General features: G+C 44.6%; 34 protein-coding genes and 1 tRNA gene. 21 read left to right on the top strand and 14 right to left on the bottom strand.

Features of this window, described 5'->3' with window-relative positions:
* Positions 1-34 precede the first annotated feature (34 nt).
* The 4 genes from QUA33_RS19450 to QUA33_RS19435 all read left to right on the top strand — a co-directional run bounded on the left by QUA33_RS19450 (position 35) and on the right by QUA33_RS19435 (position 2,461).
* On the top strand, positions 35-1,303 hold the full coding sequence (locus tag QUA33_RS19450) for a DUF5906 domain-containing protein (protein WP_333150383.1): 1,269 nt from the start codon (positions 35-37) through the stop codon (positions 1,301-1,303).
* Between the two features lie 140 nt (positions 1,304-1,443).
* Entirely contained in the window at positions 1,444-1,722 is a 279-nt protein-coding gene (locus QUA33_RS19445; protein ID WP_333150381.1) for a hypothetical protein, read from the top strand.
* 128 nt (positions 1,723-1,850) lie between these two features.
* Positions 1,851-2,144 carry a hypothetical protein gene (locus QUA33_RS19440; protein ID WP_333150379.1) on the top strand — a complete coding sequence of 98 codons (294 nt, stop codon included), beginning with the start codon at positions 1,851-1,853 and terminating at the stop codon, positions 2,142-2,144.
* A gap of 32 nt (positions 2,145-2,176) precedes the next feature.
* A complete protein-coding gene (locus QUA33_RS19435) occupies positions 2,177-2,461 on the top strand; it encodes a flagellar alpha dynein (protein WP_333150378.1) in 285 nt (94 codons plus the stop codon).
* A 66-nt stretch (positions 2,462-2,527) separates the two neighbouring features.
* Here the strand turns inward: QUA33_RS19435 and QUA33_RS19430 are convergent.
* Positions 2,528-2,600: transfer RNA gene (locus QUA33_RS19430), tRNA-Arg, on the bottom strand.
* A gap of 363 nt (positions 2,601-2,963) precedes the next feature.
* On the opposite strand from QUA33_RS19430, the gene QUA33_RS19425 reads away from it, so the two are divergent.
* From QUA33_RS19425 to QUA33_RS19410, 4 genes are all read left to right on the top strand, one after another.
* Positions 2,964-5,831: an ATP-binding protein gene (locus QUA33_RS19425; RefSeq protein WP_333150376.1), complete on the top strand. Its 2,868-nt coding sequence runs from the start codon at positions 2,964-2,966 to the stop codon at positions 5,829-5,831.
* Positions 5,824-7,260 carry a response regulator gene (locus QUA33_RS19420; protein WP_333150374.1) on the top strand — a complete coding sequence of 479 codons (1,437 nt, stop codon included), beginning with the start codon at positions 5,824-5,826 and terminating at the stop codon, positions 7,258-7,260. Before QUA33_RS19425 ends, QUA33_RS19420 begins: the two co-directional genes overlap by 8 nt.
* Before the next feature lie 125 nt (positions 7,261-7,385).
* Positions 7,386-7,781, top strand: coding sequence for a response regulator (locus tag QUA33_RS19415; RefSeq protein WP_333122470.1), 396 nt, complete (start codon positions 7,386-7,388; stop codon positions 7,779-7,781).
* Positions 7,778-10,384, top strand: coding sequence for a PAS domain S-box protein (locus QUA33_RS19410; RefSeq protein ID WP_333150372.1), 2,607 nt, complete (start codon positions 7,778-7,780; stop codon positions 10,382-10,384). The genes QUA33_RS19415 and QUA33_RS19410 overlap by 4 nt, the downstream gene beginning before the upstream one ends.
* A gap of 103 nt (positions 10,385-10,487) precedes the next feature.
* Here the strand turns inward: QUA33_RS19410 and QUA33_RS19405 are convergent, their stop codons facing one another.
* The 7 genes from QUA33_RS19405 to QUA33_RS19375 form a co-directional block, all read right to left on the bottom strand.
* Complete coding sequence (locus tag QUA33_RS19405; RefSeq protein ID WP_333150370.1) at positions 10,488-11,576, bottom strand: response regulator; 1,089 nt, start codon at positions 11,574-11,576, stop codon at positions 10,488-10,490.
* Positions 11,577-11,696: 120 nt separating this feature from the next.
* Positions 11,697-13,199: an ATP-binding protein gene (locus QUA33_RS19400; protein ID WP_333150368.1), complete on the bottom strand. Its 1,503-nt coding sequence runs from the start codon at positions 13,197-13,199 to the stop codon at positions 11,697-11,699.
* A gap of 91 nt (positions 13,200-13,290) precedes the next feature.
* Entirely contained in the window at positions 13,291-13,443 is a 153-nt protein-coding gene (locus tag QUA33_RS19395; protein WP_333150367.1) for a hypothetical protein, read from the bottom strand.
* Positions 13,444-13,744: 301 nt separating this feature from the next.
* Positions 13,745-14,191: a response regulator gene (locus tag QUA33_RS19390; protein WP_333081177.1), complete on the bottom strand. Its 447-nt coding sequence runs from the start codon at positions 14,189-14,191 to the stop codon at positions 13,745-13,747.
* 48 nt (positions 14,192-14,239) lie between these two features.
* Positions 14,240-17,035: a PAS domain-containing sensor histidine kinase gene (locus QUA33_RS19385; RefSeq protein ID WP_445304620.1), complete on the bottom strand. Its 2,796-nt coding sequence runs from the start codon at positions 17,033-17,035 to the stop codon at positions 14,240-14,242.
* A gap of 493 nt (positions 17,036-17,528) precedes the next feature.
* The gene (gene tkt, locus QUA33_RS19380; RefSeq protein WP_333150364.1) at positions 17,529-19,544 is read right to left on the bottom strand and encodes a transketolase; all 2,016 of its coding nucleotides are present in this window, start codon (positions 19,542-19,544) and stop codon (positions 17,529-17,531) included.
* Between the two features lie 160 nt (positions 19,545-19,704).
* Positions 19,705-19,917 (bottom strand): hypothetical protein, encoded by a 213-nt coding sequence (locus tag QUA33_RS19375; RefSeq protein WP_333150362.1) that lies wholly within the window; start codon positions 19,915-19,917, stop codon positions 19,705-19,707.
* A 108-nt stretch (positions 19,918-20,025) separates the two neighbouring features.
* Between QUA33_RS19375 and lysS the strand changes: the two genes are divergently transcribed.
* Positions 20,026-21,582, top strand: a complete 1,557-nt coding sequence (gene lysS, locus QUA33_RS19370; protein WP_333150360.1) for a lysine--tRNA ligase — start codon at positions 20,026-20,028, stop codon at positions 21,580-21,582.
* A gap of 258 nt (positions 21,583-21,840) precedes the next feature.
* Positions 21,841-22,611, top strand: coding sequence for a hypothetical protein (locus QUA33_RS19365; protein ID WP_333150358.1), 771 nt, complete (start codon positions 21,841-21,843; stop codon positions 22,609-22,611).
* A gap of 82 nt (positions 22,612-22,693) precedes the next feature.
* On the opposite strand, the gene QUA33_RS19360 is transcribed toward QUA33_RS19365, so the two are convergent.
* The 5 genes from QUA33_RS19360 to QUA33_RS19340 form a co-directional block, all read right to left on the bottom strand.
* Entirely contained in the window at positions 22,694-23,293 is a 600-nt protein-coding gene (locus QUA33_RS19360) for a TerD family protein (protein ID WP_333150356.1), read from the bottom strand.
* A gap of 81 nt (positions 23,294-23,374) precedes the next feature.
* Positions 23,375-24,877 (bottom strand): TerD family protein, encoded by a 1,503-nt coding sequence (locus tag QUA33_RS19355; protein ID WP_333150354.1) that lies wholly within the window; start codon positions 24,875-24,877, stop codon positions 23,375-23,377.
* A gap of 54 nt (positions 24,878-24,931) precedes the next feature.
* The gene (locus tag QUA33_RS19350) at positions 24,932-25,501 is read right to left on the bottom strand and encodes a TerD family protein (protein ID WP_333150351.1); all 570 of its coding nucleotides are present in this window, start codon (positions 25,499-25,501) and stop codon (positions 24,932-24,934) included.
* Between the two features lie 54 nt (positions 25,502-25,555).
* A complete protein-coding gene (gene def / locus QUA33_RS19345; RefSeq protein ID WP_333150349.1) occupies positions 25,556-26,089 on the bottom strand; it encodes a peptide deformylase in 534 nt (177 codons plus the stop codon).
* A 140-nt stretch (positions 26,090-26,229) separates the two neighbouring features.
* Positions 26,230-27,471, bottom strand: coding sequence for an HhoA/HhoB/HtrA family serine endopeptidase (locus tag QUA33_RS19340; RefSeq protein ID WP_333150346.1), 1,242 nt, complete (start codon positions 27,469-27,471; stop codon positions 26,230-26,232).
* Between the two features lie 184 nt (positions 27,472-27,655).
* Between QUA33_RS19340 and dnaA the strand changes: the two genes are divergently transcribed.
* From dnaA to dnaN, 3 genes are all read left to right on the top strand, one after another.
* A complete protein-coding gene (dnaA, locus tag QUA33_RS19335; RefSeq protein WP_333150344.1) occupies positions 27,656-29,032 on the top strand; it encodes a chromosomal replication initiator protein DnaA in 1,377 nt (458 codons plus the stop codon).
* Between the two features lie 98 nt (positions 29,033-29,130).
* Positions 29,131-29,286 carry a hypothetical protein gene (locus QUA33_RS19330; protein WP_333150342.1) on the top strand — a complete coding sequence of 52 codons (156 nt, stop codon included), beginning with the start codon at positions 29,131-29,133 and terminating at the stop codon, positions 29,284-29,286.
* A gap of 304 nt (positions 29,287-29,590) precedes the next feature.
* Positions 29,591-30,730: a DNA polymerase III subunit beta gene (dnaN, locus tag QUA33_RS19325; RefSeq protein ID WP_333150340.1), complete on the top strand. Its 1,140-nt coding sequence runs from the start codon at positions 29,591-29,593 to the stop codon at positions 30,728-30,730.
* Positions 30,731-30,860: 130 nt separating this feature from the next.
* Here the strand turns inward: dnaN and QUA33_RS19320 are convergent, their stop codons facing one another.
* The gene (locus QUA33_RS19320) at positions 30,861-32,300 is read right to left on the bottom strand and encodes a HAMP domain-containing sensor histidine kinase (protein ID WP_333150338.1); all 1,440 of its coding nucleotides are present in this window, start codon (positions 32,298-32,300) and stop codon (positions 30,861-30,863) included.
* Between the two features lie 1,002 nt (positions 32,301-33,302).
* Here QUA33_RS19320 and QUA33_RS19315 point away from each other — a divergent pair.
* The 8 genes from QUA33_RS19315 (at position 33,303) to QUA33_RS19280 (ending at position 44,150) form a co-directional block, all read left to right on the top strand.
* Entirely contained in the window at positions 33,303-34,382 is a 1,080-nt protein-coding gene (locus tag QUA33_RS19315) for a permease (protein WP_333096887.1), read from the top strand.
* Positions 34,383-34,561: 179 nt separating this feature from the next.
* A complete protein-coding gene (locus tag QUA33_RS19310; RefSeq protein ID WP_333150335.1) occupies positions 34,562-35,350 on the top strand; it encodes a TIGR03943 family putative permease subunit in 789 nt (262 codons plus the stop codon).
* Positions 35,351-35,532: 182 nt separating this feature from the next.
* Positions 35,533-36,909, top strand: coding sequence for an oligosaccharide flippase family protein (locus QUA33_RS19305; RefSeq protein WP_333150333.1), 1,377 nt, complete (start codon positions 35,533-35,535; stop codon positions 36,907-36,909).
* A gap of 20 nt (positions 36,910-36,929) precedes the next feature.
* Positions 36,930-37,916: a hypothetical protein gene (locus QUA33_RS19300; protein ID WP_333150331.1), complete on the top strand. Its 987-nt coding sequence runs from the start codon at positions 36,930-36,932 to the stop codon at positions 37,914-37,916.
* A 460-nt stretch (positions 37,917-38,376) separates the two neighbouring features.
* Positions 38,377-39,942 (top strand): hypothetical protein, encoded by a 1,566-nt coding sequence (locus QUA33_RS19295; protein ID WP_333150329.1) that lies wholly within the window; start codon positions 38,377-38,379, stop codon positions 39,940-39,942.
* Between the two features lie 82 nt (positions 39,943-40,024).
* Complete coding sequence (locus tag QUA33_RS19290; RefSeq protein WP_333096880.1) at positions 40,025-40,591, top strand: hypothetical protein; 567 nt, start codon at positions 40,025-40,027, stop codon at positions 40,589-40,591.
* 718 nt (positions 40,592-41,309) lie between these two features.
* Complete coding sequence (locus QUA33_RS19285; RefSeq protein ID WP_445243264.1) at positions 41,310-42,665, top strand: ATP-binding protein; 1,356 nt, start codon at positions 41,310-41,312, stop codon at positions 42,663-42,665.
* Between the two features lie 108 nt (positions 42,666-42,773).
* On the top strand, positions 42,774-44,150 hold the full coding sequence (locus tag QUA33_RS19280) for an ATP-binding protein (protein WP_333150325.1): 1,377 nt from the start codon (positions 42,774-42,776) through the stop codon (positions 44,148-44,150).
* Positions 44,151-44,375: the final 225 nt, after the last annotated feature.

Below are 44,375 nucleotides of genomic sequence, written 5' to 3'. Positions count from 1 at the left end.
GATCGTGTGTTCTCTGTTTGACCCTCATGAATGAGTGTCAGTAACATCATACCTCATCTTTGTGAGAAAGGCTATAGACAACATCCAGAGTCTTAAGCAGCTCATCACGGGCGACCCTCTAGACATTGAGCGCAAGGGTAAGGACAGTTATGAGTACAATCCTGCCGCTATCTTTCTTGCCAATTGCAACAAACTGCCTTCCATCACCGGGGGGACGGCTGCCATTGATGACCGTTATGGCATCCTGAGTTTCAAGAAAACCTACAAGCGGGGTGCTGACCCGTCTCAGGGGGAATTGGAAGCTGACCCGCGTTTTAAGGATGATGAGAACTTTATCTTTGAGCGGATTGCGCCGGCGATGCTTAACAAGATGTTGGAGCGGTTGCCGTTGTTGTTGAAAGAGGGGATTGACTACAAGGCAACCCGTGAGGCGATGCGGGAAGCTCAAGAGGGAAGTCGGCACTTGTGGCAGTTTGCCCGTGAGGTTGGTTTGGAGGTTCAGTCTGGCGGTCGCGTCTGGGTTAAAGATTTGTGGGAGCAATTGCAAGCTTGGTATGAGGATGCAGGAATTCTAGAGAGAGAGACTAGCGGCACCAAAGAGAAGCTGATTTGGAATGAACTTCCTAGTAAGTATGACGCTCCGGTGAAAGCTATAAACCAGTTGTCATCAAGGCTTAGCGAGATTTTTCCTAAGCTTCAAGTGTGTCGCTATTGCGAACGAGATGACATGGAGCGGAGGAACCAAAGATATCTGCTTGGAATTGGATTTGTGCAAACTTCCACAAAAACTGTGGAGCCATTGGAGCCAGTAGACAGAGCAAGGGATACTGTGGAGCCAACTGTGGAGCCAACTGCGGAGCCAAAAAATACTGGCTCCGCAGTTGGCTACCCAAAAACCCTTACACAGAGCGCTGGCTCCAATGGCTCCACAATTTCCTCACCTTTTAGTCAGGTTTGCAACTTACTTCCTCAACTTACCGACAGCGAGCGCGAGAAACTGGTAAAAATACTCACTCAATCCCAGCAATCTCAATCCCCACTAAGACCGGAGTCAGAGCCGGCAGTGGCATCAGTACCTGAAGTTATCAGCTCAGAGGACGCAGAAAAAATGCGAGACATTGCACTAATCTGGTGGCCAGAGTACCGTTCTGAACATTTACAAGCCCTGCTTACTCAAATGTTCGGATGGAACACTCCGGGACGGAAATACAGCGCTGCTACTATCGCCGACTGGTTGGAGGGAGAAGACGAGTTAGTCCGCGCTCGAATTACTGAACTCATCCGTCTCCAAGGAAAAATTTAGTCGCTACCTGACAACTGACGGCTCAATCCCTCTCCCCCTTAATTGGGGGATTTTCGTGTCTACAAATCTTGTCTACAAAATGTTGACAGTGTAGACAGCTATCAGTTATTGTAGACAAATACTGTATACAGGTGTCTACAATGAGTCAAAGTCAAGTCGTATCGTTCAGGGCTTCCGGCCACTTCCTGAACTGGATAGAAGCTCAGAGACTAGAGGGTGAGTCGGTGAGTCAAGCTGCACAACGCATTCTCAAGGAAGTATCAGGCACGTCTACAGCAGTGGCTACAGAGAGTGACACAAGCCTCGTGTCTACAGTGGTCGCCGAAAGTGTAGACATACTGATATCCGATCGCATTGCCCCACTAATTCAACGAATAGCCGCCATTGAAGAACATCTGGAACAACTCGGTGTTAACTAACTAGATAACCACTAGACAGATGCTAGCATCTAACCAGACAATCACTAGACATACCACTAGACAGATGCTAGCATCTAACTAGACAGATGCTAGCATTTAACTAGACAATCACTAGACAGGTACTAGACATGACAGACAGAGTACAGCTTAATTTGAGATTGGATGGCAAGCGGGAATTACTCGAAACCATTAAAGATGTCGCAGCAGCAGAGGGCTTGAGCGTCAACGCTTGGGTAGTGCGAACTTTAGAGCAAGCGGCTAATCAGGCAATAGCAGCGCCGCCAATCCAGTCTCAAACACAAGTGTCCGAAGTTTCGGACATTGAACCAGTGCTAGACAAATTACTAGACACTAAGCTAGACACACTGCTAGCGGCTAAATTAGCAGGGATTGAAGAACGCTTGGGAAAATTGAGTGCCTGAGCGATGGCAACGATGAATCGCTCAGGCAGGAATTGAAAGCGACCAACAAGCAGCTTACAGAGTGGGATGCAGAACTCAATCAGTTACACGAGCGCAACGGCGATTTGGGACTGAAGGTTCAGATGCTGGAGCAAGAACTCAAGGAGGCACGGCGCGATCGGGAAGAAAATAAAAAATCGGCTCCGACCGTCGCAGAATTTCCAGAGCCAGCCGACCTGCTCAACAAGTTGAAAGCGCGACGCAAAAAGTCCGGCGCAAACTTGGCAGATATGGAGGTGGTTTTGGAGATACTTGGAACAGATGGGAGCGAAATTTGAGCGGAAAATAGGACTGTCGGTAATACAATTAACCTGAAACCCTTACTCCGCAAACGACATAGAAAGTGAGCACGGAGGGATTTGAACCCCCGACCCTCAGGACCGGAACCTGATGCTCTATCCACTGAGCTACGTGCCCTCGACTTTTTACAGTATAACACGTCTTGCGGGAAATGGCGAGTGCCGATCGCAAATTTCTTGACCAGCCTCCAAATCGCTTGAGGGATACGGGTTCAACTCGCCCGCGCGATCGCAGATCAGGCAGTTCTCGAAGCTAGAGACTGCAAATTGTACCTAAATGTTCACAATAATACGACAATGGGGGAAATAATCAACTTTAATCTAGCCAAGATTAGGTTTACATTCGATGGGGTCGAGCATCTAGCACAGCTAAAATAGCCCGCATCAATTCTTTCTAGCTAGTCGGCAGTAAATGGTGCTGCTGTTAAGACAGCTTGTGCAAGGACGCTTCTAGACTAAGTTCACCAAACCTCTCAATCTTATGGTTTCTAAACTTTTAGACAAATTACCGCTGCGAACTGTTCTCATAGTTCCATTTGTACTGCAAATCGTCGGAGCCGTGGGACTCGTAGGATATCTTTCTTTTAGAAACGGACAAAAAGCAGTTAATAACCTTGCCAGTCAGTTAATGAGCGAGGTGAGTTTGCGTGTCGAGCAAAACCTGCAAGTTTACCTAACAACTCCCCATCAAATAAATCAAACCAAGCTGGATGCTGTCAACATCGGGTTGTTAAAGATGGAAAACTTATCAGCTTGGGAGAAATATCTTTGGCGACAAGTACAATTATATCCATATATCAATTTTACCTCCGTTGGCAACAATAAGGGAGATTATAGAGCCGGTGAGCAACTGTCTAACGGCTCCCGAATGATTAATGTGATAGAAACATCTACTGGGTTAAATTTTAATTCTTACAGTACAAACGAGCGAGGCGATCGCACTACAGTTACCACCATTGCCAAAAACTATGATAATCGGCAACATCCTGCGTACCAAAAAGCCGTAAAAGTCGGCAAACCTACTTGGAGTTCGGTTTTTGTTTCCTTACTAGAACCGACATTAATTATCAGCGCTATCCAACCAGTATACAGCGAAAAAAATCAGCTACAAGGAGTCTTATTTACTGCCTTGCGTCTCGACCATCTTGGGAGATTTCTCAACAGTCTCAAAGTTGGCAAATCCGGTCAAACATTTATTATAGATCGCCAGGGTACTTTGTTGGCAACTTCCACAACCGAAAACCCGTTTCGCACTAAAGGTAATCAAAGACAATTGTTTAAAGTAGAAGAAAGCAGCAACCCTTTTACTCGCTCTACAGCTAAATATTTAACTGCACAGTATCAAAAATTAGACCTAATTAAAAAATCGGAGTTATTGAGCTTTGAAATAAATCACAAGCGACAATTTTTAAAAGTCTTGCCGTTCCAAGACGGCAAAGGTTTAGACTGGCTGATTGTCGTAGTTGTTCCCGAAGCAGATTTCACCAAAGAAATCGATGCCAATACCCGCACAGCGGTTTTGCTTTGTTTCGCAGCTTTAGGAGTAGCTGTGGCGATCGGCATTCTGACTTCTCGGTGGGTGACCAACCCTATATTGCGCTTAAATGCAGCAGCAAAAAATATTGCTAAAGGTGAATGGGACACAACCGTAGAAAGCGAGCGCTCGGACGAATTGGGGGAATTAGCCAAGTCATTTAACAGCATGGCTCAACAACTGCAACAATCTTTTGAAACTTTAGAGAACCGAGTGCAAGAGCGGACGGCAGAATTGGCTGTAGCTAAAGACAAAGCAGAGGTAGCGAATCAAGCTAAAAGCACCTTTCTTGCTAACATGAGCCACGAATTGCGATCGCCTCTCAATGCAATTCTCGGCTTTTCCCAACTTATGACTCGCAGCCAAACTCTATCCCCAGAACATCAAGAAAACATTAGCATAATTAACAGCAGCGGAGAACACCTGCTCACCCTGATTAATAACGTACTCGATTTATCTAAAATTGAATCCGGGCGCACCACCCTCAATCCCAAAAAATTTGACCTCTATCGCCTGCTAAACGACTTGGAAGATATGTTTGAATTCAAGGCACATGACAAGCAGTTGCAGTTAGTTTTTGACCGGAGCACCGACGTGCCACAATATGTAGAAGCCGACGAGATAAAGTTGCGACAAATCTTAATTAATCTGCTCAATAACTCTCTTAAATTTACCCAGGACGGGGGTGTAGCCGTCAGAGTTAGCAAGCAGTCATTAGGCAGAAATCAGCAGGTAGAAAAGGGTAAATTTGCTCACCAAGAACTATCACTAAATACAGAAACGTCAGCACTTAATGGTCTTAAAATATCTCAATTCAGTCACTCGAACAACCAGATTATTGCCGCGCCAAATGACGATTCAGCTTCTACTTTTTCCTTCTTCCTTTATTTTGAAGTCGAAGATACGGGTCCCGGTATTGCTACCAATGAATTAGACGCTCTTTTTGAACCATTCGTGCAAACCAAGACAGGCAAAGATTCGCAAGAAGGTACTGGCTTGGGATTGCCAATCAGTCGCAAATTTGTGGAATTAATGGGCGGCGAAATGAGCGTCTGTTCTGCTGTTGGCAAGGGAACTAAATTTAAGTTTGACATTCAAGTTACTGCGGTCGATGCGGCTAATATTGAAACCCCAAAACCGACCCGCAATGTTATTGCTCTGGAACCCCATCAACCCACCTATCGAATTTTGATAGTAGACGATAAAGCGCTAAATCGCCAACTGCTAATTAAACTTCTCAATCCTCTGGGTTTTGAACTGAAAGAAGCTACTAACGGTCAAGAAGCTATTGAGATTTGGGATAGTTGGGAACCGCATCTAATTTGGATGGACATGAGAATGCCCGTGATGGACGGCTACGAAGCGACGCAATATATTAAAAGCACTATAAAAGGTCAAGCTACTGCGATTATTGCGCTGACTGCGAGCGTTTGGGAGGAAGAACGGGCAGTTATCTTGTCGGCGGGCTGCAATGCTTTTATGCGGAAGCCTTTCCGGGAAGCGGATATTTTTGATGCTCTGCACAAACATATCGGAGTGCGCTATATTTATGAAGATCCGGGTCAAACTAATTTATTGCCAATCAAAGAGGGCGATCGCGCAATGACTGCGACCGATCTGGTGAAATTGCCTGATTCACTGGTAGCTGATTTAAAGCTGGCGATACTGAATGCAGATATGGATTTAATTGATACCTTGATAGAGCAAATTCGATTAAAGGATGCAGTAACGGCCGGTGCAATCGCAAATTGTATAGAAAATTTTGAGTACGACAAAGTTTTAAAGTTAATATCTCAAGCAATATCACATGAATAACGACATTCTTAGGACCGAGCGCGGTAATATTTTAGTAGTTGACGACACCCCAGCTAATTTGCGGTTGCTAGCCGGAATTTTGAACACCAAGGGCTATAAAGTGCGCCCGGTACCTAGCGGCGAGTTAGCGCTTTCGGCGGCAAAAGGTATGCCTCCCGATTTGATTTTGCTGGATATTATGATGCCTGAAATGAATGGGTATGAAGTCTGCCAAAAGATCAAAGCTGATGAACGAACTTGCGACATCCCCGTGATTTTTATTAGTGCGATTAATGAGGTACTTGATAAGGTCAAAGCCTTTGCGGTAGGCGGCGTAGATTATATTACCAAGCCCTTTCAGGTGGAAGAGGTTCTAGTTAGGGTAGAAACCCATTTAGCAATGTGCCAGTTGCAAAAAAAGCTTCAACAGAAAAACGATGAACTGACACTAACTTTACACAAATTGCAAGCTACTCAGAATCAATTAGTGCAATCGGAAAAAATGGCTGCGTTAGGGCAACTGATTGCAGGCATTGCTCACGAAATTAATACGCCGTTGGGTGCAATTCGGTCGTCTATTGGAAATATTACTAACTTTTTGGATAACAATCTCGAAAGTTTGCCAGTTTTTTTTAAAGAACTGTCAGCAGAACGCCAGCACGATTTCTTGCGTTTGATGTACAGTTCTAGTCAACAAAATTACTCTTTATCTACTAGAGAAAAACGGGTCCTGAAAAAAGGCGTGAAGCAGCAACTAGAGTCGGAAGGCATTGACAATGCTGACAGCCTTGCCAGCATTTTAGTCAATATCGGATTGCAAGGAAATCTGCAAGAATTCTTGTCGCTGCTCAAAGATCCTGAAAGCGAAAATATTATAAAAACAGCCTACGACTTTGCTAGCATTCACCGAAGCGCCCGAACCATCGCTACCGCTACTGAACGCGCTGCAAAAGTCGTCTTTGCTCTAAAAAATTATGCGCGTTACGATGTAAATGGGGAAAAAATACAGGTGAATATTACGGAGGGAATTGAAACCGTATTAACTCTTTATCAAAACCAAATAAAGCAGGGTGTGGAAGTTGTCAAAAACTATCAATCTCAATTGCCTCCGGTACTGTGTTATCCCGACGAACTCAATCAAGTTTGGACCAATTTAATTCACAATGCCTTACAAGCGATGGACAATCAAGGAACTTTAACAATTGACGCGGTACAACAAGATACCAACGTCTTGGTAAAACTTATTGACAGCGGTAAGGGGATTCAACCAGCGATTATTCCGAAAATTTTTGAGCCGTTTTTTACTACCAAACCTGCGGGAGAAGGCAGCGGCTTGGGACTGGATATAGTCAAAAAAATAATTGAAAAACATCAGGGTAAAATTGATGTGGAGTCGATGCCCGGTAAAACAGCATTTACGGTGTCTTTGCCGATTAATTTAACTGAGTAGGTAAAGCGCCGGAGATTGAAGTCGGGGGATAAAATTTGCAGTCTACCCGCGCAGAATGTAGAATTTGGAAAACGGTGTACTGCCCATGGGGGTTCACCCTGCCACACTAAAGAAGGAAACTAGCGATGTCTAAACCAGCAATTTTGTGTGTGGACGATGAAGTAGGAGTTTTGGAAAGTCTGGAAATTGAACTGCAACAGGCATTTAACGGTAAATATCTTTGCGAATTTGCTGAAAGTGCTGCAGAAGCCCTGGAAATTATTGAAGAGCTATGTGAAGCTGAGGTTAACATTTTAGTAATTGTCTCTGATTGGTTGATGCCCGGAATGAAAGGAGATGAGTTGCTGATTAAAATTCATCAAAAATATCCGCAAATTGTGACAGTGATGCTGACAGGACAAGCAGACAAAGAAGCAATCGAACGCACAAAAACTCAAGCAAATCTTCATGCTTTCATAGAAAAACCTTGGCGAAATCAAGAATTAATTGAAGCGATTAAGTCTGGTCTAGCAAATTTATGAAAAAACCAGTCATTATTTGTGTCGATGATGAGCAGACTATACTCGATAGTCTGGAAATAGACCTGCTAAAAGCCTTTGAAGATAAATATTTAATTGAAACGGCTCAAAGTGGCGAAGAAGCTTTAGAGTTGCTGTCCGAACTTTTAGCAGAACAGTATGAAGTTCCTTTGGTTATTTCGGATCATATCATGCCTAGTATGAAAGGAGACGAACTATTAAGGAGCGTTCATGCTATCTCGCCGAACTGTCTCAAGATTATGCTGACGGGGCAGGCAGATTTGGAGGCGGTAGCCAATGCTATTAACTATGCTAAATTGTACCGATATATACCTAAACCTTGGCAAAGTGATGACTTAAAATTAACTGTTACTGAGGCAATATATAAATATTTTCAAGATAAACAACTAGCTGAAAAACAAAGAGAACTTCAGGAAATGAATCAGGAGTTGGTAAAATTAAACCGCAAGCAGGCAATGCTAATTGCCAAACTCCATGAAAACGAAAGTCGCTTGACGCAATATCTAGAAGCTATGCCATTGGGCGTGTGTGTACTTGATGCAAACGGGCAATCTTTCTACGCTAACCAGAAAGCGCGGGATATATTTGGAAAAGGCACTGTGCCGCATATTAATTCAGAGCAAAAAGCAGCAATTTATCAATTCTATAAAACCGGGACTAATCAGAGATGCCCCGTGGAAGAATTGCCAATTATGCGGGCGCTTCGGGGTGAAAATGTGCGGACTGAGGGTGTAGAAATTCGTACAGCTAATAAGATTATTCCTGTAGAGAGTTGGGCAACTCCAATTTATGATTCTACAGGGGACATTTCCTATGCAATTATTGCTTTTAGTGACATAAGTGAACGCAAGGAAGCTGAAGCGGCACTAATTCAAGCTGAAGAGAAGTATCGCGGGATATTTGAAAATGCTTTAGAAGGTATTTTTCAGACGACGCCGGACGGACATTTTATTAGTGCGAATCCTGCTCTGGCGGAAATTTACGGCTACGATTCCGCGTCAGAATTGATAGAAAGTATTAATGATATTCAGCAGCAATTGTACGTGAAACCGAACCGCCGTCAAGAGTTTCTGGCGCTGATGAAACAGCACGGTACTCTGTGTGAGTTTGAGTCTCAGGTTTACTGTCGAGATGGCAGCATTATCTGGATTTCTGAGTATGCGCGCACCGTTTATGATGCTAACGGTGAAGTGCTTTACTATCAGGGTTTTGCTAAGGATATTACTTTGCAAAGACAGGTGGAAGTAGAACGAATCAGGTTTACTAATGATTTAGAAAAAGCTTTGGCAGCCGAAGAAAAGTTAAATGAGGCACTGTCAGAAAACGAAAGCCGATTGACTCAATTCCTAGAAGCGATGCCAGTGGGAATATTTGTTGTCGATGGTAAGGGTAAACCTTTTTACATGAATTCTTGGGGCGAAAGGATACTAGCCCAAGGTTTAATTTTTGATGGGGGTACTGACCAATTTCCTGAAGCTTATCATTTTTACGACGCTGGCACTAATCAATTGTATCCGAGGGATAGCCAACCGATTGTTCGGGCGTTGCGGGGAGAATTTGTGCGTATGGACGATCTCGAAATTCATGGGTCCGATCGCGTTGTGCCGATCGAGGTTTGGGCGACTCCAATCTACGACGAACGAAAAAACATAGTTTACGCCATAGCTGCTTTTCAAGACATCACGGAACGTCTAGAGGTAGAAACAGAGCGCCGCCAATTCACAGAGGAGTTACAAAAAGCTTTAGCAGCGGAAGAAAAATTAACAGATGCTTACGGGCGTTTTGTGCCGCACGAATTTCTCCACTTTCTGGGATATGAAAGTATTCTGGAAGTCAAATTAGGCGATCAGGTGCAGAAAGAAATGTCGGTGCTGTTTTCAGATATCCGCGATTTCACTTCTCTTTCGGAAAGGATGAATCCCGAAGAGAATTTTCAATTTATTAATGGTTATTTGTCGCGGATGGAACCGGCAATTACTGACAATTTTGGTTTTATTGATAAATACATTGGCGATGCGATTATGGCGCTGTTTGATGGCAGTCCGGACGATGCGGTGAAAGCGGGAATTGCCATGCTAGAAGAGCTTAACGAGTATAATATTAGTCGTAATCAGGTCGATTGCCCGCCGCTGCAAATTGGCATTGGCATAAATACGGGTTCTTTGATGTTAGGCACGGTGGGTGGTCAAAGTCGGATGGACAGCACGGTGATTAGCGATGCGGTAAACTTAGCCTCCCGCGTGGAAACTTTGACGAAAGAGTATGAGGTTTCGATGTTAATTACTCACAATACTTTTATACAGTTAAACGAGTTTTATGATTTGAGGTTGATAGATCGCGTAGCAGTTAAAGGCAAATCGCGAATGGTAACACTTTATGAAGTATTTGCGGCGGATCCGCCAGAGTTACGACAGAAAAAGTTAGAGACAAAGACAATCTTTGAGCAAGCTTTGGTACTCTACAATAGTGACAAGTGTGGCGAAGCTATAAGATTGTTTTCGGCCTGCTTGAAAATCAACCCTAATGATAAGGTAGCTCAAATTTATCTGCAGCGGTGTCTGAAAGGAGCGATCGCTCCTGCATAATACCATTTGAGAGTTGAGATTTGAGATTTGCAAATGATTTATTCCATAAGGGTTGGGAGTTGGCCTACAGTTGTATGCTTTTTGAAACTAATACAATCATTGTTTAGACAGGCAGGGAAACGCAAACTATGGTTTCTTGCTGCGGCAAACTTTCTATTTTAAATGCTCCTCCGTGCAATTCTGCAAGGCGTTGAACGATAGCCAGGCCCAATCCCAAACCTGCTTGTTGGTACAGTTTGCGATCGAACTGCCTGTAAGCTTCTAGCTGTGCAATCTGATCGGCAGTCATGCCGCGGCCTTGGTCTTTTACAGACAGAACAAAAGTCTGGTTTTCCACCAAAGTGCTTAAGAAAACAGGCGTTCCTTCTAAAGAAAATTTGAAGGCATTGTCCAAGAGTTCTTCAACAATTTTTGCGAGTCTGACAGAATCCATAGCTACTGACGCATCTTGCAAGTTTAATTGTAAATCGTCGGTTCTATTCGCGTGTTTTGCTTGCTGCCGCGCTTTTTGACTCAGCAAAGATTTTACACAGCTAAATTCGCTGTTTCGCATCTCCTTTAGCAGTTCGGGATTTGTGGCTGCTATCTCCAGTTCTGCATACAGCAAAAAGTTCTGAATCAGTCGATACAAGCGATGACCGGAAGTTTGGATTTGACCGATCATCTCTAAGATATCTGATTCCTCTAATACTTTATATTCTGACAGGATCAGCTCCGAAAAACCCAGAATTGCATTCAAAGGAGTCCGCAATTCGTGGGGCAGCGACATACTAATATTAGTGCGTAATTCGTCTAGCGTCTTTTGAGATTGTCGGCTAATTGTTTTTTGTTTTTCAAGTCTAATAGCAATGGCATTTAGCAGTTCTTGCGGCGTACAAGGTTTAGTAATGTAATCGTCAGCTCCCAGTTCCATGCCCGTGCGAACGTCTACTTTATCGGCTTTGGCTGTGAGGAAAATAAACGGAATGGTGGCAGTCAAGGGTTCGGAGCGCAAAGCTTTGAGGACGCCGTGACCATCTACTTCCGGCATCATCATGTCGCATAAAATTAAATCCGGGATTTGTTCGATCGCCAATTTGATGCCGACTTTGCCGTTAATCGCTCCTATTCCTTCAAAATTCTCGGCTTCCAGCAACTCTAAAATATTCTCTCTAATCGCTTCTTCGTCTTCTATTACCAAAATCTTAGCCACGGTTATAGCTCCTTTTAGTTAGTAGTTTGTTGGAAAGTTCTGGATTCCTACACTTGATAAGTTTGTTTGGCGCTTAATTAATTGTTAAATAGCGGATATGTATAGTTGATAATTCAGTTGTTATTGACTGGGAGGGCAAATGAGAGGCAAGGTAATAGTGAAAGTTGTACCTTTTCCTTCTTGACTGTCGATCGCAAGTTGGCCGCCGTGAAGTTCTACAGCCCTCTTCACAATTGCTAAGCCGAGACCTGTTCCCGAAATAGTGCCGACATTTGTAGCTCGGTAAAAAGTTTCTAATATCCGCTCTCGATCGGCTTGGGGAATGCCGATGCCCTGGTCTTGAACTTGGAAAACAGCTTCTTTGTTTTGACAGTTGAGGTGCAAGGAAACTGTACTGCCGGCGGGGGAATATTTGATGGCATTTGAGAGGACATTTCCCAAGATTTGCTGCAGCAGTTTTTCATCCATTTGAGCCTCGCAATTGTCGCCTTCATATTGAAAGGCGATCGGGTGTTGGTTGCTGTCGTTGAGCTGTTGCTCTTCTACCAGTTGACGGCAAAATTTTTCAAGGTTTAAGGAAACCGGTTGAAACTGCAAGGTATTGGCTTCGATTTTGCCAATTACGAGGATATCTTCTAATAACTCTGTCATGCGTTTAATTGCTAATTGAATCCGCACAAAATGAGTAGATTTTTTATCTTGTGGCCACTGAGAACTGTAATCTTGCAGCAATCCAGCGGAAAATTGGATAGTTGTCAAAGGTGTGCGAAATTCGTGGGAAACCATTGTGACAAATTTAGCTCGCAGTTGTGAAAGTTCCTTTTCTCGTGCGAGGGCTTTGAGAATTTCCGCTTCGGCTCGTTTGCGATCGCTAATGTCACGGGCTTCCGCAATCAGCAGCAAAACTTGTCCTGTTTCATTTTTAACAGGTTTCAGTGAGAAATCAACTGTCATAATTTGGCCGCTTTTGCCTAACAAGTCGATTTCGCTGCGGAAAAACTCGCCGCGACTTGCTTTGCCGATCGCGCATTGCAATTGTTCGGAAACCTGTGGCGACTGGGCCCAAATCGCCATTTCCCAAATCGGGCGGCCCACAATACCCTGCGATCGCAATCCGGCAAAATCGAGGGCTGTCTCGTTCACTTCCAGCACAATTCCTTCGGGAGTCAGCAGCTTGGTTAGCTGAAACGACGAGTCAAAAATTGCCCGAAAGCGGCGCTCGCTTTCCCGCAGCATTTGAAATGTTTGAGAACGTTCGATCGCATAGCGGATCGTCCGCACTAATAATTGAGTAGTAATTTGACCTTTAACAATATAGTCTTGAGCTCCCAAGCGAACTGATTCGAGGGCGATCGCCTCATCGTCCAAGCCTGTCATTACCACCATTGGCACATCAGGAGCAACTTCTCGCAGGCGAGTTAGCGTTTCCAAACCGCGACTGTCCGGCAAAGAAAGGTCGAGCAAAACTACATCAAAGGGTTGTTTGCACAGTTGTGCGATCGCCTCATGCAAGAACTCAACAGACACCAGTTCCCACTCGACGCCCACAGATACTTCTAACAGTTCTGCAAGTAAATCAGCATCAGCCGGATTGTCTTCTACTAACAGAATTTTAATCCACATAGCTTAGACGTTTTTGACTGTAAAAATTTTACTCTACCAATCTTAGGTTAAACTTTTTTGCTTTCCCTTGCCATTTTCAACTTGAAAATTATTATTTGGGAACTGTCACCACCACCAGCCACCAATCCTTAATCCATCTCACCAGCTTAGCGACTTGACTAAAATCGATAAGCCTAGTTATGTAGCACCGGGCTGACAGCCCATCAAACTTGATCCTCTCTTCATCGGCTGCTGAGGTTGTCATAATTACCACACGAATCATTTTTAACTTGAGGGCTGAGTTAATTTATATCAATATTTATAACCGTTTTTTTAGGCAACATCGGGCTAAGCAGAATTAAATTTGGACGTGAATGCGAACATAAAACCCTGCTTTTTATTAATCAATCAATAAAATTATTTTATACCATTTTTCAACTTATTAAAAATTGACTTGTCGCCAGCTTTTATAAAGTCCATTCACTCTCAATGAGCGAATCATCCACCAGGCGAATTTCCATAGGTTGAAAACTTTTATAGCGTTCACAAGCAAAGCATCTGTTCGTTTAATTTAGAGGAAGTTTGACGACTGCCAGCCAGAATTCCTCAATTAACCTTACTACTTTAGTAAATTCTACGAAATCTACAGGTTTTGTTATGTAACAGTTGGCGTGGAGGGAATATGACTTAAAAATATCTTCTGGAGCTGCTGAAGTGCTGAGAATCACTACAGGAATTAATTTTAACTTTGGGTCAGTTTTAATTTCTTCTAGCACTTCTATACCGCTTTTTTTCGGCAGATGCAAATCTAGCAAAATCAAATCGGGACGAGGTACCCTGAGATAGGGTTCTTTTCGGCGCAAAAACTTGATTGCTTCGACTCCATCCTCCACAAAATGCAAGTTATTCAATATTTTACCCTGACTGAGGACTTCTATTGCCAAATCGGCATCGCTGGGAGAATCCTCAATCAGCAGAATCTCTATAGGTCTAACAGTGCTTCGATCGCTCATAATAGGCGTATCCTTTAAAGTATAAAAACAAAATTGAATTTTTAGGCTTCAGGTACTAATTATAGGAATAGTGAAGTAAAAAGTCGCTCCTTTTCCCTCTTGAGATTCCACCCAAATGCGCCCGCCGTGGCGTTCAACAATGCGCTTGCACATCGCCAAACCTATACCAGTACCGGAATATTGGCGGCGGGAGTGCAGGCGCGCAAAAATGATAAAAATGCGATCGGCATACTGCGGATCGATGCCAATGCCGTTATCGCGGACACTGAACACCCATTCGCTCTCTTGCCTGCAGGTAGCGATATGAATCAACGGGATATCTTGGCGACAAAATTTGATGCTGTTGGCGATCAAATTTTGGAATAATTGCACCAGTTGAAATTCATCCGCCATCACGGTTGGCATCGCGTCGCAGGTGATTACAGCTTTTGTTTCGGCGATCGCAATTTGCAAATTGCACATAGTTTGCTTAACCACAGCGTTGCAGTCCGCCTGCTCAAACTCCTGACCTCTCGTTCCCAGGCGCGAATACGCCAACAAATCATTAATTAACTGCTGCATTCTGGTGGCGCCATCGACAATATAATGAATATACTTATCTGCGCGATCGTCTAAATTTCCTTGATAGCGCTGGGCCAGCAATTGAGTGTAACTGGTAACGGCTCGGAGCGGTTCTTGCAAATCGTGGGAAGCCACATAAGCAAATTGTTCTAATTCCTCGTTGGAACGCTTCAAATCTTCTGTAAGCTGCAGCATTTGCTGCTCTGCTTCCTTGCGGCTTGTAATGTTGTAAACCAAGGCGCAACAAGACAGCAGATTACCCTGGGAATCCATGACTGGACTGGTAGACATATCAGTCCAAATATCTTTGCCATCCTTGCTTTTGAATTTAAATTCGTGTTGTTCACCAATACCTTGCTTGCGCCGCTCGATATTTTCAATAGCTTGTGGTTTGTCCCGTTCGTCCATGAAATCCAAAAGCGACCGCCCGAACATTTCTAATTCACTATAGCCTAGCATTCGCGCCATTGCGTGGTTTACGTAAGTCGTGAGGCCATTTCTGTCAATTACCCAAATACCTTCTTCTGCTAATTCAACTATTTGCCTGTACTTGAATTCGCTTTCGAGCAAAGCAGTTTCAGTTAGTTTCCGCTCAGTGATATCTTTCATAAAACAGTGGTGACCGTTAAATATCCCTTGTGCGTCGCAAGCTTTTACCATCGTTAATTGCTTATAAAAAAACGAGCGATTTTTTCGGACTCCTCTAGCTTCAACTTCTACTTTGCCAGAAATTACCATTTCCTGATAAGCTGAGAGCATCATCTCAACATCGCCCGGGTGTACGGTGAGCTGCCATTTCATGCCAAGCATTTGTTCCGGCTCGTAACCGCATTTATGAGCGTAAGCTCGGTTAACCTTCACGTAGCGCCCCTCAATATCCAGCCGCGAAATGCCTTCCACCGCATTTTGCATGGCACTGGTTAGGTCGCGCAGCTCTTTTTCAGCTTGTTTGCGATCGCTAATATCCTGACCGATACCCAAAAAACCGTTAATATTTCCGTTACTATCAAATAAGGCAGTCACCGACAGCAGTACCGGAAACCGCGCACCATCTTTGCGAATGTAAGTCCATTCATTTTCGTCAGCGATTTCCCGGCACGGCAAGGCAAAAAATACTTGAATTCCCGGCTCTATTTTCACTCCCAATTCTTGAGAAAGAACTTCAGCTCTTTGAGCGACCTCCAGAGGGTCGTGAATTATTGCTAGCGTGACTTTCCCGACCACTTCTTCTAGCGAATAACCTAAAAGTTGCTCGGCAGCTTGATTAAATGTTTTAATTGTACCGTCTGGATCTGTAGAAATAATTGTGTAGTTAGCGCTATTAAGAATTGCATTTTGCAGTTGCGTCAATTCCAACAAAGTGAGTGCAATTTTTTCGCGGTAAGCTATTTCTTTTTGCAATTGGTGGTTAGAAATTTCGATTTGAGCAGTGCGCTCCGCAACTCGATGCTCCAGAGTTTCATTGAGCCGTATATTTTCATCTTCTACCTGCTTGCGTTCTGTAATATCAGTAATAGTACACACATAACTTTTAACCTCCCCATTTTCTCCGATTTTACCGACAGATTGAGCGAATACCCAACTGATTTGAGGGTGATTAATGCCTTGAAATCGGTACTCAGATTTAAAGGGCAATTTCTTCTGCGCGGCGCTATACCATTCAGAAAAAACCCGATCGCGGTCGTCTGGATGAATACCTTGCAACCACCCTTTGCCCAAAGCTTCATCACAGCTTATTCCCGAAATTTGACACCAGCGCTCGTTGACATACAAGCAGTCTCCTCCAGCATCTGCATAAAATATTCCTACCGGCGAAGCTTCAGTTAAAGTTTGATAGCGAGCTTCCGTTTCTCGGCGTTCAATTATTTCTTTTTGCAGTATGGAATGGATCATCCCTAATTGAGTTGGACTCAGGAGAGTTAATGCTTGGGGAACGAAAGGAATTAATGCAAATGCGGTGTAACCAGAAATCGCGGCGGTAATAATTTTTAGACTGCCAGAAACCCAATAAACAGGATGCCAAAGCGTCCAAACTTCCATTATATGGGTAGTGCCGCAAGAGATAATAAAGGCTGCAAGCAGCCAAAAGATGTTGCGGAAGGGCAAGTCTTTTCGCTGACCGATAAAATAAATTAGCGATAGCGGTATTGAATAGTAGGCCAGGGCAATTATAGAGTCTGACACTATGTGGAGCGCCACGAGCTCTCGCTGCCAAAGGTAACAGTAGCCTTGAGGAATATAATTCCCGATGAATAACAGGTGATTTAAAAATTTCCAAATCATCATAAATGGAATGGGTAATCGAGAATTGGTAATTGGTAATTGGTAATTGGTAATTGGTAATTGGTAAGCGGGAATTGGTAATTGGTAATTTAACTCAATTACTTATAACCTATCTCAAATTTTTGAAAGATACAGTCTTGAACGCACCGGGGGCTAAAAACGAGGTTTCTGGTTAGATGCCTCGTTGCTAAACCGAATATTGTCGTAGAAACTGGTTTTTCTTCCGTAACTCTTAATATAGCAATTCTCAATGATTCGCGAGCTGTAGCGAGCTCTAGGTTGGGTAGAACGAAGTGAAACCCAATATTGCGATTTTAGATTTTAAATTTTAGCTTTTCCTTCCTTCTTCCTTATCTTCTAGATAACTAAAGCCTTCTTCTATCCATCGCTTACATCGTTTACATCTGTTACATCCGTTGCCAAAATTCTTCCTTCTTCTATAAAAAATGGGGCGAGCCAGAAGCCCGCCCCACCAAAAATTATGCTGCTGCTATTAACCCAACAGCGCCTGAGCCTTAGCTACCACATTATCAACGGTGTAGCCAAACTTTTCTAAAGCAACGGGGCCCGGTGCAGAAGCGCCGAATCTGTCGATGCTGATGCTATCGCCTTCGGAACCCAAATAACGTCCCCAGCCGAAGCTAGCAGCCGCTTCAACTGCCAAGCGTTTAGTAACAGCTTTTGGCAGTACAGATTCGCGGTAAGCGGCATCTTGTAAGTCGAACAATTCCCAGCAAGGCATGGAAACTACCCGCACTTTATTGCCTGCAGCGCGCAATTTTTCAGCGGCATCAACGCAGAGGTAGGTTTCGCCGCCGGTGCCGATTAAAATGATGTCGGGAGTGCCGCCGTCGTCGGACAAAATGTAAGCGCCTTTGGCTGTTCCTTCCATCGAACTTCCAGCCAAGTTGGGCAGATTTTGGCGCGACAAAGCCATTAAAGTTGGGCGAGTGCGGCTTTCAACTGCCACTTTGTAAGCGCCGGATGTTTCATTACCATCCGCAGGGCGCATTACCAACAAATCGGGAATTACGCGCAGAGAAGCTAAAGTTTCAACTGGTTGGTGAGTTGGGCCATCTTCGCCCAAGGCTACGGAGTCGTGAGTCATTACATAAATAACTCCAGCTTCCGAGAGTGCAGAGAGGCGAATTGCGCCCCGCATATAGTCAGCAAATACCAAGAAAGTAGCGCAGTAAGGAATTAAACCGCCGTGGAGGACCATACCGTTGGCGATCGCACCCATGCCGTGTTCCCGCACGCCAAACCGCAGGTTACGTCCTTCGTACTGACCTTTTTGGAAGTCTTTTTCACCCTTGAGCAAAGTCATGTTAGAAGATGCCAAGTCAGCGGAACCGCCGATCAGTTCAGGTAACACACTTGCCAAAGCATTCAAACATTTTCCAGAATGATTCCGAGTCGAATCTGCCTTATCTTCCGGCTTGTATGTCGGCAAAACTTTATCCCAACCTTCAGGAAGTTTGCCGGCCACTGTGCGCTCATATTCTGCTGCTTCTGCAGGATATGCTGCTTTATAAGCATCAAAAGCTTTGTGCCATTCTTGCTCAGATTGAGCGCCGCGATCGACTGCTTTGCGGAAGTGTGACAAAGCATCATCAGGAATCTCAAACGGTGCGTGTTCCCACTTCAAGAAATCGCGAGTTGCTTGCACTTCATCGCTACCCAAAGCAGCGCCGTGAGCACTGTAAGAATTGCGCTTGTTTGGAGAACCGTAACCAATGATGGTACGGACTTTAATCATGGACGGTTTGTCCGTGACTTTTTTGGCTTCTTCAATAGCTTTGTGAACTGCTTCTAGGTTAGTATCTTCGTCTAGAGCGGTATTGTCTACTGTAATAACGTGCCAATTGTAAGCTTCAAAACGCTTGCCGACATCTTCAGTAAAGGCCAAGCTGGTGTCGCCTTCAATAGAAATGTGATTGTCATCGTACAAGGCAATTAATTTGCCGAGTCCGAGGTGTCCGGCCAAAGAACAAGCTTCGCCAGAAACACCTTCCATGTGGCAGCCGTCACCCATGATGACATAGGTGTAGTGGTCAACAATTTTGTGGTCGGGCTTGTTAAACTTAGCAGCGAGGTGAGCTTCTGCCATTGCCAAACCGACGGCATTAGCAATTCCTTGTCCCAGGGGGCCTGTTGTAACTTCTACGCCTTCGGTCATGAAGTTTTCGGGGTGTCCGGGGGTTCTGGATTCCCACTGGCGAAATTGCTTGATGTCGTCGAGGGTGACGCTATCGTAGCCTGTCAAGTACAGGAGGGCGTACTGTAGCATACACCCGTGCCCGGCGGAGAGGACGAAACGATCGCGATTAAACCACTTGGGGTTTTTAGGGTTGAACCGCATGAACCGATCCCACAGCACAAAGGCCATAGGGGCAGCGCCCATCGGCAGTCCCGGGTGTCCTGATTTTGCTTTTTCTACCGCATCGATGGCCAAAAAGCGGATAGAGTTGATGCAGAGTTCTTCGAGTGATTGGGTTGCAACAGCCATAATTCTGGTTTTTATACGTTAAGAGAGAGTGTGTGTGGTCGATTCTGACAGAGGTGCGATGAGCCGAGTTCGATCGCTCGCGTTTCTGCTGTTCAGTTTCTGTGGAACTGCCGTGAGGCTGCACTACATATCATCTCACCTGTTGCGATCGACAGACAACTTAATTTTTTAATGTTTCGGTCGCTTTGTGCACTGGATCGTAAATTGTTATCGGAGATATTTCTGGGGCGAGTGCGGATCTGTGCGATCGGGCTACGAGAGCGTGTAACTTATTATTTGGGAAATTGGCTCTCAAAGCCGCCCAGTTATGATAGAGTTTGGTGTTTCTGACATCTTGCAGCTTTGTCACGAACAGGCAAGATGCCTGTTCCACAAAGAGTGAATTTTCTTGTGGGGCGTTGCTTTGAGCAACGCCCGATCGCACGATCGCCAAAATAGTGCAAGATGTCAGATATTTGTAATTTTAATCAGGCAATAACTAATGACTCTCAGTGAAGCCGAAGTCCGCAGTCAAAAAGTAGACGAACTGCGATCGCAAGGCATAGAACCGTATCCCAGTGAATCCTACGCGCGATCGCACACAGCCAAGCAAGTTCGCGAAATATTTAGTCAGCCGGGAAAAGAACTCGAAAACGGACAAACTGACCCCGAAGAAATTTCCCTGCGATTAGCCGGCCGCATAACTTCTAAGCGAGACAGCGGCAAAATTGGTTTCATCGATTTAAAAGACGCCACAGACAAAATTCAACTCAAAATCGAGAAAGCAATCGTCACCGGCGAAGTCGGTTTGAGCTTTGAACAAATTAAAAAATTGCTCGATGTCGGCGATTTTGTCGGCGTCGAAGGTATCGGCTGCCGCACCCCCAGGGGAGAACTTTCTATTTTAGTGAGGGAATTAAAGCTTTTATCAAAAGCTACCATTCAATTTCCCGATGCTTATTACGGAATTAACGACCCCGAAGTTTGCCGCCGTCACCGCGAAATGGATTTGGCAAGCAACCAAGATGCGCTCAACCGTTTTATGCTTCGCAGCCGCATCGTTCAAAGCATCCGTTCCTATCTCTGGCAAGCCGATTTTTACGAAATAGAAACGCCGACGCTGCAAGCTATTTACGGCGGTGCTGCTGCTAAGCCATTCATCACTCACCACAATGCTTTGGAGGTGGATTTGTATTTGCGAGTTGCTCCAGAACTGTTCTTGAAAAGAGCAATATGCGGCGGCTTCGAGCGAGTTTTTGAACTAGGAAAAGCCTTTAGAAATGAGGGAATTGATAGCACCCACAATCCCGAGTTTACCTCTTTGGAAGTTTACCAAGCTTATGCTGATGTTTTCGACATTTTAGGAGTTGTCGAAGACGTGATATGTTTCGCAGCGGCCGCGGTATTTGGAGATGTCAGAGAAATTGAAAATCAGGGGGAAACGATTAGTTTAGAACGCAAGTTCGACTACAGCGAAAAGTATCCCGGTTTCAGCGGCAAACACTGGCAAGTCAAAACGATGGTAGAATCTGTCAGAGACGAGTTTGGGCTGGATTTTGACAGTTTGGACTTGGAAAGTGCGATCGAATCTGCAAGCAAACTCGAACTGCACCTGTCTAAGTTAGAACAACAGAGTTTAGGCTACGTGCTGTATGCAGTTTTTGACAAATTAGTTGTTCCCAAACTAATTCAACCTACATTCATCATCGACTACCCCGTCGAAGTCAGTCCCTTAGCGAAAGGACATCGCAGCAAGCCGGGATTTGTAGAACGTTTCGAGCTATTTATTAACGGTACAGAATACTCGAACGGCTTCTCAGAATTGAACGATCCGAAGGAGCAAAGAAAGCGGTTTGAGGAACAGCTAGCACAAAAAAATGCGGGCGATGACGAAGCGCATCCAATGGATGAAGACTTTATCCAAGCACTATCTTTGGGAATGCCTAATTGTGCGGGAATGGGCATCGGCGTAGACAGATTGGTGATGCTTTTAACTAATACTCAAAGCATCCGAGATGCGGTGATGTTCCCGACAATGCGACCTGTTAAAGATTCGTAAAATATTTGAGTTGAGTTCAGTTTACATCCCCGACTTCTCTAATAAGTCGGGGAACTCGCTTGCGGCAGCTAAATATTAATATTTATAACATTTAAAATAATAATTATCGCGGCAGTTATAATGTTTTTGTTTATTTAACTAACCCACCGATCGCACATGATTTTAAGTGAGTCAGTTACCCTCAAACCAAGATATCAACCTCAAGCATCAGACACCTGTATAGAAGCAGAAATGATCCAGTTTAATCTCTGGAGGAAAATGCAACCCGCAAAGAGATTAGCACTAGCCTCTGCTGCCACGAGGGGCTGCCGCCAATTAGCCTTATCGGGAATCAAAAAACGCCACCCTCAATTAGATTCCATCCACATCAAACAAGAGTTTATCAAAGCAACTTTAGGACAAGAATTTATTGAAATTGCCCAGTTACTAGAGACAAAACTTGTAATGCAAGATCCGATATGGTTAGCAGCTAAAATTGGTAACATCCTAGATACACTGTCAATTCCCTACTATGTAGGCGGTTCAATTGCTAGTTCCGCTCACGGCGAACCCAGATCTACTCAGGATGCAGACATTGCTATCAGCATCCGAAAAGAACAAACTCAGTCCCTCATGCAAGCAATGCAAAGCGAATTCTACATCAGCGATATTGCAGTTGAAGACGCTTTGAGGGGGAGAAGTTCAAGTTTCAACGTCATTCATCTAGAGACAGCCATTAAAGCAGACATTTATTTGATTAAACCCGATCGCGAATACGAACAATCTCAGCTCGATCGCCGACAGCAATTCTACCCAGACGATCGACCAGAATTAACCTTTTATATCTGTAGCCCCGAAGATATAATTTTGCAAAAACTTATTTGGTACAGAATGTCAAGATTTCAGTCAGACAAGCAATGGCGAGATATTCTAGGAGTGATGAAACTTCAGGCAGATTCGTTAGATAGGGCTTACCTGCAACATTGGTCTTCCCAGTTAAATGTCGCTTCAGAGATCGATCGGGCTTTTTCTGAATCGGGATTAAATTAGCCAGAACACGCATATCCCCGACTTCTTAAAGAAGTCGGGACTCTAATAGCGATCGCATTTTACGATTACGTTGACATACTTATCACCGCATAAACGAACCGACAACACCGTTCATGTCCTCAGCCAAAGGATTTCCCAAAGCCTTAAATTTCCACTCGCCGCCTTCTCGATAAACTTCTCCCATCAACATATTTAATTTTCCTTCATAAGAAGGGTCATTTGACAAGCGATAGCGAGCTATTTCTTTCCCGGCGGCATCTACAGCCCTCACAAAAGCATTTTCTACAAGGCCAAAATGCTGTTTTCTCTCTTTCCCATTGTAAATATTAACTCCCAAAATTATTTTGTGATATTGTGCTGGCAAAGAACTCAGTTTCACCAATATTTGTTCGTCATCTCCTTCTCCCTCTCCCGTGAGATTGTCGCCTGAGTGAACAACTGTTTTGTCATTTGACTCCAAATGAGAGTAATAAATTACATCCTCTTTGTAGTTTTTTAATTTGCCATTTTCTCCCAGCAGCAGAGCGTAGGAATCTAAGTCAAAATTTGCACCGCTGCTTCGCCCGAAAAGACCTTTTTTAGCTTGTGCAACATCCCAGCCCAAAGCCATTGTCAGTCTGGACAAGTCGTATTCGCTTTTGCTGAGAACGATCGATTGTCCTTTTGTCAAGTTGATAGCCATAGTTTTGTGATTGTGTAAGGTTTATTTTGAAGTTGAATGATTGCCCTAAGCTAGCATTTTGTTAGCCGGCAAAAGCTGTTTCTAGGGTAAGAGATTTTTGATTCGTGCTGATTTTACCCAATGCGGATATTCGGCGGTCAACAAATCGTATAATTCCTCATCGGGAATATGCTCCGGGTCTTCTAAACTGAAGAAATCGGCGTTGTCTAGGTAGCGATCGCCCATTTCGTCAAGCTGCTCTAAAAAGCTAAAATCGCTGGCTACGGTTCTTGCTAACCACCCGCGAACTCCCTTACTTTTGACATCATTCTGCGACTTACAGATCGCCATAAACTGCCAAAATATCGGCTCGTGGGACGACCACTGTAGCTGCTGCTTGGTTTCCGATTCATCAGCAGTGGCTCCATCAGTTACAAACATCACGTAGACAGGTCGATCGGCTTTAATAGGTGCGTAGCGCCTGCTACCGCGACCGTCAGGAAAATAGAAGTTTCTAATTTCCTTCATCACTTTGCCGTAGTAAGTACCTCCTTCTAAAGGATACGGTTGCAGTATATTGTGGATGAAGTTTGAGAAATTGTCGATCGACATTTCACCGGGATTGTGGGGGTTGACTCCAAACAGAAATATGTCGATCGATCCGTTGTCATCAAACCGACATCCCAAAGCCAAAATCTTCTCTGCCAAACGCTGAATTTTTCCTGAACGGTATAGGGAAGACATAGAAGCAGAAATATCTAGGCAAAGCGCTACTTGAGCATTGTGATTTGTTAAATTTGCTTTCTTGAGCGAGATATCGGCTTTCTTAGCGAGATTGAAAATGTGCGGCGCTTTCTCCTCAAGCTTTTTGTCTAATGCTATAGCTTTCTGACTTTTGTGGCTATCTTCAATAACTGGTAATTTAGGCAGTTCTACTGTACGTTGTGCTGGCTTTTCTTGCTGTTTAATCTCTGAATGATACTTGTCAACAAAACTCTTCAACCCGGCTTTATATCCTTGTCCTACGGCCTGAAATCTCCAAGCTGTATCTTTTTTATACAACCGTCCAAACTCGACTGCTGTTTCTTCAGAAAAACCTTCTGTTAAATCATACCGCGCTAGTTCGCTGCCGGTTTGGCGATCGTACAATCTGATAAAAGCATTTCTGATTTGGCTAAAATTTTGATGTTTAGCTTGTGCGTCGTGAATCGTGACCACAAAAACCATTTCCTCAACCGCAGCCGTTACTTTTTCTAAGTCTACATAAATTGTCTCGTCATCCCCTTGAGTTTGACCAGTTTGATTATCTCCCGAATGGGCGATCGCTCCGTCCGGCGACTGCGAGTTATTGTAAAATACAAAGTATCTTTCATCGGGAATTTTGCCATCAGAACCTAATGCAAAAACCGAGGCATCGATATCGCAGCTTTGCGGGTTTGAGTCGGATAAATTTAGTTCAGTTGCTATTTCCCAACCCAGGGCGATCGCAACTTTTGTTAAACTTGGAGATGTCTTAGAAAGATTTAATCTTTCGCCCTTCTTTAATTGAATTCCCATCTGGTTTGTCACCTCATGAGTCTGATTGCTTAAAATCGAGGGAAACATTCCTGCTTCCGAATTTCCCCTCGATTGATTTAACTAGGAGCGATCGACCTTTTATCAGGCATACTTATCTACAAAGCTTTGCAAGCCGGAATTGTAACCTTGTCCTACAGCTTGGAACCTCCACTCACCGTCTTTCTTGTAAAGTCTGCCAAACTCTACCGCTGTCTCTCTCGAAAAATCTTCGTCCAAATCGTACTTCGTTACCTCTGTGTTAGTAGTAGTGTCGTAAATCCTGATAAAAGCATTCCGCACTTGACCGAAGTTTTGCCTTCTGGATTCTGCTTCGTGGATAGTTACCACAAACACAATTTCTTGCACCGCCGGATCGACTTTGGTTAAATCGACTGTAACGGTTTCATCATCGCCAAATCCTTCTCCTGTTCGGCTATCTCCCAGATGTATTACAGAGGTGTCTGGCGACTCCTTGTTGTTGTAGAAAACAAAGTATTTTTCGCCGGGGATTTTGCCAGTAGCCCCCAACATAAACACGGAAGCATCTAAGTCAAACGCTGCGCCCGTGTCGGTAGCATTGATATCCCATCCCAAACCAATCCCGGCATTTTTCAGCCCGGGTGCTTCTTTAGATAGATTGATTCTCCCGCCTTTTTCCAAATTGATAGACATTCGCCCTCCTATTCACAACATCACTGGCGTTACTACTAGCAATTATATCAAGTGTTAGAGGAGCTTGACAAATTGCTGCTGGTACTCGTCCTCTGTCATCAGTTCTTGGGTGCTTTCCACTCTGTCTAAAAACACGATTCCATCTAAATGGTCGTGTTCGTGTTGAAAAATTCGGGCCACAAAGTCTGTCAATTCTTGTCGGTGGAGTTTGCCGTCTCTACTGGTGTATTCTATCTCGATTGCCCTACTTCTCGGCACCAAGCCCCGAATCCCCGGAATGCTCAAACAGCCTTCCCAGTCTTTGACTGTCTCTGTTGATGCAGCCACAATCCGGGGATTAATCATCGCTGTGGGTTCCATGTTGGGTGCTTGGGGATAGCGCAGGTTGGGGCGGGATGCGACGATGAACAGACGATCGGACTGAGCCGCTTGAGGGGCGGCAATCCCCACTCCGTTTGCCTGCTGTACTGTACAGATTAAGCTGTCAATCAACTGTTGAATGCGATCGTCCTTAATATTTTCGACAACTTGCGACTGGCGGCGCAGTACAGGATTTCCTAATTGTGAGATTTGCAAGATTTCTGCCATAGTTATTGGTTAGTCGTTATTGGTTAGTCGTTATTGGTTCACTACTTAAAAATAACCATTTCCTTCTTCCTTCTGATGTTCTTCTTGACATCCGTTACATCCGTTACATCCGTTACATAATCCGTTGCCGAACTTCCTTTTTATCGAACTTTTTGAACCGGCAAACTCCCCGTTTTAACAGTCAAATTAACTATTTGCCCGTTGCGGTTGATTTCCATTTGCAACAGACCGCCAACCTTAGCATTTTGTACGAAATCCTGAACAGCTTCCGACTGAATAATCGGCTGATTGTTAATTTTTTGAATCACATCTCCAGCCCGCAAACCTGCCGCTGCAGCGGGAGAAGCAGGAACTACACTAACAATAGCCACACCCCGATCGACTGCAACTCGCAGGCTGCTGGTAGCATTGCTGTTAATTTGCTCCTTAACCTCTGGATTCAGCGTCGCCATTTCAATGCCTAAATAAGCGTGTTCGACTTTCCCCGTCGTAATCAGTTCCTTCGCCACCTGTTGCGCCGCCTGAATGGGAATCGCAAACCCCAATCCTTGAGCACCTTGAATAATCGCCGTATTCATGCCAATAACTTGGCCCGAAGCATTCAGCAGCGGGCCGCCGGAATTCCCCGGATTAATTGCAGCGTCTGTTTGGATAAAACCGATCCGCTTGTCGGGTACGCCCACATCAGAGCTCGATCGCCCCGTAGCGCTAATAATCCCCGCTGTTACGGAATTGTCCAAACCCAAAGGATTGCCGATCGCGATCGCCCATTCCCCAGACAACAGCTTATCCGAATTGCCGATCGGCACCACAGGCAGATTATTCGCCTCAATCTTCACCACAGCCACATCCGTCACCTTATCCGCCCCCAACACCCGCCCCTGAAAGCTGCGGCCGTCCTTGAGAGTTACATTTACGGTATCGGCTCCCTCTACAACGTGAGCGTTAGTGAGAATCACGCCGTCGGCACCGATCGCAAAACCCGAACCAGTACCCCGTTCGATTCCGCCCCGGCCGCCCGAATTCGGTTCTATGCCCAAAAAATCTTCCGGCGACAGCCCTCTATTTCCCGGCTGCACCCGGCGCGAAGCATCGATCCTAACCACTGCCGGGCCAACTTTTGCCACCGCAGCCACAATAAAATTCACATTAGTTCCGTCGCCTGACAAGGAAGCAGGGGGCAAAACTTTGCTAACTCGATCCTTTGTACTACGAGGCAGTTGCAATTTCGGTTCCAGCGCCCTTTGTCCAGAATCCCCAGAATTTGCACGAAATTGAGAAACCGTCAGACGATCGCCCAACATGGCGGCCCCGGCTCCCGTTACCAGCAGCAATATGTAAATTGCCGGTTGCTTCCAAAATTTGCCAGTAGAACTCTTCATGGCCACGTTTTTAGGCTTTCCTGCCAAATCTAAATATTTGCTGAACAGCTCCCCGATACCTGGTTTGGGCTGCAGAGCCGCAAAAATTTTGGCGATCGGCAGACTCCCTTAAACTTTAGCATCTGACGACTAAACTCTCTAGAGTAGAATTAATATCTTGAATGCCGATCGGCAGAGGTGAGCAGTGGACATTCCCCTCGAAAGTCTGTGGAATCAGATACTTGAACGTCTCCAGGTACAACTGAGCAGACCTAGCTTTGAGACGTGGATCAAAACTGCTAGAGCCGAACAACTCGAAAATAACTGTTTGATCGTGAGCGCCCCCAATCCCTTTGCTCGCAATTGGTTGCAAAAATATTACAGAGAAATCCTTGCCGATGCAGTCGCAGAAATTCTGGGCTATCCCGTAGACATTTACTTGACAATTGCCGGAGGAAACGAAACAGGCGGCAGCAGCGACTCGGCCATAATTTGGCCCTCCCCCATCGCCGATGTCCCGGAAAGCCACTCGCTTCACCCCCCCAAACCCGCCAATTTAAACCCAAAATACCTATTTTCCCGCTTTGTCGTCGGTTCCAACAACCGCATGGCTCACGCGGCTTCCCTCGCGGTAGCCGAGTCTCCGGGCCGAGAATTCAATCCCCTATTTTTGTGCGGTGGCGTCGGTTTGGGCAAAACTCATTTGATGCAGGCGATCGGTCATTATCGCTTGGAAATTGACCCCAACGCCAAGATTTTTTACGTTTCTACTGAGAAATTTACAAACGATTTAATCGCCGCAATTCGCAAAGACAGTATGCAAACTTTCCGCGATCATTATCGGGCCGCAGATGTTTTATTGATAGATGACATCCAATTTATTGAAGGCAAAGAATACACTCAAGAAGAATTTTTTCACACTTTTAATACTTTGCACGAAGCCGGGAATCAAGTAGTTTTAGCTTCAGACCGCCCGCCGCAGCAAATCCCCCGCCTGCAAGAGCGTTTGTGTTCCCGATTTTCGATGGGATTAATTGCCGATATTCAATTGCCCGACTTGGAAACTCGGATGGCAATTTTGCAGAAAAAAGCCGAGTATGAAAATATGCGGCTGCCGCGAGATGTGATTGAATACATTGCTTCTAGTTACACTTCCAACGTGCGGGAATTGGAAGGTGCTTTGATTCGGGCGGTAGCTTATCTTTCAATTACCGGTTTGCCGATGACCGTGGAAAATATCGCCCCGGTTTTGAATCCGCAAACTGAAAGCGTAGAGGCAACGCCAGATGCAGTAATTGCAGTTGTGGCTGAGGAGTTTGATGTTTCTGTTGAAGATTTGAAAGGCATTTCCCGCAGGCGAGAAATTAGTTTTGCACGTCAAATAGGGATGTATTTAATTCGGCAGCATACTGGTTTGAGTTTGCCGAAAGTTGGCGAAGTGTTCGGCGGAAAAGATCACACGACTGTGCTTTACAGTTGTGACAAAATTGCTCAGTTGCGGAACACTGACCCGAATTTGGCTCAAACTTTGCGTCAGTTGAGCGATCGAATTAATGTTGTCAGTCGCAAAACTTCAGAATAAGTCAGTTGTCAGTTGTCAGTTGTCACAGCAATGACTCTATGCAGCGATTTCAAGTCCGCATCATCGAAGGAGTAACTCTCCGATAACAGACAATCTCTATGCGTAGCAGCTTGCCTGTGGAAAAACCTGTGGAAAAGTTGCCCTCCCTTTGTGGAAAACTTTACTCGATCGCCCGAAACAGTTTTTACACAAAAATGGGCGATCGACCGCACCAGCTTTTCCACAAGTTTTCCACAGGTATTTATTACCTATAAGTGACGCCCAGCAAGCAGTTAGCTTTTTTTTCCACAGTTTCCACAGGGCGATCGACACAAAAATAATTCAATAAATTAAAAAATACTAGCGATCCCTGCACAGCCAACACAGATAGTTCGCGACGCGCGTTAACCTCAGAAACCCGGTTTCTACGAAGATTTCTCGTTTTTACAGGCAAAATTTTGCGTAGAAACCGGGAATAAGCGCCCTATGGTTAACCCCTACACACAGAAAAACCGACCCGCTGGCTTTCTGTGATACGATTTGTTTCTGTTTCAAATCCGGTTAATTAACCTTCCTACCATGAAATTGGTTTGCACCCAAAGTGACCTCAACGCCAACCTCTCGTTGGTAAGTCGGGCCGTTCCCTCCCGCCCGACACATCCGGTACTAGGCAACGTGCTCTTAGTAGCGGATGAGGAAAATCAGCGGGTTAGCTTGACAGCTTTCGATCTCAGTTTGGGCATTCGTACCAGCTTCGCAGCAGAAGTAACAGGCGGCGGCAGTTTTACCATACCCGCTAAATTACTCAACGATATTGTTTCGAGACTCCCCGATGGAGAGATTACTTTAGAAGACGAAGCCGGAGACACCGTAGCATATCTCACTTGCAGTTCTGGCAGCTACCAAGTTAGAGGCATGGGCCCCGAAGAATTCCCAGAATTACCCGCCATCGAAGCCGGAACAATCCTCAAATTGCCACCCGAAGCCTTGATAGAAGGACTCAAAGGAACTTTATTTGCTACTAGCCCCGACGAGGCAAAACAGGTACTTGCAGGCGTGCATTTAAAGGTATTGCAAGATTGCTTGGAATTTGCAGCTACAGACGGCCACAGATTGGCCGTAGTTCAAACTGCAAATGAAAAAGCTGAAGGCGAAGAAACCCAAGAAGAATTTGAGGTGACAGTCCCCGCTAAAGCATTGCGGGAAGTAGAAAGAATGCTGGTCATGCGACAGTGGACTGAACCTGTAACCCTGCATTTTGAACACGGTCAAGTAGTGTTTGAGTGGGCAGACCAGCGGCTGACAACCCGCACCTTGGAAGGGCAATATCCCGCATACCGGCAGTTGATTCCGCCCTCCTTTGAGCGGCAAATTACCTTAGAAAGGCGATCGTTCTTAGCAGCAGTAGAAAGAATTGCCGTGTTTGCAGACCAAAAAAATAATATTCTCAAATGCAGCATCGACGAGGAGAATCAGGAAATTACTTTGTCTGTAGATGCTAAAGATGTCGGCTGTGGTAAAGAGTCAATGCCCGCACAGATTTCGGGAGATAGCATAGATATTGCTTTCAACGTGAAATACTTAATTGACATTTTGAAAACTGCTCAGTCTCCCGAAATTCAACTGCAATTAAACGGTGCTCTTGCACCTGTAATTTTTCAGCCTTTAGGCGGAGTCAATGCTACATTCTTGGTGATGCCAGTTCAGCTTCGAGCGTAACAGTAGCGTAACAGTAGGGTGCGCAATGCGCACCTTACCTAAATCCGTGTATCCGTGTCCTGCATTCCCTCTTCCATCCATTCGTTAGTATCCCTTACATCCGTTACACTCATCGGTTGCCGGACTTCCTTCAAATCAACGGCAACAAAATTTCAAATTCAGTACCTGTACCGGGAGTAGAATGCAAATTTAACTTGCCTTTATGCTTTTCCGTAACAATTTGATGGGTAATTGCCAACCCCAAACCAGTACCTTTGCCAGCGGGTTTAGTGGTGAAAAATGTCTCAAAAATCCGCCGTTGAATTTCTGGCGGAATTCCCGGTCCGTTATCGGCAATTCTGATTGCTATCCAAGCGTTATTTTGATTTTTTGCCCCTGCTTCTGGGCAGAAGTCGCCGTTTTGGCTGGCGGATGATAGCGGTTTTGCATTTTGTCGATCGCCCATAACATAATTTTGAATTAATTCCGAATTTACGCAGTCTCCGTCACAACTGTTTATTACCTCGGTTTCAATAGTAATCGCAGGCATAAAACCTTTTTCTTCTTTTACCTCTTCCAAAGCGTCGATTGCATTGCTGATAATATTCATAAATACCTGGCTCAACTGACCAGAGTAACACTTGACTAAAGGCAAATCTCCATAGCTTTTAACTACTTCAATTCCGTACTTGAGACGGTTTTTCATAATTAGCAGCGTACTGTCAATACATTCGTGGATGTTAGCTTGTTTCAAATGGGTTTCGTCCATGTGAGAAAAGGTGTGCAGGCTGGTGACGAGTTCGGTCAGCCTCTGCGATGAAACTTTCATACTTTTGAGAATTTCTACCCAATCTTCTTGCAAAAAATCAAATTCTATGTGTTTTTTGAGTTGGTCAATTTTTTCGCTGTTACCCACAATTTGTTCGTAAGCAGATAGCAACTCCATGATGTCTTTCGAGTAGTTAGACAAAAAGCCTAGATTTCCGCTGATGCAGGTGACGGGATTTCTAATTTCGTGGGCGACTCCAGCTACCATCTGTCCCAAACTCGCTAGTTTTTCGGTTTGAATTAGTTGAGATTGAGTTTGCTGCCTCAGCAATTTTGTTGCTAGTTCATGAATATTGGATTGCGCTACTAACAGTTCGTGCACGTCTAGCAAACTATAAGTTTGAGGTGACAATTGAACCACAATCGGTTCGTAAAGCAGTTCTTTCGATCGCAACAGCGACTTCCTGGCTGCATCCACGATTAAAGTATTGCTGGGAAAAATTAAACTCTCAGTTTCGGCAAAGCGGTACAAAGCCCTCACTGGTCGCTTTAAAAATAATTCTCGCCCAAAAGGACGGCTGATAAATTCTAAAAATCTCCGCCGGGAAATCATGCCGGCAAATTCACCTTGATGGGTCACAATGACTCCCGGTAACAGCGGATTAGCTTCTAACATCTGAGAAATTCGCATTCCCCAATCCGTAGCTTCTACCTGAAAATCGTACAGCGACAATTGTTGGAGAGTAGAGTCTAAACAAAGTTCTCCTAGGTCAGCCTCGGAGATGGGTTGGACTGGTCTTTCTACGCAGGAGGTATTCAACATAAATTCATCAGTACGCTTTTTTGGGGTTCTATTTGCTAGCAGACATTCAGCTACCAAAGGTCAGCAGGTGAGTTGCTGAGTGCTTTGACCGGCATCTCCTGGCAAACTGCATTTTAAATTACACAAAAAACTGACTGTAGTAAGAAAAATTTTACCACTTAAAGTATTAGGCAATATTAAGTATCACCGATATAAATGCGCCCTGGCTAGGCCTGACTTTATTTTATACTGACTTGAGGGGTATTAACGCTTGGTTCGACTATTTAATTATTCATTAACCTGGAATTCTGGTCTTAACCTATTTTTAATAATAAGGTTACATTTTTCCAAAATATAATAAAGTGACAATAGAGGAAAATCGGAATTGCCCGATCGCCCGCCTCGCGGTCGAATGTACCCGTGGGTGCGCCTCCCTGAGTTTTAGGTCGCACTATAACCGCGATGGTGTCCCCCCCCACCAGCTACGGCCTTTGATACTCAAGACAACGGAGGACACGGGAATGCCGTTTCCCTACCCCAAAATAATCACTTTTTTTCGATGAAAGATCTAACCATCGGCTGCCGATTAATTGTAGGGAAACGGCCAGGCGCGGTGTCCTGACTGTGGGTAATATCAATTCCGATGCCACCGAATTAGAGATCGGGTAGAAAAATTGAGTGTAATTCAAACAACTTTAACCCTTCCAAATCATTCACAAGCTAGCATTGATTAAATTATAAACTCTACTAATTCCAGCCAAGAAAAGGCTTGATTAAATTTAAAAATTAATCATATACCATGGTGAAAATTAGGGACGGATATATATTGTACGCCATATCTATAGGGAAACGGTACGGCCGTGTCCTTACCAGGCTCTGCGACTTTTAAGGATGGCTATAAGATAGAGGATTGTAAGAAAAAAGTTTCAACTGAATCTTAACTTAGTGCTGTGCTTTGGTATGATCGACAGGGGGTTCTGCCAAAGACGTGTAACTAAATAGCAATTTACCAGTAGGTGATCGATGCAACCCGCCCTCACGAATCAGTTAAACAATGCTTTTACCCTTTTTCTCAGCTTGTTAGTAGAAGCAATACCTTTTCTGCTGCTGGGAGTTTTATTCTCAGGTTTGCTGCTGGGGTTTGTAGACGAACGCAAACTCGTATCCCGCATCCCGCGAAACCCGCTACTGGGGGCTTTGATGGGCAGTTCGATCGGCTTTTTGTTTCCCGTGTGCGAGTGCGGTAACGTGCCCGTAGCCCGCAGGCTACTGATGCAGGGAGTGCCCGCACCAGCCGCGATCGGCTTTTTGCTTGCGGCCCCCACCATCAACCCCGTGGTAATTTGGGCGACTTGGACGGCATTTCGCGATCAGCCAGAAATTGTAGTTTTGCGGGTGGTATTTTCCCTAGTCACAGCCACAATTATCGGCTGGGTGTTCAGCACCCAAAAAGACTTGCGACCTCTGCTGCAACCTGCTGTAGCCCGCGCTATCCCTCTACCAAAACCAGAGTTTTCCGAACAAGAGCTCGTCCAAGCCAACACTCCGCTGCTGTTGCAGTCGGGAACTTTTATGCTCGGTCAGCCGGGGGGGGCGGTGCCGATCGAATCTTTGCTACAAGACGACTGGAAGCCATTACAAACAGGCCAAACAGGAAAAACCTCGAAACGTTCCTCGATGTTCCACCGCGTTTCTAAAGAGCGTCTGCGCCTGCTTTTAGATACTATGGTACAGGAGTTGCGCGAATTGGGAGGAGTGTTGGTAATCGGAAGTGCGATCGCAGCCATCATTCAAGTTGGCGCACCCCGCGAACTAATTCTCAACCTCGGCCAAGGCCCCGTTTCCTCAATTCTCGCCATGCTGCTATTAGCCGCTGTCGTATCGATTTGTTCTACAGTAGATGCCTTTTTTGCCCTGTCTTTTGCTTCCACATTTACCAGCGGTTCGCTGTTAGCCTTTCTCGTTTTCGGCCCGATGATTGACCTCAAAGGCATAGGTTTAATGCTGTCAATTTTTAAAAGTCGAGCCGTAGTTTACATAATTGTCTTGGCAGCTCAGTTAACCTTTTTGATGACCCTCGGTGTTAACTTGCATTTAGGTTAATAAATTAGATATGACATATAAATAATACCCGTTGCTATTTTCCAGGACATTGATTCACGACTGTACTCACGGATATACGGGTAGCTGTTTTTTCAATCTTTGTTCTTCCTTATTTCGTCTTATTCTTTCTTTTTATTCCTTCAAACTCTCTCTTCCCAATTCTCAATGACTCTTACAAAATGAATCTTAAAAAAATTAGCCCCTGGCTGGACGCCCTAGCTATCTTAGCGTGGGGAATACTGCTCCTCAAATATTGGATTACAGGCAAATTAAGCATTCTCATTCACCCCAATTACTTTGGCTTGACTTTAGCGGGAGGAATCGGCTTAATGGTTATTGGCGGGTTAAAAACTTGGGAACTCGTAAAACTCGATCGCACCACAAAGCAATCGCGAACATCACTAGCAAATAAATCTCTCAGAATTACAGAAGTTGAACACGTTACTTTGTTTCCCCCCAGCATCGGCAGTACCTTAATGTTGAGCGTCGCATTAATCGGTTTACTAACAACGCCACGCACTTTTACCAGCCAGACAGCATTAGAACGAGGTCTCACTGAATCCCTGCCAATCACCAGACTGCAACCCCAAGAATTTCGCAATACTACAAAACCCGAACAGCGATCGCTCGTCGAATGGGTGCGACTGTTAAATTTCAATCCAGAACCCGATACATACAGAGGTCAAAACGTCAAAGTTCAAGGATTTGTAATTCATCCCCCCAACATAGCAGAACAATATATGTGGATCGGGCGTTTTATCATTACCTGCTGCGCGGCCGACGCCTATCCCATCGGGTTGCCGGTAAAATTACCGATCGGTCAAAGCCGCACCGCCTTTGCCCCAGACAGTTGGCTAGAAATAGAAGGAGAAACGATCGTAGAAGAACTCCAAGGCAAGCGCAAATTAATCATTCAAGCATCCTCCCTCCAACCAATTCCCGAACCCAAAAATCCTTATGATTATTAGGTATGGAGGAAGTATGAGATTCTATTTTACATTTATTTCCAGATGGGCACTGAGAACCCCTTCTCCGTATACAAATAAAGATACTGTACAGTCAGCTATAAAAGTGGCAGCAGCATCCTGTAGGAGTTGCAAATAACAAATTCAGCAACTACACTCGTAATTAGGAAATAAATTCTGAGTATATGTCATCCGAAAAAAAATTAGCTATCAAAGGTGCTGTTTGGACGATCGCAAGTTATGGAAGCAGTCAAATTATCCGATTTGGTAGCAACCTAATCCTGACGCGCCTGCTTTTGCCTGAATTATTTGGTCTAATGGGTCTAGCCTACGTTTTCATCGTAGGCATTAACTTATTCACAGACATAGGTCTGGGCCCAAGTATCATTCAAAACAAGCGCGGGGACGAGCCTCAATTTCTCAACACTGCTTGGACAATGCAAGTTATTCGCAGCTTGTTTGTCTGGTTGTGTTTAATTCTAATAACCTGGCCAGTTACTCAATTCTATGAAGAACCCCGTCTGATGTGGTTGATTCCAGCCATAAGTATAAATACCCTAATAGGAGGGTTTAAATCGACTTCCGTATCCACCCTAGAACGCAAAATGAGCGTTAAGGAAGTAGTGCTTTTTGAGTTGGGTACGCAGATAATTTCTACTACAGTGATGATTGTGTGGGCTTTCTTCGATCGCAGCATTTGGGCGATCGTTGTAGGCGGCTGGACTGGAGCTGTAGTGGAGTTAGTATGGAGCCATTTTTTGATTCCCGGCAAGTCAAACCGCTTTGCTTGGGATAAAGAAGCCGTAAAAGAAATATTTTCTTATGGCAAATGGATATTTTTGTCTACGATTTTATTTTTTCTGTGTTCTCAAGCCGATCGACTCATTCTCGGGAAAATATTTACTTTAACACTGTTGGGCATTTACGGCATCGCTTTTACCCTGGGGGATATGCCGCGCCAAGTCATCATCGCCATTAGTGGCCGGGTGATTTTTCCCTCGATTTCTATGCTAGCCACGTTGCCGCGGGAGGAGTTGCGCGCCAAGATCCTGAACAACCGCAAGTTAATTCTAATACCATTAGCCGTAGGTTTAGCAATTTTTGTGAGCTTCGGAGATCAGTTAATTTTAATACTCTATCGGAAAGAGTATGCGGCGGCTTCTTGGATGATGCCAATCTTGGCTTTAGGTATCTGGCACACCACCTTGCACAATATGATGGGTTCTTGTCTGTTAGCCGTAGGAAAGTCTCAGTACGCAGCTATGGGTAATCTGCTGACTTTTGTGAATCTATGTATAACTATACCGCTGGGATACCACTTAAAAGGTAATTTAGGTGCCGTGATTGCTGTAGCTCTCGGCGACCTTCCTACCTATGCAGTAACTAACTACGGTTTGTGGAAAGAAGGACTAACTTGTTTTTGGCAGGATATTCAATTAACAGGGCTGTTTATAGGGGTGCTAGCCACTCTAATTTGGTGTAGAGTGGCTTTTGATTTTGGTCTGCCAATCGATAAAATATCACCGATGGATTTAATTCCCATCAATCAACTGTTTAAGTAAAGGAAAAGGAGATTTTCTATATGTCAGCCGAACCCAATACAAGAAGAAAAGTAATTCACTTTATCTTTTTACAAATTGCTCTGTTTCAAGAAATATTGCGAGTGAGCAGGAGGTATGCTAAACTGATGTTCTTTTATCAAAGAAATAGCATTATAAATTTATTTAAACAAATCGAGCAACCCGAAAAAGAACGTCCCAAAGTCTTTGCTGCTGTCGCACACATTACATCCGTTGAAGAATCTAACAATCCAGAAAAAGGCGCAGAAAAAATAGAGAGACTCAGGCACACAATAGATGGACTGTTGACGAGTTTTGCTCATTGCGACCTGAGTATTGCTATCCAAACTCTACCGAACAGGCACGTTACAGCCTACTTACCTGAATATCAAATTAAGTGCATTCAGATACAAGAAGGCCCTGAATGCGATCCCATGTTTGTAGAGTTTAGGCTTCAGGAAGAATTTGTCGAAAGAGTAGAAAAATTTGACTGGTTTTTATTCATAGAAGATGACATTGTTTTGTATGATGCTTTCATTCTAGAAAAATTAGAAAAATTTAACCTACAAAGCGGGTATGAGAATGCTATTCTTTACCCAAACCGTTTTGAAATGTATCAAGGAACCAAGAGATATATTGATTTGACAATAGATGCGCAGCTATCATGGAATCAGCTATCTAGTGTAAAGATAGAAGGTGTAAAATTTGCTGAGTTTAGCAATCCTCATTCAGCATTTTACTGTTTGTCAAGAAAGCAGATGAAAGAGTGGATGAAATCAGGTCGGCTCTTTAAAGATCAAGTAGTGAATGTCGGGCCTTTAGAGAGTGCAGCGACTTTTTGTATTTTGGAATGTTTCTCAATCTATAAGCCTCACCCGTCAAACTTAAACTATTTTGAGGTCAGACATTACGATAGCAAATATTCTAAGCTGTATCCCGCACCAGAATCGCCATATACACTGTCAGCAGTTAATAATATTTCCAACCCCCTAATCGTCAAGGATTCGTGAAAGGTATCTAAGTAGGGGTCATGATTATTAGGAGGATGGGTAGAGCGCCAGGGTTAACTCTCAACCTATAAAATAATTAGCGATTTGAGATTTAATCTCAAATAGTCCTGGACGCAACTGGCACAATTGTAGGGCGATCTACTGTCCTCAAATCCTCTCTCGATCGAGCAATTTTTAGCTCTGAGGCATCCTAAAAGGTAAAACTCAAATTTCACATCTCCACTCGGTTGATACTGTTGAAAGTGCCCCAGAATCCACGGATTTAAGCTCGTGAGTTTAATTCAGTCCTGGAGGCATCAACACTTTCAGAAACCGAGTTAGTGACCGACATACTTCGTTGCAGCCCTTCTCGCTGGTAAAAAAAACCGTTTCAGAGGGTCGGGAGTACGCCCAAGACAGTAAAATTTAAGAGGGAAAATTTGGCAGTTGATTTTCAGCAGAAAGTAGGAGAGAAAGATTTGTGAGTATTTTTAAGAAAAAAATTAATCCTTCACCTTTCGCTAATCTGCCATTCAAACAGCCGATCGACCGCACGGCCATCTTGCTCATGCTAGTGCTGAGCGTCTTAATCGGACTGCTGCTGCTGAGCGGCGATCGCACAGCACCCAGAGTGCGAGAATTTACCTGGGAAAACAAACAAATCGGCGCCGAAGATACCGGCTTTATCCTCACATTCTTTCGGCCGATGAACCAGTCCACCGTCGAGGAAAACTTAAAGCTAGACCCCCCCCTCCCCGGTAAATTTAGTTGGGCTGGAAGACGCATGGCTTACACCCTCAAAGATCCAGCACCCTACGGCGTTACCTACACAGTCAAACTCGCTGGAGCAACCGACAAGTATTTCGGAGAAAAAAACCAAAATAAAGGAACGCTAATGCAACCGTTTAGCAGTTCCTTTCGCAGCCGCGATCGAGCTTTTGCTTACATCGGCGTCCAAGGCGAAACAGAAAGCAGATTAATGCTAGTCAATCTCACCAGCAGCGACTCAAAACCGATACCGCTGACTCCCAAAGATTTAGTTGTCACCGATTTTAAACCCTATCCCGACAGCGATCGCATTTTATTCTCAGCCACCGATAGATCGATCGCCCGTAGTGGTGCCACCCTAAATCAAGAACTATTCACAGTCACCACCGGCCTCAACCCCCAATCGGATTCAGGAACTCAACAAAAATACCCAGCCGGTAGAATCGACAAACTATTAGATGCCAAAGATTACCAAAACCTCAAATTCGACCTCTCAGCCGACGGAAAAATCATAGTTGTCCAGCGCGTCAACCGCCGCAATCCCGGCGATTTCAGTCCTTGGATTTTGGAAGAAAAACAGGCGCCCAGACCCTTGGAAAATGAACAAGGCGGAGATTTTATGATTCGCCCCGACAGCAAATCGATGGTAATATCTCAAAAACAAGGATTAGCGATCGTCCCCCTCAAACCCGAAGCAGACCCAGTAGAATTTTTGCCAAAATACGAACAAGTATTGGGCATGGCCCGGGACAACTCTGCCGCCGCCTATGTTAAATACAACAGCGACTTTACTCGATCGCTTTTCATCTTAGATAACCAAGGTGTAGAACAAGAAATATTGCGTATTCCCGGCAGCATTATGGCCGTTTATTTCGACCCCCGCAAAAACCAAGACAACCAAGTTCAGCGTCTCTACTGTTTGTTAGCCCAACGCCTCAAAACAGAAAGCTATAAAGAACAGCCTTTCATCGCCACCATCGACCTCAAAAAAGAAGGTACTCGTTTGGTAGGAACCATCAAACCGCTGCTGATTTTGCCCAACCAATTAGATACCCAAATCAGTTTATCTCCTGACGGTCTGGCATTAATTTTCGACCAATCAGTCACAGCAGCAACTCCCTCAGCAGCAGACAGTCCCCGCAACGATAGCGGACAGTCGATCGCCACCAGCCGCCTCTGGCTGCTACCCTTAGTAGAAATACCGACAGACGGTTCTCCCGCAAAACTACAGCCCGAAGAACTTCCCTTTGCCGGCTATCACCCCCGCTGGCTACCATAAACCAATTTGAGATTTAAGATCGCACTGCTGACTAATGACTGGTGACTAACCTAAAATCTAAAATCTAAAATCTAAAATCATTATGACTCCCGAAGAAATTAGCAATAGCCTTAAAGACTTATTTGGTGACAGTGTTGAGATGCCTGCTGCCACTTCTTGGCAAGTAGAAACCCCCAATTTTCGCCTGTTAGTCCTCCTTTCAGAAGACGGGAGTTGGCTGCGGATTTTGCTGCCGATCGCCGATGCCCAGGAAGCTCAACCATTTCTTGATAAACTGCTAGAAGCTAACTTTGACACCACCCTCGAAACTCGCTACGCCTTACATCAAAACGTTTTGTGGGGAGTATTTCAGCACAGTTGTGCCACACTCGCGACCGCCGATTTCTCAGCCGCCGTCGCCAGACTGCTGGCTTTGCAAGAGAGAGGTTTGTCTGACTTTTTCGGCGGTTTGATAGAAAGCCGCATCCGTCAAATCATCAAAGCTGCGAAGGCGCAGGGACAGTCTGTGGAAACTACCCTTCAGACTTTAGACCGTTTCTACGCAGAGGGATTGATGGGTGAAATGGAACTAGGGCGAGAGTCTCGCGAAAATACTCTCGCGGCTTGGCGGTATCAGCTAGAACGCCTCTGGCCGGAGGTGGAACCCTAAGAAGACGATTGGAGACGGCAGATGGCAGGTGGCAGATGGCAAAAAACTGACTACCATCGAGGTTGGAAGTTGCTTAAAGTTGCATTTCTTTTGAGTGGTATGGCCACCGCCAATACGGTTAGAACGTTCTTAATTGCACAAACCCTTGCGGAACATAGCTTCTTCCTTCTCTCGCGACGATAACTAAAGCCTTCCATCCGTTACATTCGGTTACATCCGAAGAAAGCGAATCCGTGGCCGAACTTCTTTCTGCTGTACAATCTGCCGATTGTTGCTTGGACCACAGTCTTGACGATACCGTTGGAACCTCAAGCCCCTTGGACGATGGCTGATCCGGGCCCTCCAACCCTCGAAGGATGCCCGTATATTCACTGATAAGCCGCTGGCGGTTCTCCAATTCCCTTCTATCACTAGAAAAATGGTATAATTTATCACAATAATTAATTATAAATATTAAAAATTTTCGGAAAACACGCGATCGCAGGTATATCATGGTAAAAAGTTTACAGATGAACTCCGTAAGATCCACAAAAGCTTCGATCGTTTAACATTGATTGAGAAACAAAACCTTTAGCACACAATGCTAGTGTAATCGGGTTAGGCTACCGGGTACTATTCTAATTTAACAAACTAGCAACTACCCTCTTCCAATTACCCATTACCAATTAATAGCAACTTAAGTTATCCATCTATACAACATTTAACAGGGGTTTCATCTATGTTTGCTGTGCGTGAGACTAGCTCGGAGTTATCAGTGTTGCATATACCTGAAATTTGTACTTGGAACATCTCCTTAGAATCAACTCTCGTAGACCTGCCCCTCTACAACTGCCAAATTGAATTAACTCAACAGGCAAAAGAAGTAGCCCAGGCTTTTGAAAAAAATTCCATGCTTCCCGGCGTTATTTTGACAGAGGGGGGTAATTTTGTCGGCATAATATCCAGGCGTCTATTTTTTGAAAAAGTTAACCGCCGCTACGGATTAGAAATGTTTTTCAAGCGACCAATAGAGGTATTATACAAGTTTTCTAAGCCAGAGCCGCTGATACTTCCCGGCAGTAAATTAATAGTAGAAGCCGCCGAGGAATCGCTTTACAGGTCAGGAGAATTAATTTACGAACCTGTAGTAGTGGAAGTAGCGCCTCAGAGCTACAAACTCTTAGACGTACACCAATTAATGGTTGCTCAATCAAGAATTCATCAATTAACAAATAAGTTGCTCCACAAACAAACCCAAGCCAAACTCATCCAAACAGAAAAAATGGCTAGTTTGGGGAGAATTGTAGCAGAAGTAGCCCATGAAATCAGAAATCCGCTGAACTGTATTTGGGGAAATTTAACTTTTCTGCTGTCCTATTTTGAACACTTGCTTCAGCTCATGTCGGTTTATGAAGAAGAATATTCGGAACCATGTCCCCGAATTGACGCTCTCAAAGAAGAAATTGAATTTGATTTTTTACAAGAAGATTTACCTATCACCTTAGAAGGGATGGAGTTGGGGGCCTCGCAATTGCTAAAAATAGTTAACGGGCTGCACCACTTCTCTCATATGGACGAGACAAAACCAGTGGAGACAGACATTCACGAATGCGTGGAGATGACGCTGTTAATATTGAAAAACCGCTTTAAAAATAGCATAGCAGTGGTTAAAAATTACGGCGAACTGCCGCTAGTAAGCGGCTACTCCGGTCAGTTGAGTCAGGTGTTTTTGAATTTGTTAGTTAATGCTCTAGACGCCCTGACAGAGTACGCAGCCGATCGAGAAATGCACACCCAGTGCCCGGACAACTGGCAGCCCCAAATCGAAATTACCACTAAAGTCATAGAAACCGAACACGGCAAGCGGGTGGCAATTTGCATTGCCGATAACGGGCCCGGCATTCCTCCAGAAAATCACCAGCAGATATTTGACACCTTTTTCACCACTAAACCAGCAGGCAAAGGCAGCGGTATGGGGCTGGCTATCTGCAATCAAATCGTCACAGAAAAGCACGGCGGCCAACTCAAATTGCGATCGCAACCAGGTAAGAACACTGAATTTGAAATTCTCCTGCCTATAGTTGGCACAACATGATTAACTCAAGAATATTCTCGGTTGTTCGCTCCTGCGTTGAAGTGATAGGCTAGCTTAGTAGTAGGTTCTCAATTCACTTTCCCAGCGTTTCGGCAACTAAAAGTTCCAGTGGCAAATAAATTCAGTTCTAAACTCATTAGCCCTTCACTCTCCGAAGGCAGCCATCAAGACCTTTCCCTAGAGTCTACCCTCTGGGATTTGCCCCTGTATGACTTTCAGGTTAAATCGAGCTGCTTGGCCGTGGCAGTTGCCGAAATGTTTGAACAGCATCCCCTAGTGCCGGGAGTCGTCTTGATGGAAGCAGGAGAGTTTGCGGGGATGATATCCCGCAGGCAACTGCTGGAATATTTGCTTAAACCCCAAGGCCCAGAGCTATTTTTGCACCTACCGCTAAAAGTTCTCTACAGTTACGCTCGCGTCGAAATATTATTAGTCCCAGAGAGTACAACCATTTTGGCAGCAGCTCCACAAGCTCTGCGTCGATCGCCCGAATTGCAGTCAGAACCGATCGTCGTCCAAATAGACTCCCAATCTTACCGACTCTTAGACCCTAACGCACTAAACATCGCCTACTGGCAAATTCGCGGCATAGAAACTCAAGTCCGCTACGAAAGAGCCCAAACTCAAATGATTCAAAGCGAAAAAATGGCTAGTTTAGGGCGTTTAGTCAACGGAGTCGCCCACGAAATTTTAGATCCGGTAGGCTTTATCTGGGGGAATTTAACCTACGTAAGCGACTACAGCAAAAACTTGATGGAGTTGCTCTCAGTTTACGACGCATACTGTACCGAACCCCCGCCGCAAATAGCACGGCTCAAAGAAGAGATCGACTATGACTTTTTGCAAAACGATTTCCTCCGAACTGTTGCCAGCATCAAATCAGGAGCGGAACGTTTGAGCAAGCTGGCAAGCAGTTTGCAAAACTTTTGCCACATAGACGATGTTTATCCCAAACCAACCGACTTGCACGCCAACATAGACAGCATACTTTTGCTGCTCAAAAGTCGTTTGACCAGGGAAATCCAAGTAGTGAAAAACTACGGCTACCTGCCACCAGTGCCGTGCTATGCAGGACAGCTAAACCAAGTATTTATGAATATCTTAACCAATGCTATTCATACATTAATTAATGAAGCAGTCGGTCAAGAATTGGCGAAGGAGTTCAAAGGTGGAGGGTTCAGAGACGGCGATCGCCAGCCTAAAATTGAAATCACAACTCAAGTCTGCTGTCCCGAACCTGCGCCGGATTTAGATAAACTTCATGTTCGCTGGGTTTCGATTTGCATAGCCGATAACGGGCCAGGAATGTCACCTAGCAAGTACAAAAAAATTATAGAATCATTTTCTACGGAAAAACGCGCCCTCAAAGAAACCAGTTTAGCAGTTAGCTATCAAATAGTGACGGGCAAACACGGCGGTGCATTCAGAATGCGATCGGAGTTAGGCAGCGGCACTGAATTTGAAATTTTGTTACCCTTAGCTTAAAGAAGTCAGTTGTCAGTTATCAGCAGTCATTAGTCATTAGCCAGTAGTCAGTAGTTATTGGTTATTAGTTATTGGTTATTCGTTATTAATTATTATGAAACCCACATTCCGCAGATGTGGGTGGAATTTTTTTATCAGTTGTGAAAAGTCTGGGGGGGTGACAACCCGCCCCAAACCCATAGTTAGTAAGGATTGAGCCAACTTGTGGTAAAAAAAGATAGGCAG

Source organism: Microcoleus sp. Pol14D4, assembly GCF_036701245.1.
Taxonomy (GTDB): domain Bacteria; phylum Cyanobacteriota; class Cyanobacteriia; order Cyanobacteriales; family Microcoleaceae; genus Microcoleus.
This window is presented reverse-complemented; position numbering and strand designations above follow the sequence as displayed.

Coding starts and splice junctions, on each gene's coding strand:
- QUA33_RS19445 (WP_333150381.1), top strand. CDS start 1,444: ATGAGTCAAAGTCAAGTCGTATCGTTCAGGGCTTCCGGCCACTTCCTG.
- QUA33_RS19440 (WP_333150379.1), top strand. CDS start 1,851: ATGACAGACAGAGTACAGCTTAATTTGAGATTGGATGGCAAGCGGGAA.
- QUA33_RS19425 (WP_333150376.1), top strand. CDS start 2,964: ATGGTTTCTAAACTTTTAGACAAATTACCGCTGCGAACTGTTCTCATA.
- QUA33_RS19420 (WP_333150374.1), top strand. CDS start 5,824: ATGAATAACGACATTCTTAGGACCGAGCGCGGTAATATTTTAGTAGTT.
- QUA33_RS19415 (WP_333122470.1), top strand. CDS start 7,386: ATGTCTAAACCAGCAATTTTGTGTGTGGACGATGAAGTAGGAGTTTTG.
- QUA33_RS19410 (WP_333150372.1), top strand. CDS start 7,778: ATGAAAAAACCAGTCATTATTTGTGTCGATGATGAGCAGACTATACTC.
- QUA33_RS19400 (WP_333150368.1), bottom strand. CDS start 13,199: ATGTGGATTAAAATTCTGTTAGTAGAAGACAATCCGGCTGATGCTGAT.
- QUA33_RS19395 (WP_333150367.1), bottom strand. CDS start 13,443: ATGACAACCTCAGCAGCCGATGAAGAGAGGATCAAGTTTGATGGGCTG.
- QUA33_RS19390 (WP_333081177.1), bottom strand. CDS start 14,191: ATGAGCGATCGAAGCACTGTTAGACCTATAGAGATTCTGCTGATTGAG.
- QUA33_RS19385 (WP_445304620.1), bottom strand. CDS start 17,035: ATGATTTGGAAATTTTTAAATCACCTGTTATTCATCGGGAATTATATT.
- tkt (WP_333150364.1), bottom strand. CDS start 19,544: ATGGCTGTTGCAACCCAATCACTCGAAGAACTCTGCATCAACTCTATC.
- lysS (WP_333150360.1), top strand. CDS start 20,026: ATGACTCTCAGTGAAGCCGAAGTCCGCAGTCAAAAAGTAGACGAACTG.
- QUA33_RS19365 (WP_333150358.1), top strand. CDS start 21,841: ATGCAACCCGCAAAGAGATTAGCACTAGCCTCTGCTGCCACGAGGGGC.
- QUA33_RS19360 (WP_333150356.1), bottom strand. CDS start 23,293: ATGGCTATCAACTTGACAAAAGGACAATCGATCGTTCTCAGCAAAAGC.
- QUA33_RS19355 (WP_333150354.1), bottom strand. CDS start 24,877: ATGTTTCCCTCGATTTTAAGCAATCAGACTCATGAGGTGACAAACCAG.
- QUA33_RS19350 (WP_333150351.1), bottom strand. CDS start 25,501: ATGTCTATCAATTTGGAAAAAGGCGGGAGAATCAATCTATCTAAAGAA.
- def (WP_333150349.1), bottom strand. CDS start 26,089: ATGGCAGAAATCTTGCAAATCTCACAATTAGGAAATCCTGTACTGCGC.
- QUA33_RS19340 (WP_333150346.1), bottom strand. CDS start 27,471: ATGAAGAGTTCTACTGGCAAATTTTGGAAGCAACCGGCAATTTACATA.
- QUA33_RS19330 (WP_333150342.1), top strand. CDS start 29,131: ATGCGTAGCAGCTTGCCTGTGGAAAAACCTGTGGAAAAGTTGCCCTCC.
- dnaN (WP_333150340.1), top strand. CDS start 29,591: ATGAAATTGGTTTGCACCCAAAGTGACCTCAACGCCAACCTCTCGTTG.
- QUA33_RS19320 (WP_333150338.1), bottom strand. CDS start 32,300: ATGTTGAATACCTCCTGCGTAGAAAGACCAGTCCAACCCATCTCCGAG.
- QUA33_RS19315 (WP_333096887.1), top strand. CDS start 33,303: ATGCAACCCGCCCTCACGAATCAGTTAAACAATGCTTTTACCCTTTTT.
- QUA33_RS19310 (WP_333150335.1), top strand. CDS start 34,562: ATGAATCTTAAAAAAATTAGCCCCTGGCTGGACGCCCTAGCTATCTTA.
- QUA33_RS19305 (WP_333150333.1), top strand. CDS start 35,533: ATGTCATCCGAAAAAAAATTAGCTATCAAAGGTGCTGTTTGGACGATC.
- QUA33_RS19300 (WP_333150331.1), top strand. CDS start 36,930: ATGTCAGCCGAACCCAATACAAGAAGAAAAGTAATTCACTTTATCTTT.
- QUA33_RS19290 (WP_333096880.1), top strand. CDS start 40,025: ATGACTCCCGAAGAAATTAGCAATAGCCTTAAAGACTTATTTGGTGAC.
- QUA33_RS19285 (WP_445243264.1), top strand. CDS start 41,310: ATGTTTGCTGTGCGTGAGACTAGCTCGGAGTTATCAGTGTTGCATATA.